Source organism: Streptomyces sp. BRA346 (genome assembly GCF_052851135.1).
This window is the reverse complement of sequence record NZ_JAIWIH010000066.1, coordinates 1-42,541: the sequence shown is the minus strand read 5'-3', so window position 1 is coordinate 42,541 and position 42,541 is coordinate 1. Positions and strand designations below refer to the sequence as shown.

Below are 42,541 nucleotides of genomic sequence, written 5' to 3'. Positions count from 1 at the left end.
CGACTACCAGCCGACCGGCCGCCCACCCGGCCCACAACGACGATGACCCCGAACCCAATCGTGGGTTCGGGGTCATTCCGATGTCCTGCGACATCACACCGTCGGGACGATAGGATTTGAACCTGCGACCCCTTGACCCCCAGTCGCGCGTCAATTCTCCTCTTTTGTTCCATTTTAAGACTCTCGCAGATCTGCCGCGTCGTCAAGCTCCGTACGACGCCGTACACGGAAGCGATCAAGTGGCACATGGAGCAGCTTCGACGCGGTGCATCGCGGCCCACCGAACAACGCAACTACCCAGGTTTCGAACTCATGAGACCGCTACCAGCCCCTCAGGAACACCCGGCACCTGACCAGGGCGGATGTAATATTCGGCACCCACAGTACGTACGGCACTCACCGCCCCACGCCGACGGATCGCGGGACCTGGCCGGGCTGCGGGTGGGCTGGGCGGGCGAGCCCGCGTTCGGCCCGGTGGACCGCGAGGTGACGGCCACCGTCTCGGCCGCCGCCGACGCGTTGCGAGAGCTGGGCTGCGTGGTCGAACCCGCCCCGCCGGCCGGGCTGGAGGCGGTCGACGCGACAACGTTGAGCGCGGTGCTGTACACCGCAGAGGTGGTGCCGTACTTCCGGCAGACGGTTGCCGGCCGCGAATCCGAGGTGCACCCCGTCATCCGGCGGACGCTCAGCGCACCGGAGGTGATGCCGGCCGACTATGTCGCCGCACAGCAGCAGGTCGACGCGCTCAGCTCCCTGTTCGCCGCGTACTTCGAGCGCTACGACGCGCTGCTGTGCCCGGTGTGCCCCATCCCCGCCCCACCGCATGCCCAGTCGACGTTCCGCGTCGGAGACGTGACCGTTCCGGCGCGCGGCATCATGCGTGCGACCGTTCCGTTCCATCTCACCGGCCTGCCGGCACTGTCGTTGCCGTTCGGGGCCACCACCGACGGTCTGCCGATAGGTGTCCAGCTCGTCTCGCGCTGGTATGACGAGTCAACCATCCTGCGCTTGGGCGCGACTTTGGAGACGGTCAGCCCTGTCCGTCACCGCCATCCTGACCTGGCCTGACACGGGGCGCATGGCACCGTCGGCCCCGACCCCGCGGCATCGGGCACCCCTTCACGGCCTGACCTGTGGGTGGGGGTATCGCACCCACCCACAGGTCTGTTGTCCCGACTAGCCTCTCCGGTGTGGAAAGCGAGAACAAGCTCGGTGACTATCTGCGTGCCCGGCGCGCGATGACCATGCCGCGGGATGTCGGGTTCCCCGACCACGGTTCCCGCCGAGTTCCTGGTTTGCGGCGGGACGAAGTGGCGCTGCTCGCGGGAGTGAGCACGGACTACTACATACGGCTTGAGCAGGGCCGCGAGCGGAACCCCTCTGAGCAGGTGCTCCAGGCGATCGCTCGGGCGCTGCGGCTCGATGACGCCGCGGCTGCTCATCTGTTCCGGCTCGGCCTGCCCGCCCTCGGACCATCTGTGTCGGCGACGCCGACCGTCGGCCCGGAGCTGCTGCGACTCATGAACGGCATGCACGACGTGCCTGCCTTCGTGGTCGGCTCGGCCCAGGACGTCCTCGCCGCCAACGCGATGGCGCGGGAGCTGTACCGCGGTTTTGCCCGGTACGACAACCTGCTCCGGATGATCTTCCTTGATCCCTTCGCCAGGGAGTTCTACCGCGACTGGGACAAGGCAGCGCATGTCGCCGTGAACAACCTGCGTGCGTCGTCATCGCAGTTCCCCGGCGACGAACGCATCGAAGGTGTCGTGGGCGAGCTGAGTGTGCACAGTCCCGCGTTCGCGAACGTGTGGGCCCGCTACGAGGTCCGCCCGCGCACGCACGAGGACAAGCACTTCAACCACCCGGAGGTGGGAGAACTGCGACTGCACTTCGAGGCACTCGCCGTCACCAGTGCCCCGGGGCAGCACCTGTCCGTCTACAGCGCCGAGCCCGGCAGCGCCGACAGCGATGGCCTGATCCTGCTCCGCCGGCTGGCTGAGCAGAGCACCGCTTTTACTGAACGCAGCACCATCGCAGAAGAAGGAAACACCCGGCCATGACCGAACCCATCGCCCACGCCGCCGGTACTTTCGAGATCGTCGGCAAGAAGGTCGCCCGTCTGGGCTTCGGAGCCATGCGGCTCACCGGACTCGGCATATGGGGTGAACCCGACGACCGCGAGGAGTGCATCCGTGTGGTCCGTCGCGCCGTCGACCTCGGCGTCCAGTTGATCGACACCGCGGACTCCTACGGGCCGTACGTCAGCGAGGAGATCATCCGGGAGGCCGTACACCCCTACCCGGACGGCGTTCTCATCGCGACCAAAGCCGGTCTCACCCGCAACGGACCCGATGTGATCAAGAGCGATCAGGGACTGGTGCGCCTGGGCCCCAAGGCATGGCCGCCGGTCGGGCGTCCGGAGTACCTGCGCCAGGAGGCCGAGATGAGCCTGCGGCGCCTCGGCCTGGACCACATCGACCTTTTTCAGCTCCACCGCGTCGACCCGAAGATTCCGCTGGAGGACCAGGTCGGCGAACTGAAGAGCCTCCAGGACGAAGGCAAGATCGCCGCGATCGGCCTGTCCCAGGTGACTGTCGACCAGATCGAGCAGGCACAGCGGATCGCCGACATAGCCACCGTCCAGAACCGCTACAACCTCACCGACCGCAGCTCCGCCGACGTCCTCGACCACTGCACCCGCCACGGCATCGGCTTCATCCCCTGGGCACCGGTGGGCGCCGGCGAACTCGCCCGGCCCGGCGGACAGGTCGACCGCATCGCCTCCACACACGGCGCCACCTCCTCCCAGGTCGCACTGGCCTGGCTGCTGGCCCGCTCCCAGGTCATGCTGCCCATTCCCGGCACGTCGAAGGTGGCCCACCTGGAGGACAACATCGCCGCGGCGAAGCTGCGCCTGAGCGACGAAGAGATCGACGAGCTCACCAACGCCGCATGAGAAAAGGACTCGATGACATACTGCTGCCATCTGACGAGGCAGGCCAAGGACGGCCAGTCGTCCTGCTGCACGCCCGGCCCACGGACCGCACCATGTGGAGGGCGCACCTGCCCTTGCTCGCCGAGGTCGGCGTCCGGGCCATCGCCCTGGACCTGCCCGGCCACGGTGAGGCCCTCGTGCACGACCAGCGCGAGGTGGCACCTTGGGAGGACGTCCTTGTCACGCTCGATCACCTCCGGGTCGACCGCTGTGTCCTGGCCGGGAACTCGCTCGGCGCGCTGGTGGCACTGCAAGCGGCCGTAACGGCACCCGACCGTATCGAGGGTCTGGCCCTGGTGGGGTACCGACCTCATGATCAAACACCGTCCACGCACCTGCGGACAGCCTGGGACAGGGAAAGAACAGCGCTGGACGCCGGCGACATCGATGCCGCTGTGAAGGCAGGGGTCGACGCCTGGACGGCGGCTGACGCATCTCCCGAAGTGCGGGCGCACGCGGCCCGCATGCTGCATGACCAGCTGCGATCGCAGCTCGCCCATGGCGAGCCGGCTCGGGCCGCGGACCCGCTGAGCACGGACCCGTTCGCGTTGCGCGCACTTTCCATCCCGGTCCTGGTGGGCGTCGGCGAGCACGACATGCCCGACTTCTTCCAAGGAGGCGAGGGTCTGGCGCGCGAGCTCGGCGCAGAGGACATGGTGGTCATCCCGGGGGCGGGACACCTCGCACCACTGGAACAGCCCGCGGCTTTCTGCGGACTGCTCCTGGACCACGTGCTGCCGCGAACAGCGTCCCAGGCCGGTTGACCACCCGCACTCACGGCCTCCGGCCCGAGGGGCCGACACGGGACGCCCTTCCTGAGCCCGAGGTTGCTGCCCCGCGTGCGGGCGGCGTCGACGAGACGCCGCCCGCAAGGGCCGCCACGACGGCACCGTCCCTGGGCGTCGGCGAGCGTGGACGGCCCCACGCTCTTGACCACCTCCCGAACGGTGGTGGGTCAGGATTCAGCGCAGTGATCGGCCAGCGCGCGTAGACCTGTGGCGAAGATGTCGTCCCGGAAGGATTTTGTCAGTGTGCCAGCATCGGAAGGTGCGCAGTCGAAGACCACCGACCAGCCGACGAATGCCTCGTCAGTCGCAGTGAGCGGCAGAACCTGCATGGTGGCGCGATAGAAACCCACGGGATATGGCGAGCTGACGATGTCGTAGGTGAGCGTCTTACGGTGATCATCGAGTGCCACGAGGGTCTCCACAACTGTTTCTCCGCCAGCCATCAGCAGGGTGCGGACAGTGCCGACGCGGTCAGGTGTGTCTCCGTCAAGCAGAGTGCTGCTCGCCACAGCGGGTTGCCACGTGGCCAGTCCTCCGAAGTCGCGGATGGTGTGCCACACGGTTGCGGCTTTGGCCGGGATGACGGCGCTGGCGAACGTTTCGGGCATCGGTGTTCTCCTCCATCGGGGCGGGGAGGGGCGGGTCGGTCATGTCGACGCGCTCCGGGAACGGTGGTGGCACCGGGGTGTGGGAGGCCACCGCTCGGCACGCAGTCGACGCTAGCGGCGCGGCCACGGCCGTGGGAGGGCGCGCCGCACCCACCCCGGGGAACGCTGCGGCCCCCGCGCGGCTGTCATGTAGCCAGCCGCGGGATCAGGGCTTGGGCGTTGCCACGGTTGATGGCAGCGTGCCGCGTGTCGTCCTCGAAGTCGAAGTCTCCCCTCCGAGTATGGCTGGCTCCCATCGTGCGGTCCGGACCCGCTTTGCTGATTCGAGGATCGCGGATGCGTTGGCACTGCCTCAGTGGCCTTGTCGGTCAGGGCGCGGAAGTAGTGGAGAACGTAGACCGGTTCGCGAAGGGCAGTCACGACCGCGATTGGGTCGGTCGGCCAACGGCCGGGATCCTGTTTTGCGACAGATTCTAGTGTTCGGGCGAGTTCTCGTGCTCCCATGAGTTTCTAGTCGCTTGCCGCGTCTGGGCGCCACCTTGCGACGAGCTCGGCCGCCTCGAGTACCGAGAGCGCGGCCAATTCCTCCTCGGTGTGGGCGGACTGGCCGGTGAGCGTTTGCGGGAGTTCCGATCTGCAGTCAAGGGCTTCCGGATCAGGTGCTCCATAACGGGCAGTGACCTGGGCAATGGCGTGCTGCCACTGTGTGAATACTGCGTCTGGCAGGACCAGGGACCAGCGCCATGCTCGTGCCCAGTCCTTCGGAGGAAACATTGCGGGATCCTGCGGTTCAGCGGAGGGCGTTTCCAACGCGTCGCCCCAGAATTTGAACGTCTCCGGCTCCGGGTCGCCGGAAAGGATCTTGTCCACCAAATCCCAGTCGTCCCCAGTCGCCCGTGAGGAGGCTAGGCGGCGAGTGATCTGGTTGATCATGTCTTGAGGAGGTATGTCGTCTGCCTCTGCCAAGATCCGGCAAGTGATGCGCTCGCCGATCTCTCCGGGCGTCTTGTTTGTCCAGGAGAGCAGCTCTGCGGTCGGTACACCGAGTTCGCGCGCACGCGACAGCATGCGAGCGAGATGGTGCATCATCCTGGCAATTTGCCGCCTCGACGGTCTGGGAGATACTCAACGCGGCCGGTATCGACCCCGCGCCACGTCGCTCAGGCCCTACTTGACGCGAGTTCCTGACCGCACAAGCCGAGGGCATCATCGCGGCAGACTTCTTCCACCTCGACACCGCACTCGGCAGGCGGTTGTACGCGCTGGTGTTCCCTGAGCACGACACCCGGCGGCTGCACATCACCGGCGTCACCGCCCGCCCGACACGGGACTGGGCGGTGCAGCAGGCACGGAACCTCACGTCCGACCTGGGCATACGCATCCAGTCCCTGCACTTCTTGTTACGCGACCGCGATGACAAGTACGGAGAAGCGTTCGACGCCGTCTTTGCAGCCGAGGAGATGGACATCCTCACAAGTGCGCCGCAGGCTCCCCGCATGAACGCACACTGCGAACGCGTCATAGGCAGCATCCGACGCGAAGCCCTCGACCACGTCCTCATCATGAACGACGCCCACGCCCGCCACGTCCTCGCGGCCTACGAACAGCACTACAACGAACACCGACCCCACCAGGCCCGCAACCAGCTACCACCCGACGCCCACGAACAACCCGCCGCGGCGCATAGCCTCAGCACCAGCGTAGTCCTACGCACCCGGATCCTCGGCGGCCTCATCAACGAATACAGACACGCGGCATGACATGCAGCGATGACTTTTCGAGCGGCACAGGCGCCGTCGAGGCATGGATCCGGCACCTCAGCGAGGGGCCGGGGCCACCGCGCCTTGTGCGCGCAGCACGGCGATGTCTTCCTCGGTGACGCCGAGTTCGGTGAGCAGCGCGTCGGTGTGCTGACCGAGTGCGGGGATCCCACCCATCGGTGGCTCGTAGCCGGCGATGACCGGAGGTGGAAGCAGAGCGGGTACCTGACCGTGAGGTGTGTCGATCCGGCGCCACCGGTCGCGGGCTATCAGATGCGGATGGGCTATGACCTCGCTCGGTGTGTTGAGCCGGGCATTCCCGATCCCTGCGGCATCTGCGTCGCTCTGCACCTGCGTCAGGTCATGGCGTGCGCACCAGTCAGCGATCTCCGCGTCCAGGAACTCACGGTGCTCGGCCCGGCCGGAGGTGGTATGAAAGCGTTCGTCGTCGGCCAGGTCGGGCCGGCCGAGAAGGTCACGCGCGAATCGCCGCCATTCGCGGTCGTTCGTCGTGCCCAGGACGACGGTCTGGCCGTCCGCCGTGCGGTAGGCGCCGTACGGCGCCACCGCGGGCGAGCCCATGCCGACCGGCTGCTGATCCACACCCGTGTGCAGCGTGTAGGTGAGCTGATACCCCATCAACTCCGTCATCGTGTCGAACAGGCTCACCGCGGCCGCGGCGGGGCCGCGACCATGGCCACGCTCCTTGCCGCAGAGCAGCGCCAGAACCGACAGCGCGGCATACAGGCCGGTGCACACGTCGGCCATCGGCGGACCGGGCTTGGCCGGCGCACCGGGAAAGCCCGTCATCGCGCATGCGCCCGACTCGGCCTGGGCCAGCAGATCGTAAGCACGCTTGTAGGACAGCGGGCCTCCCGGCCCGTAGCCGTCGATCTCCACGGCAATGAGTTCCGGGTGGCTGACGGCCAGGTCGGCGGGCGCGATACCGAGCCTCGCCGTGGCACCGGGTGCAAGATTGGAGACCATCACATCGGCGCGGTCGAGCAACCGGTGGAGTACCGCCATCCCGGCCGGATCCTTCAGGTTCAGCGTGATCGACTCCTTGCCCCGGTTGACCCATACGAAGTGCGCCGCCATGCCGCCCACCACGTCGTCGTAGTGCCGGGCGAAGTCACCGCCTTCCGGGTTCTCCACCTTGATCACCCGAGCCCCGAAGTCACCGAGGGTCCGGGTGCAGATGGGAGCCGCCACCGCCTGCTCCAGGGACACCACCGTGATGCCCGCCAGTGGGCCGGCCGGCTTGGCCGCGTCACGAGCGGTTCGTCTCGGGTCGGAGCGTTCCGCCCGCTCGGTGTCTGCCATCCGCTCGGTGTCTGCCACGTTCACCCGATCACCCTTCAGGGTCCGGGGAGGAAAGCCGGGCCTCGCCATAGGTTTCTCCTCGACCTTGTCGTACCTGCTGTGCCGGGCGCGTCGGTGCTGTGGCCCGCGCCGCCCGCCTCATGTCCGCTCCGTCGTGGTCGGTCCGGTGAACCGCGGAGCGCGTCCGGCCAAGCACGCGGCGCTGCCCTCGGCGAAGTCCGCACCGGCCAGCAGTTGCGGCTGTCCCCGTACCCCCTCGGCACGCCAGGATCCGCTTGGTTTCCGCGATGGAGGACGGAGCGCATTCCGGGTTCCTCGCGGCCGGTCAGGGCATTGTGGCGGGCTTCAGCACGCGTACCGGGCCCGTCGTCCTCCACGAGCACGGCCGCGCCTGGTGTCCGGTCTCGTGGCGGCCCCCTTTGCCGGCCCACGACCGCACGGCGATGGCCGTTCGCCTTCCCCGTACGGCCCGGTGGCCTCGCGCGCCTCGCTCATGGGGGCCGCCAGCGCCGCCCGTCACGCGTGCTCCCGCAGCAACTGCCTGCCTACGATGAGCTTCTGGATCTCGCTCGTCCCCTCGTAGATGCGGAACAGTCGCACGTCCCGGTAGAAGCGCTCGACGGGAACGTGGCGCATGTATCCCATGCCCCCGTGTATCTGGACGGCACGGTCGGCCACCCGGCCCACCATCTCGCTGCAGAACAGTTTCGTGGAGGACGGCGCCAGCCTGCGGTCCTCGCCCGAGTCGTACGCGCGGGCCGCCTCCAGCACCATGGCGCGGGCCGCGTACATCTCGGCGTGCGACTCGGCGAGCATGGCCTGGACGAGCTGGAACTCGCCGATGGGCCGTCCGCCCTGCCGGGTGACCGAGGCGTGCGCGACGCTTTCGTCCAGGATGCGCCCGGCCAGCCCCACACACATCGCCGCGACGCTCAAACGTCCCCTCGCCAGCGATCGCATGGCGGTGCGGAATCCCTCTTCCTCGCGTCCTCCGACGAGGGCACTCGTCGGAAGGCGTACGTCGTCGAAGAAGACCTCCGCGCTCAAGGCCCCCGACTGGCCCATCTTGTGGTCCCTCGGTCCCACGGTGACGCCGGGGCTGTCCGCGTCGACGGCGAAGACGGAGATTCCCTCGGCGCCCGTGCTCTGCGGCCCGGTGCGGGCGAACACCATGAAGACACCGGCGAGCGGGGCATTGGTGATGAACCGCTTGCTGCCGTTCAGGACATAGCCGCTTCCGTCGCGCACGGCACGTGTCCTGATACCACTGGGGTCCGAACCCGCCTCCGCCTCCGTGAGCGTGAACGCCGCGATCAACTCCCCGGCGGCCATCCGCGGCAGATAGCGCCGCTTCTGCTCCTCGGTACCGGAACTCGCCAGGAGCTGGCCGGCGACCCCGTTGTTGATGCTGAACATCGAGCGGAACGCGGGCGTGGTGTAGCCGATCTCCAGGGAGAGGCGTGCGTCCTCCGTCATGGAGAAGCCCAGCCCGCCGTACTCCTGGGGCAGCGCGTAGCCGAACAGGCCCATGGCCGCGGACTTCTCCCGGAGGTCGGCCGGGATCTCGTCCTTCCCCTCGATCTCATTCTCACGCGGGACGACCTTCTCGCGCACGAAGGCCCGCACAGCGGCCAGAACGGCGTCGAACTCGTCTGGTTCCATTGGCTTTCGCACTCCTCGGTTGTGGGCGCCTTGTCGAGCGGGCCCCAGGGCTCGGGCTGCTCCAGCGGCTCCGGCGGCTCCGGCGGCTCCGGCTCAGCGGGGAAGGAGTTCCAGGACGGTGGCGTTCGCCATGCCGCCGCCCTCGCACATCGACTGCAGGCCGTAGCGGACGCCGGCGGCTCGCATGTGGTGGAGCAGCGTCGTGGTCAGCCGGGCGCCGGAGGCTCCCAGGGGGTGGCCGAGCGCGATGGCGCCGCCGTCGGGATTGAGCCGCTCCGGATCGGCGCCGGTCTCGGCCAGCCAGGCGCAGGTCACGCTGGCGAACGCCTCGTTGATCTCGAAGGCTCCGATGTCCTCGATGCCCAGACCGGCGCGCTTCAGGACCTTCTCGGTGGCCGGGATGGGGCCGGTCAGCATCGTCACGGGGTCGACTCCGACGACGGCGAAGGAGTGGAAGCGGGCGATCGGACGCAGACCGAGTGCATGCGCCTTCTCGCCGCTCATGACCAGCAGCGCCGAGGCACCGTCCGATATCTGCGAGGAGTTGCCGGCCGTGACCACGCCGTCCTCGGTGAACGCGGGCTTCAGAGCCGCCATCGTGGCGGCCGTGCCGCCCCGCCGTACTCCCTCGTCCGTGTCGACGGTGCGTACGGAACCGTCCTCGTCCGTCACGTTCACCGGCACGATCTGGGACGTGAACCGCCCCTCGTCGATCGCGGCCGCCGCCTTGGCGTGGGACCGGAGGCTGTACGCGTCGAGCTGCTCCCGGCTCAGCCGCCAACGCCGCGCGATCTCCTCCGCGCCCAGCCCCTGGCTGAACCGTGAGACGCCGTACCGTGCCCGTACGGCCGGGCCGAAGGGTTCGCCGGGGCCCCGCTCGCGGCCGGAGCCCAGCGGAACGCGGCTCATCGACTCCACGCCGCCAGCCACCACAATGTCGTACTGGCCGCTCATCACTCCCGCGGCGGCGAACTGCGCCGCCTGCTGCGAGGATCCGCACTGCCGGTCGATGGTGACGCCCGGCACTTCCTCCGGCCATCCGGCGGCCAGGACGGCGAAGCGGCCGACGCAGCCGCCCTGCTCGCCGGTCTGTGAGACGCAGCCCCAGACCACGTCCTCGACCATCGCCGGGTCCAGGTCGTTGCGTGTCGCCAGGGCCCGCAGCACCACGGCGGACAGGTCCACCGGGTGCACATCGCTGAGCGAGCCGTTCCGCTTGCCCACGGGGGTACGGACGGCGTCCACGATCACCGCGTCACGCATGTCAGACCTGCCTTTCCGCCGTGTCCGGCGCGCCGGTTTCCTGTGTGCCCGAGAGGGGTTCGCCCGGGCCCCGCGTCGTCCGGGCCAAGCGGCGGAGCTCGGTTTTCAGCACCTTTCCGGCCGGGGACAGGGGAAGTTCGTCGACGAAACGGACCTCTCTGATCCGTTTGTACGGCGTCACGCGCTCCGCGACGTACTCCATCAGCTCCTCGGCCATCGCGCGCGGCTCAGCGGCGGGGACCACGAAGGCGACGGGGACCTCGCCGACGGCAGGCACCGCCCTCCCGACGACCGACGCCTGGAGCACTGCCGGGTGCCCGCCGAGGATGTCCTCCAGCTCACGTGGGTACACGTTGTAGCCCTTGTAGATGAGCATGTCCTTCGACCTGCCGGAGACGTACAGGAAGCCGTCCGCGTCGAGGTGGCCGGTGTCGCCGGTGCGCAACCAGCCGTCGACGAACTGCGCGGCGGTCTCGTCCGGGCGGCCGAGGTAGCCCGAGGCCACCTGAGGGCCCCGCACCCAGATCTCGCCGCGCTCGCCCCGCGGCACCTTCCGGCCGGGACGCAGCGGGTCCCGGATCTCCAACTGGGTGTCGAACAGGGGAACCCCCTGGCTGCCCGGCTTGCGCAGCCCGGCCTTCGCGATCGGGCCGCTGGACACGGTCGCTGTCGCCTCCGTCAGGCCGTACCCCTCGATGACGGCGGCGTTGGGGAAGGCCTCTGTCAGCTTCTCCAACGTGTTCGTGTCTATGGGGGCGCCGCCCGACACCACGGCCTTGACCGAGGTGAGGTCCCGCGTGCGGATTCCCGGTGTCGCCAGTAGGGCGTGCCAGAGCGCGGGGGCGCCCGGGATGTACGTGACCCGGTGCCTTTCCACCTGTTCCAGGTACGACTCCGCATCGAAGCGGCCGCTCAGGATGGTGGTGGCGCCGCACAGGAGGAAGAAGTTGAGGCTGATCAGGCCGAGAGCGTGGAACAAGGGCGAGATGCACAACGTGACGTAGCTTCCCGGTGCCAGGGCGTAGTCGTCGGGGGTCTCCAAGGGGTTCAGCACCACACCGCCTTCGCTGTCGAGCCCGGGGAGCGCGCCGGAGCGCCAGCAGGCGACCTGGATGGTGTTGGCGACGATGTTGCGGTGCAGTATGCGCACTCCCTTGGGGGCTCCGGTGGTTCCGCCGGTGTACCCGTACTGGGCGACGGAGTCGGTGGGGACCAGCACCTCTGGCGGATGGGTGCTCTGGCCTGCGACGAGGTCCTCCAGGGCGGTGCCCGCCTTCCCGAACAACTGTGCGCAGTCGTCCGGCCCGTCGGCCGGGGCCGATGCGCTGGGCGGCACGATGACGACAAGCCGGACCGGCAGCCCGCCGATCGCCTCGGCCAGCACCGGTGCCGGCTCCGGGTGAGTCACCACGGCCGCCGCGGAGCAGTCGGCGAGCTGGGCGCGCAGGGCCCTGGCCGGCTGGGCGGGGTTGGCCGGGCAAACTGTCGCGCCGGCGAGTGCGATGCCGTAGTAGGCGACGGCGAACCACAGGGTGTTCGGCAGGTGCAGGGCGACCACGTCACCCTGCCGTATGCCGCGCGCTCTGAGGCCGCCCGCGAACGCGGCAGCCTGTTCGTGCAGGCCGGTGAAGGTGAGAACCTGGTCGCCGTCGCGCACGGCTGCCCGGTCGCGGTAGCGGCGGGCCGAGCCGGCGAGCACCGCGCCGAGCGGGACATCGGGGTAGTCGAGGCGGCGAGGCAGTCCCGCGGGCCAGTAGTCGGTCATGTGTCACTCCCTTCACGCGCCGGCCTGCGCTCGGCCATGCAGGGCCGTTGCGCGGTGCACCGGCTCATCGCACGACCTCCGCGTCGAAAAGCTTCTTGATCTGCTCGGGGTTCCGGCCCGCCTCGGCGAGGACCTGCGCTGTGTGCTCGCCCGGAAGCGGGGCCGGCCGGGTGGGTCGGCGAGGGGCGGAGGAGCCGAACCGGGGGGCCGGGGCGGGCTGGAGGGCTCCCGCGCCGTCGGTGAGGAAGGTGCCGCGTGCGGCGTTGTGGGGGTGGCGCGGTGCCTCCAGTAGCGACAGCACGGGGGTGACGCACGCGTCGGCGTCGGCGAACATGGCGGCCCAGTCGTCGCGGGTCCGGGTGGCGAAGACTTCCGCCAGGCGCTGCCGCATGACCGGCCAGCGGGAACGGTCCCACTGGTGGGCGAAGTCGGCGTCCGCGACCAGGCCGAGCCGTTCCAGGAGGGTGGCGAAGAAGGGCGCCTCGATCGCGCCGACCGCGACGTACTCGCCGTCACGGCAGCGGTAGACGCCGTAGAACGGGGCTGTGCCGTCCAGGTAGTTGACGCCCCGGTCATCGGCCCACCGCCCCTGGTGCAGACGGCCGTAGATCATGGCCAGCAGCTGAGCCGACCCGTCCACCATGGCGGCGTCCACGACCTGGCCTTTCCCGGTGGCGCGTGCCTGCACGACCGCGCAGAGCACACCGAAGGCGAGCAGTGCGCCACCGCCGCCGAAGTCGCCGAGCAGGTTGAGCGGCAGGACCGGCGGCCCGTCGGCCGGTCCGATGGCTCCCAGGGCCCCCGACAGGGCGATGTAGTTGATGTCGTGCCCGGCCCGCGGCGCGAGCGGCCCGTCCTGTCCGAATCCCGTCATCCGTCCGTAGACCAGGCGCCGGTTGCGGTCCAGGCATGGGCCGGGGCCCACGCCGAGCCGTTCGGCCACCCCCGGCCGGAAGCCCTCCAGAAGGACATCGGCATCCGCCACCAGGTCGAGGACGGCGCCGACGCCTTCCGGGTGCTTGAGGTCGATGGCGGCCGAGCGCCGGCCCCGGTGCAGGACGGGATCGGGCCTGCCAGCCACGTCCGACGGGCGCTCGACACGGATCACGTCCGCACCGGCGTCGGCCAGGAGCATCGCACAGAACGGCCCCGGCCCGATGCCCCCCAGCTCGATGACCCGCAGCCCGGTGAGCGGCCCCGGGGCCGCACCGGGTACCGCGCCGTTCACGCGTTTCCGGTCTTGTTCTTCGTTCACCGGCCGTTCACCGGCCTCGCCAGACGGGAGCGCGCTTCTCGGTGAAGGCCGACGCGCCTTCCCGGGCGTCATCCGAGTTGAACACCAGCTCGGTGATCGGCTTCTGGCGGTCGAACAGTTCGTCGCGCGGCCAGCCGGGAGACTCCACGAGGACACGTTTCGTGACCCGTACGGCGAGCGGACCGTTGGCGACGATGGCGGAGGCCAGCAGCCTCGCCCCCTTCAGCGCGCCGCCGGGTGGAGTGAGCCGGTTGACCAGTCCGTAGTGGTAGGCCCGGTCCGCGGTGAGGACATCGCCGGTGAGAGCGAGTTCCATCGCGATCTGGTATGGGATACGGCCCGGCAGCCGCAGCAGCCCTCCGCCCACCGCCACCAGACCGCGTTTGACCTCGGGCAGCCCGAACTTGGCGTCCTCGGCGGCGACGACCAGATCACTGGCGAGTGCGATCTCGCATCCGCCCGCCACGGCGTAGCCCTCGACGGCGGCGATCAGCGGCTTGCGCGGCGGGGCCTCGGTGAGCCCGGCGAAACCGCGCCCCGGTATGTACGGGCGTTCGTCCCGCAGGAACGCCTTGAGGTCCATGCCCGCGCAGAAGGTGCCGCCCGCGCCGGTGATGATGCCGACCGTGAGGTCGTCACGCTCGTCCAACTCGTCCAGCGCGGATGCGATCGCCTCCGCGACGGCCCGGGTGACCGCGTTGCGGGATTCGGGTCGGTTGATGGTGATGACGGCGATGCCGTCGCCGTACTCGACCAGTACTTCGTCTGCCACGGCAGCTCCTTTACGGCTCGGTGGCCAAGCGGTGGTCGCGGTGGGGGAGTATCGGTTGAGCGCCGGCCTTCAGCGTGGGGCCAGGCGGATCGCGCCGTCGAGGCGGATGGTCTCGCCGTTGAGCATCGGGTTTTCGATGATGTGCAGGGCGAGTTGTGCGTACTCGTCCGCCGCGCCGAGGCGCGGCGGGTGGGGCACCGCGGCAGCGAGCGCGTCGAGCTTCTCCTTCGGCCTTCTGCCGAGCATCGGTGTGTCGAACAAGCCGGGCGCGATGGTGACGACCCGGATGCTCTTGCTCGCCAGATCTCGGGCCGCACACACGGTCAGGCCGGCCACTCCGGCTTTCGACGCCGCGTACGGGGCCTGTCCGATCTGTCCCTCGAATGCCGCGACCGACGCTGTCATGACAACCACGCCGCGGTCGCCGTCGAGGGGTTCGTTGCGGGCCATGCGGGCGGCGGCGAGCCGGAGCACGTTGAAGGTGCCGATCAGGTTGACGTCGACCACGGCGCGGAAATGGTCGAGATCACCAGCGGTGCCGTCCTTGTTGACCACGCGGAGCGGACCGCCGCGGCCCGCGCAGTGGACGACCGCGCGCAGCGCTCCTGTCCGCTCGGCGGTGTCGAGGACGGCGGTCATGTCCGCGGTGCTCGTCACGTCGGCGGGGACGAAGACGGCCTCGGGGCCGAGGTCGAGGACGGCGCGGTCGCCGTCCGAGGAGGGCAGGTCCGCGATGGTGACGTGGGCGCCGGCCTTGAGGAGCCGCCGTGCCGTCGCCAGGCCGAGCCCCGACGCGCCGCCGGTCACCACCGCGGATATTCCGCTGGTCTGCATGGACACTCCAGTCGGTCGAGCCGGTGTCGGATCTGCCGCCGCCGGTGCCGCTAAGGCTCGGCGACTGCCGTCGTGCGCCGGGCCACGGGCCCGGCCGTTGCGGTCGGGACCGCAGCCGATGGAGAGACGGTACTTGTCGAACGATCGTTAAGTTAGGCGCCGTCTCAGCCACTGTCAATGACCGCGACGAATAGTGCGGGCGCCCTAGCGGCCGGGCGCCTCGTCGTGCCCGACCATGGCGAACGCCAGCCGCACATACCGGTCGCACAGCTCCGTCGTCCCGAGGTCGCCGGACGGGTCGTACCACTGGGCGACGGCGTTGCACATCGCCATGATCGCCCGGCGGGCGTCGTCCGGGTGCGGGGTCCGGAAGACTCCGCCGGCCATGCCGTCGTCCATGACTTTCTGGAAGAGTCCCGATACGGCGTGCCGTCTTTCGATGATGGGGTTGCGGTACTCGGGCTCGAGATAACGGAGTTCCTGGAGGGTCAGCAGACTCTCGACCCGCCGCCGGACCCGGTAGTCGACCGTCACCCTGACCAGGGCGGCCAGCCGCGCGGCGGGGTCGTCACCGGCCTGGGCCAGTTCCTTCTCGCAGTGACGGAAGTAGTCGTCGAGCGAGTCCTCGATCAGGGCGTGGAAGAGTTCCGCCTTGCCGGAGTAGTAGTAATACAGGGCGGACAGACTCATGCCGGCCCGCTTGGCGATGTCACGGATGGAGGCGCCGAAGTAGCCGCGCTCCGCGAAGACGTCCCGTGCGGCGTCCATGATGGCCCCCCGGCCGTTTCCCCGGGGGCCGGAGGGATCTTTGTCCGCCGCCTTGCCGCTCTTGCCCGCCGCTTTGCCGCTCGTCGCATCCATGGCCCCAGCCTCCCAGAACGAACGACCGATCGACAAAGCCGCCCCCTGCCATGGGGGAGCCGAGGGCCGGCGGACCGCCACCGCCGGATCCGCCGGGCACAGTCCCCGGTGTCATGGGGCCGACGGAACCTTGTACTCCTTCGCCAGGTCCGATGCGAAGAAGTCACCGCGTGGTTCGACTCCGGCGAAGACACCCTTGTCCACACCCAGCACCTGGGTCTCGCGCGAACTGGGCTCAGCGGGATCGGAGAAGTCCTGAGGCGGGAGCAGGCCCGGTAGCGTGAAGTCGGTGACAGCGCCGCGGGCCTTGAGCACGCCCGGACGGGTGAGCTCCTCGCAGCTCTTGCCGAGTATCTCCGCGTACAGCTTGGTCATGGCATAGGCGTGGACGACTCCGCTGCTGGCCTCCGGTGCCTTACCGTACTGGCCCCTCCAGGCATCGGCCAGCTTGCGAGCGGCGGCGTTGTCCGCGCCGAGGGCGCCGAGCCCGGAGAGCCTGGTGTAGTGCTCGGTGAGCGCGGGCGCCGCAGACGTCCTGAGCAGGCTGGTGGCGAAGGTCGACACCCCGCCCATGATCGGCACCTCCATGCCGGCCGCCTGCGCCACTGCCGCCACCGAAGCCGCCTGCTTGGGCGTCGAGTCGACCACGATCGCCTTCACCTTCGCCGACTTGAGCGCGTTGACCTGGCTGGTGAGGTCGGTTGCGGTGGGTTCGATCTGCTGGCCGACGATCTTCAACCCCAGCTTCCCCGCAGCGAACTTGCTGCCCCGCAGGCTGTTCTCGCCGATTTCTCCCTGGAGGTAGATATGCCCGACGGAATCGCCGCTGCGCAGTTCGCCCTTCCTCACGAGCCAGTCCAGGCCGTTGATCGTCTGGATGTCGTACGTGGCGCCCAGGACGATCAGGTGCTCGTCCCCGAGCAGGGTCGACGCGAACGTGGTCAGGCCGGCGAGTTCGTCCTTCGCCTCGATCTTGTCCCGCAGCGCCGTGACGACCGGTGAGCCGAGGATGTTCAGATACCCGAGGACCTGCGGATCCATCTCGTCGTACGCGGCGACGGCCTTCTGCGGGTCGTAGCCGTGGTCGCGGGTGACCAGTGCCAGCTTCCGGTCGCAGACACCGCCTGCCGCGTTGATCTCCTTCACGGCGACGTTGCTCGCGTCGAGGATCGTCTTGCCGGTGCCCGCGAACGGGCCCGACAGATCCATCAGCACCCCGAGCTTGATGGTGGAATCGCTGACCCCGGGCGCGGCGGCGGTTCCGGCCGTTTCGGCCTTGGTGGAGCAGCCGGCAATCGCCAGCGTGAAGGCCAGGGCCGCGGCCGCCAGGCCGACTGTGCGCGATTTGTGCATCGGTGTGTCTCCTCGCTGAGAAGCGGATGAGGTGGTTGACAGCACACGTCCGGCAAGGTGGGGGGCGGGTCTGGAGTGTCTGAGGCGACGGACGGCTGGGGTGCGGGGGCTCAGGGAGCGGCGGCCGCGGCCGGGCGGCGGCTTCGTGGAGGTCGAACGGCGCCGCCCAACGCCGCCAGACCGCCCGGCTGGACGATCACGGCCACGATGACGACCGCGCCGTACACGAACTGTGCCGCTGTCGACGCGTCCAGTCCCCGCCCGCCGGCTCCGGTGACGAACGGCAGGGAATCCGCGTACCGGGAGAACAGCAGGGGCAGTGTCGTGACGAAGACCGCACCGGCGATCGCGCCACCCACGGATCCGAGGCCGCCCAGGATGACCATCACCAGATAGCTGACCGACAGGTGGAGGCTGAAGTAGTCGGGGACGGTGCGCTGGAAGGCCAGTGCCGTGAGCACACCGGCAGCGCCGGCATACATCGACGACAGTACGAAGACGGCCGCCTTGGCGCGTCGTATGTCGACGCCCATGGCGCTCGCGCCGATCTCGCTGTCTTTCATGAGCCTCAGCGCCCTGCCGGGCCGGCCGCGCAGGACGTTGCGGCCGAGCAGCGCCGCCCCGACGGTGACGACGAGGAACAGATACCACTGGCTCTCGGCGGCACCGAACGGAACGCCCAGGACGGTGACCTCCGCCTGGTCGGAGAAGGAGAACCCGCCGATCGACATCGGCACGACGGTCCGGCCCTCGAAGCCGCCGGTCACCGGCTTCATGTTCTGCAACAGATGGTGGCCGAGGAAGACCAGGCCCAGGGAGGCGATGCCCAGGTAGATGCCGCGCAGGCGGCTGGAGACCGGGCTGAACAGCAGGCCGCAGACGCCCGCCAGCAGGATGGCCAGGACCGCGGCGAGAAGCGGGGGGAGGCCGAGACCGGACACCCCGCCGCCGCTTTCTCCGGCCAGGAAGGCATAGCCGTATGCGCCGACAGCGACGAAGAAGGCATGTCCCAGGGACAATTGTCCCGCCGCGCCGAGCAGGATGGTGAGGCCGATCGCGCCGACCGCGGCCGCCATCGCGAACAGGCCCATGTTCAGCCAGAACGCGGAGACATACAGGGGCAGTGCGAGGAGGACCACCAGGGCGGCGGTCAGCACGCACAGGGCGGGCACACGCCCTGCCCTGGGGAGCCGGGACGTCTCAGGCACGGCTGACCTCCTTCGCGCCGAACAGGCCCGAGGGCCGCCACAGCAGAACGCAGATCATGATCACGTAGGCCACGACGTCCCCAAGCCCTCGCCCGAGGAAGGAGAGGGCGTCCTGGTACTCGGCGACGGTCACCTCGGCGATGCCGATGACCAGGCCGCCCACGATCGCCCCGCCGAGCGAGTCGAGGCCGCCGATGATCGCGGCGGGGAGCGCCTTGATGGCCGCGGTCCCGGTACTCACGGCCACGCCAGGGCTGGGGAACGACGCGAGACCGATGCCGGCCGCGACGGCAAGGACGCCGGCCGTCACCCAGGCACCTGCCGAGACCCGCTTGAGCCGGACACCGGCGAGCGCCGCACCCTCCCGGTCCTCGATCGAGGCGCGCATGGCCAGGCCCCAGCCGGTGTGCCGGAGAACCGCGGCGAGACCGGCGATCAGCAGCGGCACGGTGACGATCGTGATGATCACGGACAAGGGCAGGACCACTGAGCCGAAGTGGACCACGTGTCCGTCCCAGGGAGCGCCGAGTGGCAGCACGCTCTCCCCGATGCGCCAGCTCAGTTCCGCGGTGAGCACCACGTTGACCCCGATGGTGAGGATCGCCAGCGCATCATGCTTGCGGCCGTCGACCCGGGACAGCAGCAGTCGCTCCACCGCCAGCCCCAGCGTCCCGGCCGCGACCAGGCCGAGCGCCACGGCGGCCGCGAAGCCGATGTGCGGGCTGGTCTGCGCCACCACCCACACGCCGAAGAGCACAAACGAGGCGTGCGCGAAGTTCACCGTGCGGGTCGCCTTGAAGACGATGACGAAGCCCAGGGCGATCAGGGCGTACAACAACCCCAAAGACACACCGTTCAGCAGGATTTCGACTCCGCGGGTCATCACGACAACCTCTCCGCCACCTGGTCGTTTCCGGATTCCATGGGCGCTCCCAGATAGGCGCTGATCACGTCCGGATGCTGCCTTACGTGTGCCGGTGTGTCGTCCGTGACGACCTTGCCGAAGTCGAGGACGGTGATGCGGTCGGCGATCGACATGACCACTCCCATGTCGTGCTCGACGAACACCACGGTCAGACCGAGCGCGTCACGTGCCGCGGAGACCAGCCGGGCAAGTTCCGCGCTCTCCGCGGCGTTCATCCCGGCGACCGGTTCGTCGAGGATGAGCAACCGCGGCTCCAGGCACAGCGCCCGCGCGAACTCCAGGCGCTTGAGATCCCCGTAGGCGAGGCCCGCCGCCGGGCGGTCCAGAACACCGGACAAGCCGGCGAACTCCGCGATGTCGCGCACCCGCGCTTCGTGGACACGCTGTTCACCGCGGCCCAGCCCCAGTGCGGTCGCGGCGATGCCGGACCGGGTCAGCCGATGCCGTCCGACCATGAGGTTGTCGAGCGTGGACTCGACCGGTGACACGACGATGTTCTGGAAGGTTCGGGCGACTCCCCTCCGTGCCACCCGGTCCGGACGCAGGCCCGTCACCTCCTGACCGTCGACCATGATGCGGCCCGAGGCGACACGGTAGATCCCCGACAGGGCATTGAGCAGCGTTGTCTTCCCGGCACCATTGGGACCGATCACGGCGTGGATCGCTCCGGGCCGCACGGTGAATGACACGCCGTCAAGCGCGCGCAGGCCGCTGAACACCACGCTCACGTCCTCGACGCGCAGTTCCGGTGCCGTTTGCGTGTGAGTCGTCGTCATCCGGACCACCTGCTCAGCGTCGGCGTGTTTCCGGTTCCGGGCCCGGGCCGCGGTGCGGATCCGCCGGCGCCCTGGTCGGCGTGCGCGTCCGCGCCCAGGTAGAGGCGGCGCACGTCGTCGCTCTGTGCCAGTTCGTCCGTCGGTCCACTCAGCACGACCCGGCCGAGGTCGAGCACACAGGCCGAGTCGGCGACCGAAAGCGCCATCGCCGCGTTCTGCTCCACCAGCAGGACGGGGACCCCTTCCCGACGGAGCTCGCGGATGGTCTCGCCCACGAGATGCACCAGCCGCGGCGCGAGGCCGAGGGACGGCTCGTCGAGAAGCAGGAGTCTCGGTTGCGCCATCAACGCCCGGGCGATGGCGAGCATTTGCTGCTCGCCGCCGGACAGCGTCCCGCCACGGGCGCGTCGCCGCTCGGCGAGCAGCGGGAAGAGTTCGTACATCCGACGGCGTGTGCGCTCACGCACCGCCGACGACCGCACGGTGAGCGCACCGGCGTTCAGGTTTTCCTCCACCGTCAGACCGGCGAAGATGTGCCGTCCTTCCGGTACCTGTACGAGCCCGTGCGCCACGGCGCGGGCGGTGTCCGCACCGGTGATCCGCTCGCCACGGAACCGGACGGAGCCTTCGGTGACCCCGCCGCCGTACAGGCCGAGCGTGCCGGAGACGGCGCGCATGAGCGTCGTCTTGCCGGCGCCGTTGCTGCCGAGGAGCGCGACGACGCCGCTGCCGCCGACGTCCAGGGACACCCCCCGCAGAACGGGCGCGCGAGCGCCGTACCGGACGACGAGTCCATCGATTTCGAGCACGTCGGCCTCCCTTGCCGCCCTGAAGCGACGCCATGCGTCACTCATCGATCGTTCGTTAAGGCCAGCGCGAACGTAGTGTGAGCCACGTCACTCGGTCAAGGCCCCTGCACATGATCGCTTGAAGCGGCAGGAGGTCAAGAACTACGAGGTCGCCGGTTCCGCCTGGACAGGAAGGCCGGTACGGTGTTAAACGATCGTTCGATAAATCTCAGTCGGTCAGAAGACGAGGACCTTCGCATGCGTATCGGTATGACACTGGATTACAGCGGCGACTTCATCGAATCGGTCGGTGCCGTAAGGGATTTCGAGGCGGCAGGGGTCGAGATCGCCTTCCTGCCGGAGGCCTACTCGTTCGACGCCGTCAGCCGATTGGGCTACCTCGCGGCTCGTACCGAACGCCTGGAGCTCGCCTCCGGGATCCTCCCGGTCTTCACTCGTACGCCGTCGCTCCTGGCGATGACCGCCGCCAGTCTGGACGATCTCTCCGGCGGCCGGTTCACGCTGGGCCTCGGAGCGTCGGGACCGCAGGTGATCGAGGGCTTCCACGGGGTGCCGTACGACGCGCCACTCAGCCGCACCCGCGAGGTGGTGGAGATCTGCCGTCAGGTGTGGCGGGGCGAACCGGTAGTGCACCCGGGCCCGATGTACCCGCTTCCGCTTCCAGCCGAGCGGGGCACAGGGTTCGGCAAGCCCCTGAAACTCGTCAACAAGCCGGTCCGCTCCCGCATCCCCATCACCCTGGCGGCGATCGGACCGAAGAACGTCGAGCTGACGGCCGAACTCGCCGAGGGCTGGCTGCCCGTGTTCTTCCATCCCGGAAAGGCCGCCGAAGTGTGGGGAGCGGCACTGACCGCGGGGCTGGCCCGGCGCGATGCGGCCCTGGGCACGCTCGACATCACGGTGACGGCGCCTCTGGCCGTCGGCGACGACGTGGAACACCTGCTGGACCGTGCTCGGCCACGACTGGCCCTCTACATCGGGGGGATGGGCGCGCGGAACAAGAACTTCTACGCCCGGCTCGCCGGTCGGTATGGCTACGAACAGGAGGCGGCGCGCATCCAGGACCTGTACTTGTCAGGGAAGAAGCAGGAGGCCGAAGCCGCCGTTCCCGAGGAACTGTTGAGGGCCATATCCCTGGTGGGGACGAAGGAGCAGATCGCCGGACAGCTCGATGCCTTCGCTGCCGCCGGAGTGACGACCCTGTGCGTGAAGCCGCTGGCCGACACGCACAGGGAACGCCTCCACGCCGTCGAGCGACTGCGCGATATGCTGGGTTGACGTCACGCGCGCGGCACGATGCGGGCGGGGCGCCCTCAGCCGGGACGGTGCGCTTGCCGAGAATGTCATCCGCCCTGGTCGGAGGCCTGCACCGAACCTCACACTGGTCGGCCGCAGTCGCTCGAATCGACGCTCTCGCGCAGCCGGTGGTCCACACGTCATGATGATCGATCGTGCTGCTACGACTGATCTACCTCGCTATGCGTTCGCGGCGCTGCGTCTGCTACCGACGAGCGACCGGGATAAAGATGTAGAGATCCTGTCCCTGCGCCACCAGATCGCGGTCGCCACGACCGCCCGCCGTGATGACCAGCTCACCGGAGCAGGCCGGGCACGGCCAGGTGAGCGCCGCCCCGTGGTCGGCCATTTCGAGTGCGCTCGACGACGCGCTGCGCGGCGGCCGCGGCTATGCGGCATGGGCACAAGATGCTGATGGACGACCTGGGCACGCCAATGGTGCTGATGGACCAGCGCATTGGGCATACGGACAGCTTGGTGTCGGCGAACTGCTCGCACGTCACCACCGAAATACGAGTGAAGCTGTGCGACGACCGCACCAGGGCATCGCCGACGATCCCGACAAGCTAAGCCACCTCGACATACGACGCCACGACCGCCTTGGCGGCATCCTCCACGAATACAGACATGCCTCGTGACCTGCACGGATTAAGTATTCGGCAAGCACAACGTTAGCCCGCCTCGCCATACGTCGACGCGATCGCCTCGGGGGCATCCTCCACGAGTACCGGCATGCGGCGTGACCTGCACGGATGAGGTTTCCGGCAAGGGCAGGTGCGGGCGGCCCAGCTGGAGCCGACCGGTTCTGCGGCAGCGTATCCGGCGCCGAGTTCGCCGCCCTTGACCACGAGGGTGTCGCCGATGTTCACGGGACCGTAGGTGTCGCTGTTCCCTCCGGGGCCCGCCGCTGGAGCCCGGGCGGTGCGAGAGGGACGGGCGCCTGTAGCACGCCTGCGGATGCGGCCTGTGCGGCGGCGTTCACGACGTGTCGCCCTCGTTCGTCACCGCCTTGTCCAGGATCACCAGTTGGTCTCCCCTTCTGGCGATGAACGGCAGTTCCTCGTCCGGAAGGGCCGGGACGTCGCCGTCACCGGGGAACAGGTGGGCCACCACCCGCATGGCGTACTCCGACAACACCAGAGGTGTGCTGACACCGATGGTCAGGCCCAGCATCGTCTCGACCGCCGCGTCGCGGTCCCCCGCTCGGAGACTGGCCAGTCCCGCCTGCAGGGCCAGCAGCGGAGTGAACTCAGGAGCCAGGGTCCGGCCGGCCGACCAGGCGACCTCGGCGGCGGCGCACGCCTGTTCGTGCCGACCGCTACGGCTCAAGGCCTCCGCCAGGTTGGCGGTGATCACCATCCGGCCCACCTGGTCGGCGGGCCCACACCGGTCGAGCGCCTCTCCGAGCAGGTCCACGGCCTCGACCATGTCGTTCCGGGCCATCGCCTGCATCCAGCCGGTGGTGTCACCGAACTCGATGAGGTCGATCACGTTCCTTCCGTCGGGCCCGTCGGGCCGGCCACGGAGGTATCCGAGCCGGAAGGCGCGCCAGCTCGGGCGTGACAGGGACGGCAGCAAGGGCATCACGTCCGTGGCGCATTGGGCCGGTGTCGGCGGCTGGTCGAGATAGCGGGCGTCGTGCGCAAGGATGACGGCGCACCCCCGCTCGGGTGACCAGGCGAAGCTCTCCCAGCGCGCGTCGCCGTGCAGGGCACCGTTTCGGTGGCCGGTCGCGAGCAACTGAGCCACGCTGTAGGCGAGAACGCTCCGCCCGTCACCCCTGCGCAGGCGTTCCTCGATGTGCGCGGGCGATTCATCGTCGTCCCCCGGCGCCCACAGATGCACCCACTCCCGGAAGTCGGTGCGCACGGGCCGGGACCGCGACACGAGGCCGTCGGGCAGCGAGATGCCGTTGTCCGACAGCAGGTTGCGGAGGGTGGTCGCACCGGCGAGCAGGCACGGAAAAGCCTGGACGCCGAGGAGAAGTGGGAAATGCTCCCGCAGCTCGCCGGGCAGGGCGTCGAGGCCGGAGGTGACGCTCTCGTCGAAGACTTCGAGCGGCACCGCCGCACAGTCGCCGACGCGCTCCACCATGCCTTCGAGGTCGAAGAGCTCCAGGCGCTCCCGCGTACGCTTCCTCCGCAGAGGGGGGATTTCCGGTACGAGCACCACGCCACCGCTTCGGCAGATCCGCCGTACGGTGGCCAGCCAGCGCTCGTGATCGGTGTCGTCGACCACGGTGGCCGCGACCGTCGCGGATCCGAAGGTCACGTCGGTCGCGTGAGTGTCGGCGGCCGGGCCGTCGGCTCGCCGCGGGACGGAGAACCGCTCGCTCCCGGCATCGCTCGGACGGCCGGCCTCCGCGTTCTCCGGTATCTCCGCAGCCGCGTCCGGCGTCCCCGTCTCGGACGGCATGGGCATGCCCGTCATGGCGAACAACGCCCGGCCCAGCAGGAGTGACTGCTCCAAACGCGCCGGGTCGTCCGAGTCCTTGTTGACCTCTTCGAGCACGGCGGTGAAGACCTTGCGGGCTTCCGGATGGGCACGGTGCTCGGGCGTGAGGAGACCGAATGCGGTCAGGCACCCGCGGACCGCCTCGTCGAGGTCGGACCCGTCCGCCCGTACCCGGTACCGGACGAGCAGGGCGTTCGCCAGCAGCACAAGCGAGTTGAGTCGGCCGCGGTCCGCAGTCGTGTCGCGCACTGCTCCCTCATCACCCGGATCGACCTCGCTCTCGACCTCACGGGCAAGGTCGACGGCTTCGCGCAGAAAGCCCACGGCCTCGTCGAGGTCGCCTGTATCACCGGAGGACACGCCGGCGGCCGCGACGCCGAGCAGCAGAGCCTCGCCCAGCACGGACAGGCCGATCAGCCGGACGACGGGCGCTTGCCCGCGGGCGACCACGTCGCGAGCGCACCGAACGGCCTCCCGGCGATCCGCGCCGTCCCCGGACACTCGGAACCTGGACATGTACACGATGGCAGCGTGGGCCGAACACAGTGGACGGAATGGGTCGTCCTCCGCGAGGTGTCCGGCCAGGCGTCCCAGATCGGCGGCCGCCTTCGCCAGGCCCGCTAGATCACGCGAGAACAATTCCGTGCCGGAGATGCGCAGGATCAGCGGACCGTCCTCCGGACGCACGGAGTCCGTCTCCGGACGGATTTCCGCCGTGCGGGCGGCGAGTTCCGGGTCCACCAGACCCGGCGCGACCAAGTCCAGGGACATTCCCCAGATCCGTCCGAAGGACTCGAACGCCGTCAGCGATTCCCGCGCGCCCTGCTCCCCCGGCAGTTCCCTGCCCCGGCACCAGCGCAGCCAGGCGGCCGCGTGAATCGCCGCCGCGGCCTCCACCCAGTCTCGGCCCGCCGCGCCGGCGAGTTCACCGATTCTCAGGACCTCCTCGGCCGCCCGGTCGTGCAGGACAGGTTCCGGATCACGCAGTGCACGGTAGGCGCGCACGCGCCGGTCTGCCTCCGCGGTAAGGGCGGACAGCTCCTCGGTCCCCGGCTCGTCCGGCCGAGGATCCGAGGTGACGGGGTCCCGCTCGACGGGCCCTTTGTCACCGCCGGGAACGCGAAGGAGCCGTGGTGCCTCCGGGCGGTGAGGGCTCGACCGCGGGACCGGAACGGCCGGTGCCTCCTCGGGAAGCGCCGAAGGGGTCTTGTCGAGTTCGTTGCGGATGTCGGTCAGACGCTCGGCGAAATCCGGGTGCTCGGCCGACAGTCTCGTGAGATCACCGCGCACGGCGAGAAGTTGACTCCACATCACTGCCCGCCCCCGCTCGAGTTGTTCCACGGCGCGCGGGAGCCGGAGGGCGTCGACAGCGGCCGCGGCGCCGTCGCGCACCAGCCCCGGCCACTCGGTCAGCAGGCGTTCCCGCGATGTGCGTTCCAGCCCGTGCCACGCGAGCAGGGGGAGCAGTTCCACCACGTCGTAGTCGTCCACCGCCGCGCCCGGTCGCCCGCCGACTCGGACGGTGAGGTCACCGGCGGCCCGGGCGGCTTCCAGCCTGGCGTACACGTCGGCCGTCGCGCTGCGTGCCACCTTCCGCAGCAACGCGACCGCGGCGGAGGCGTCCGCGACGGAGGCGTTCACGGCGAGCCGGTCGATGAGGGCGTGAGCGACCGCCAGGGATTCGTGGGCACGGTCGGGCCGGCTGGAGACCGGCGCCTGCAGTGCGGCCCAGGCCGCGTCGACGGCCAGGTCGAGATCGCAGGGGCGGTCTTCCAAGCGGGATCTGGAGCGGAGCAGAATGCTCAGCTTGGTGAGCATGCCGGACCTCTCGGGATGGTCGGGGGCCGTGGTGTCCACCGCCGACCGGATGGTATCGATCGCCGCGGTGAGGTCCTCGGCGCGGTCGCCGCGGCGTGCCCGGAGGTACAGCGTCGAGGCGAGGTTGGACAGCGCTCCGGAGCGGTCGGGACTTCCGACCGGGCTGAGGCGAAGACACTCGGAGAGGGTCCGGTGGGCCCGCTCCACATCCTCGGGATCGTCCGTCACATCGAAGCGGGCCAGCAGCGCCACTCCAAGCGCGTTGAGGGTCGGCCGCCGCTCGATGTGCGTGTCCGGCAAGGTCTCGGCAGCCGTCTGCAGGACCTCGACCGCTTCATCGATGTCACGGACTTCCCGCACCCGCAGGAAGCGCCGGTACAGCGCGCTGCCCAGCTGACCGAGGCTGCGGCACCGGTCTCGGCTCGTCGGCGCCGCCACTTCGGCGGCTTGGCGCAGCAGCGCGATGCCGTCGTCGAGGTCCCGTGCCGAGGACTGGAGCACGGAGCGATCGAGGTGGGCGTTGCCCAGATTGGCCAGTGTGGTGGAGCGATCGGGGTGGTTCGCGTCCATGGACTCGACCGCGCCGCGGAGCAGTTCCATCGCCTCGTGGAGATCGTCTGGTGCTCCGACCCGTTCGTTGCGGGTCCGCAGGAGGACTCCGAGATTGCCCTGCACGGCGGGCCGCCCGCCATCGTCCGCGGCCAGACCGTCCAGCGCCTGGCGTCCCTGCAGGATGCCCCAGTCCAGGTCATCCGTGTTCCCGAGGTGCTCGAAGCGCCGCAGTAACCCGCTCGACAGCAACGAACGGGTCTTCGCCCGGTTCGGGCCGTCCGCCGACAGTTCGATGGCCTCCTCGAAGGCGCTGATGGCGTGCTGCAGGTCCTCGAGCCGACCGGTTCTGTCGTAACGGCACTGCAAGGTGATGCCGTGGTTCCTGAGGACCGTCGCCCGATGGCCCCGGGTCTCGGGACGAGCAGACGCGGTGACCGCTTCCCGCCCCACGTCGACGGCACGGTCCAGGTCCTCGGAGGACCCAACGAGGAGCGCGCGGTCCCGCAGGCCGACCGCGAGGTTCTGCAACAGGGCCGCCCGGTGGCGGTGATCGGGGCTGGCGAGGTCGACGGCGGCCTCGCAGAGTCGGATCGAGTCGTCGAGATCGGACCGGACACCCGTTTCCGCGTACAGCGTGGCCACGGCGTTCGCGCACCCGCTCAGGAAGCTCGGGCGGTCCCTTCCGTCGGAGAACGTCGGCTGCCTGTCCACCACACCGGGCGGGACCGGAAGCCCGAGTTCCGCCCGCGCGACCAGTACGCCCCAGAGGCCGGGGTCGGAACTGGTGATCAGGCTCGCGGCGACGAGAGGGCGCAACTGCTCCGGCACTCTCCCGGGTTCGACATCGTAGATCAGGGCGAACATGTTCCCGCTGACGACGAGGTCCTCGGCGTACTCCTCGGGACGGGCCGAATAGCGGCACCGGAAGAACTCGGCGAACACCGCTATGAACCGGGGCGGCGGATCCACGGGCCAGGTCTCCCGCACGATGTTCAGCAGTCGTTCGAACTCCTCCGGAGCCCGGTCGTCGAACACTCCGGCCGGGTCCGCGCCGTGAACCCAGCGGTCGACCCGTGCCTGCAGCGCCGACAGCAATACCTCGGCCTCATCGCTCATGCGTCCCCCGCACTCGAATCCGGCACGCGTGCGCCGAGCCCGTCCCCTGCGGCTCGCGGATCCGCAACGCGTACTGCCCCCGCCCCGGGCCGAAGAAGCTGATCGATTCGGGGCTTTCAGGACACAAGGTAGCGGAGCAGGCACCGGATTGCAGGCATCATCAGCCGAAGCGGGCCCCGCACCTCAACCGTGGCCCCGCGGCATGCCGCTCCGCCCGGCGCACCCGGGCCGGCGGTCGGGCCTGGCGGGGCCGAAACACGCTTACGCGCACGCCGCTTCACGGCGACGCCTCGGGCGTGCAGGAGTCGACGGCACGGATGCCGGTCGAACGGCTCAGGTCGAGCGTGACCTCGCCGCTGTCGGTCCTCAGGGTCAGCAGACCCGAGGCCATCCGGATCACCTCACCGCAGCGGGAGCCCGCGGGGGTGAGGATCTCCACGGAGGGCTCCTTCGCGGCGGGCCCGTACCAGGTCGTACCCACGGCCGCGACCAGCAGCGCGGTGCAGGAGAGCGCCAGCACGACGCCCCTGGACAAGGCGCTGGCGGCGCGCAGGGCCTCCGCATGGTCGGCTCCCAGCGCCGATCCGCCACCGTGAGCCCGGTACTCCTTGATCGCGGTCGCGGCCGGACGGCCGTGCGCGGCGCGCAGCAACAGCACGGCCGCCGTCGTGCCCGCCAGGAGGGCCGCCAGGAGCAGAAGGCCGACGACCGCGTCGTACGGTGAGGCCAACTGGCCGACGTCCGTGCGCCCCTTCAGCAGTCCGAAGCCGATCAGACCCGCCAGCAGGGTTCCGACGCCGTTCCGCCAGGCGAGCGCTGCCGCCCGCACGCGCGGCAAGGAGTCCTTGACCAGTTGATAGTCGTGCCGGGCGGACACCTGGTGGGCGCGGTCGGCCGCCGGGCCCGGGGTCACCCGGAGTGTCATGGCCGCTCCTCCCGCAGGATGACGTTCCAGTAGGCGCCGCAGCCGTCCTGGTCGTCCGGCCGCCCGGGGTGAGGTACGGAGCATGTGCAGATCATGGGCACCACGGGCTCCGCAGTCGCTGCCGGCGGCGCCGGATGGGGCCGCCGGCGCAGCCAGGAGCGGACGACACTGTCGATGTGGGGGAAGTCCATCGGATCGCCGCAGCGCGGGCACGGCCCCTTCAGGACCACCCCGCCCCGGGTGGGAATGGCCTGGAAGCAGGCCGCCTGTTCGGCGAACGACGGGTGGGTGATCTCCTCGTAGGGCTCCGGACCCACCCCGGTCTCGTGTGCGACCGGGGCCGTGCCGGGCCGCGATTCGGGCAGTGCAGGGGACATGTGGGGTTTCTCCCGTGTTCGGCAGGACGGCGATCCGTGTGTGCGGCGCTCTACGGCCCGATGTGGGTGAAGGGAGTCCAGAGTCTGGGCTGATCTGGCATTTCCCGTCGCAGGGCCCGCACGGCCCGGTGCAGCGCGGGTGCGGCGGCCTCGGGCCGCAGGTGTCCGTCGACGGTCATGTACCGGTACACCGCGTCGAAGACGCGTGCCGCTGTCCTGTCCTCCACGGACCACAGGGCCGCGACCACGTGCCGGTAGCCGGTGTAGTGCAGCGCGGACGCCAGTGTGATGGCTTCGTCCAGCAGGTTCACTCCACCGACGGCGGTCTTGCAGGCGGACAGGCCGGCGAACTCCCCTCGGAACTGTCGCGCCGCAAGGTCGGCGACGGTGAGCACCCCGTCGTGCAGCAGCAGGCCTCCGCGGGACGGTTCGGCGAGGTCCTGGTCGCCGTGGCAGCTGAAGTGCACCCAGCGGTGCCTCGCGAGTTCCGCCTCGACGGCTCCTCGGGTGGCTCCGGGCCCCTCCAGGAGCGTGTGGCGCCCGGCGGGGAAGAGCTCCGTGAGCGTGTCGCGTTCGGCTCCGGCGTTGCGCAACCGCGGCTGGCCCGGCACGTCGCCCACGGAGACGACGAGCATGCGTTCCTCCTCCGGCGCGCCCGCGTCGTCCGTACCGGCGTGACCGCCCGCGCCTCGTCCGGCGCGCGCCTCCGTGAGCACGCGCAGGGTGGGCGTGTACGAGGAGACGACGCGGTCGAGGACCGTACGGGGTTCCGTCTCGTCGAGGGCGGCGTCGTAGTACCCGGCCGTATGGAGGGGGAGCAGGGTGAGGGGCCCCGTGGGACACCACCACAGCCGGGGCCAGGGCCCACCGGCCGAGGCAGGCGCCCGGTGGAGACCCAGTTCGTCGAGAACCGGCGCGGCGACGCTGTCCCAGAGCCGGCGCTGGAGCGTTCCGAGCATCTCGTCCGTACGCTGCTCCGCCGTCATCAAGGCACCGGCGGCGCGCTGCTGGGCGCGGATCGCGGAGGGTCTGGGGTCGGCCCTCACCGTGTCGTGCGCCAACTGGTATTCGGACCTAGCCTGTTCGGCGGCGTGGAGGGTCTCCAGATAGGTGTTGGCCCACTCGGTCGCCCGGTCCAGCGTCAGATCGGGCAGCGCGCGGTTGCGCACGCCCTCCTCGGTCACGATCAACGCGTCACACCGCCATCGGCTCACGTTGACGACGACAACCGGGCCGCCGCTCGCGGCAGGCAACAGCGAGTCGAGGCGCGGCGACCGCAGGAAGTCCTCGAACCCCCCGAGTCCCCGTATCCGGTCGACCAGGTCATCCCACTCGCGGGCCAGAGCCATACGCCGGTCCACCGGCCCGTCCGGACTCGCCTCGATATCCGTCACACCGTCCCCTCCCCCGCTCCCGCGACTGCCCGGCACCGCCTGCGGCCCTCTCACCGCCGCCGACGGCCGGTTGGTGCCCGGCCGTCACCGGGCGGCCGCGCGCAGAGGCATGCTCCGCCGTGCCACGTCATGACTTTCCCACGATATTCCGTATGCACTCAGGTCATGTCATCACAAGAGACGCCCTGTACGGCCCCGTTCGGACAGACTGCGACGATGAGCGGCTTCGGCCACGTCGTTCACCCGGCGGCCTGAAGGGCGTCAATATTCCGATCAGGCTGCTGAGCTGGGCGTTTCCTGTGGATGGTGAGGCGGTCGGTGTGGCGTGCTGTGGTACTCGTTGAGCAGTCCGCCGAGTACTTTCTTACGCCTGACCGTTGCAGCGGGCAGGGGGATAATGTTCGGTCGTCGTCTGGAGCACGTAGGTCGAGGCTGCGGTGCGCTCGTCCGGTGTTGTAGCGCTCGGCGTACCTGGTCAGGACCGTGCGTAGGTGACGTTCGCCGGTGATGAGGAGGCGGTCGGTGTATTCTGCACGGGCTGTGCGTATCCATCGTTCCGCGAACGCGTTGGACCGTGGGCTTTGCGGCGGGGTCGGGATGACGGCTGTGCCGTTGCCGGCGAAGACGGCGTCGAATGCGGCGGTGAACTTGCTGTCCCGGTCCCGGATGAGGAACCGGAAGCACCCAGCCCTCTCCTCGAGGTCCATGAGCAGATTGCGGGCGAGTTGAGTGACCCATACGCCGGTCGAGTGGGCGGTGACGCCCAGGACATGGACGCGTCGGTTGGCAATCTCCATGACGAAGAAGACATAGAGACGCTTGAGGAAGACGGTCTCCACGTGCATGAAGTCACAGGCGAGCAGCGTGTGGTGTGCCGTTCGGAAACTCATCGCTGCTGCTCGGAGCGGGTCTGGCGTTCCATCACGGTCTGCTGGAACCCTGTCCGGGTGATCGTCCCTCTGGTGTACCAGGTGACTCGGAAGCTGCTCGCGTTCCCGGCGTTGCTGTTGCGTCGGGATGCGGCCAAGGATGCGGAACTGCTTGTGCTGCGACACGAGAACGCGGTGCTGCGCAGACAGCTCACGAGGCCTGTGCGGTACGAGCCGGCGGATCGGCTGTGGTTCGCGGCGCTGTCGTCGCTGATCCCCCGGTGCCGGTGGGCGAACGCGTTCCCGGTGACGCCCGCGACGCTGCTCGCATGGCACCGCAGGCTGATCGCTCGGAAGTGGGACTACAGCAGATGAACGCGCAATGCGAACGGGTCATCGGGACCCTGCGGCGCGAGGTCCTCGACCGCCTGCTCCTATGGAACGAAACCCATACCCGACAGATCCTCGACGCCTACGCCCAGCACTACAACCGTCATCGCCCACACCAGGCCCGGGCACAGTTCCCTCCCCTCGCCCACGAGCACCCGAAGCCCATGAGCGCTCCGACTACTCATCGGCTCCTGCACACCCGCATGCTCGGCAGCGTGATCAACGAGTACAGATACGCCGCCTGACCAGCAGCGACGAGTTTCCGAACGGCACACGTTGGTCGTGGCGAGGTGGGCCAGGCGCAGCAGCACGACAGATCATGATGCCGCCCCGGCCCTTTGCGGGTGAAGGCACTTGGGCGAATGTCGAGGAGAACCGAAGATCCGTGATCAGGCTCCCGACCTGCGTGGATGATTTATCGGCACCCGCAGGCCCAGTAACAGGAAGCAGCCCAGCAGGCGGCAGAAGATCAGATAGAGCAGTCGCAGACCCACAACCACTGATCATGCCCACCTGGGCGAGCGCAAAGCCCCAAGTCAACCACCGTACGGCAATAAAGACACCCTTCAGCCGCCCAGGCTGTCCGCCCCCGGGCCCCAGGCCGGATACGTCAACGACAAGAGCACCACACTCGAGCGACACGCAGGCAAGCAGTGCTCGTCGACCACCACGCCCAGCGCACACACAGCGGGGACATTATTCTCGCTCGCTTGGCACACTTTTTCTTCCGTCCAGGGCTCCGCAAACAGTCTCCCTACGGCGCTCCAGAGCCTGATACAGCGCTCACGCCCTGGGAGTGCCCTATCTGCCGGCAGACGCCAAGGGGCTTTGCCGCGCCTTGACTCAGACACTCCACGACGACCAGGACAGGGGCGCGCGACCTGCCTGCGAAAACCGGCCCCGGAGAAAGCACCGGCGGTCCCCGCTCCCCCTGTCGCATGGGGAGCACGGCGCCGTGCTCCCACCCCGAAAGAGGGCCGGGAACCGACAAGGGGTTCTTATGCCTCTCGATACAGAGAGCGTCCGGATCGATGGGATGACCTCAGGGGCCTACGGTTGACGACGGCACACAGGGGCTCGGTACGGCGCAGCAGATCTGCCGGATCAGGTGACGGACGAATCGGACACCGTTGACACGTCTGCGAGTTGGGAGCACGAGGGCTCCCAGAGGGCTCCCCATCGCTCCCAACCCAGACACGACAAAGGCCGCCTCCGCAACTCGCAGAAACGGCCTCCGACCTGCGAAAACGCTGGTCGGGACGACAGGATTTGAACCTGCGACCCCTTGACCCCCAGCCGCGCGACAACTCACCGCGACGAGCCGTATCACTCTGTAGCAGAAGACTCGGGGTCGTACGCCGCCGTACGGAGCAAGAGGACACCGCTCCCTGCGCCCCTCCCGAGCAGGCCCTCCTGCTGCCACACTCCTATATTCTGGCTCCTGTCGATTCCGGTCGCCCGAAAGCGCTAGGGAGGATGAGCCGTGAGGCCGGCCACCACCGAAAAGCTCCGCGCCAATGCCACGACCATTCGCCAGCTTGGACGTCGGCATGGCCTGCACTCCTTCGCCTTGAGCACCGAGCCCGGGGAACTTGTCGCCACCCTGGACGCCGACCGCTCCTACTTCGACATCACCAGCTTCGAATCAGACCTGTCCAGCATCCTCGGCGCCCTCGTGGAAGTCGTCCCACGCGGCCCCGGAGTGGAAGTCGAAGAAACCGAACCTCTGAACGACCTGCGCGGGGCGGCGTGACCAACACACGCACCGACCGTGAACGCCGGGAGTTGCTACGCCTGACCGACGCAATGGCAGCACTCGACCAAGCGCGCTCAATCCTCCGCAACGGAACACCCAAGCCAGGAAACGAGCGCCTCCTCGCCTTGGCCTACTGCATGCTCACCTTCGGCGAAATGCTCAAACAGGCATCTCACGGCACCGTGACACAGGCATACAGCGGCCCCATCGCACTGCGCGACAAACTCGCTCACGTACCACACCGCAAGCTCAACGCCGAAGTACTCGCCACCTCCGTCGAACGAGCCACGAGCGAGATCCTTCCCCTGATACAAGCCCGCATCCAGGACCTGACCAACACCACCTCCTGAGAACCGGTCCACGAGGCAAGGGCTTCTCGGCCGAGTGGGCAGGTGTCGCTGGGGCGGGGAATTTCCCGATCCCGGTCCCGGTCCCGGATCAGGAACCGGGACCGGTAGCCCGCGCCCTCAAGGTCCATGCCCTGTGGGTGCCGGAATCTGTGTCACCCTATGCGACCTGCGAGTATTCATGGATAAGGCCGCCAAGTCGGTCGCGTCGACGAATGCGAGTGTTGTCCCTGACGATGGGCGGCTCGGGGCTGGTGAGTTGGTCTGGTGGCCGTTGTCCGAGGAATCGGTGCGGCCGGTGTCTGTTGTAGTGCTTCGCGTACTCGCCGACGACGAGACGCAGGTGGCGTTCTCCGGTGATCAGGACGCGGTCGGTTGCCTCGCGTCGGCATGATCCGATCCAGCGTTCGGCGATGGCGTTCATCCGTGGTACAGCGGGCAGTGTGGGTATCACGCGTATGCCTTCCGCCTGGAAGGCGGCGTCGAAGCTGTCGGTGAAGTAGGCGCCGCGGTCCCGAATGAGGAAGCTGATCGACTCTGCACGGTCACCGAGGTCCATGAGGTAGTTCCGCGCTTGCTGGGTGATCCAGGGGCCGGTCGGGTGCCGGGTGACGCCGGCGATGTGCACGCGGCGGGTGCCGTGGTCGATGAAGAACAGCACGAACCAGCGCCGCAGGAAGACCGTGTCGATGTGGAAGAGTTCGGTGGCCACGATGGCGGAGGCCTGGGCTTTGAGGAAGGCGGGCCAGGACTGGTTGGTGCGCTGGGGTGCGGGGTCGATCCCGGCCTTCTGCAAGATCTCCCAGACGGTCGAGGCGCCGAGTTTCCGTCCCAGGCCGAGCAGTTCACCGTGGATCCGTCGATATCCCCACCCCGGGTTCTCCCGTGCGAGGCGCAGGACCAGCTGCCGCAGTGCTTCCGGCGTCGGTGGTCGGCCTGGACGGCGGTGTGGATAGGTCCACTTCCGGGCGACGAGGCGTGCATGCCAGCGCAGGACCGACCGTGGAGTGACCAGCAACGCCAGCCGTGCACGCTGGTGCTTGTTCACCATCCGGAGCAGCGCTGCCATGACAGCCCGATCGCTCCAGGAAAATTGAGGTCGTGGCTGGGTGCGTTGCGCGACAGTGAGCTGGTGCCGGAGCATCAAGATCTCGACGTCTTTCGCCGCACTTGACCGGGCCAGCAGCGCAAGCCAGCGGAAGAGCTGGCACGCGAGCTGATAGACCAGACGTATCGCCACGACCCAGCATGATGCCGCACAGCACTCGCTGGCTTCCTGTGCTCTGGCAGATCCGAACCCGCAGGTCACCTCGGGTGACACAGTTTCCGGCACCCACAGGCCTCGGCCTGGGATGCGAGGAACTCGCGCCATGTCGGCCCGGCGCGACGGGGAGCCGGGTCGACACCGGCTGCCGTCAAGATCTTCCATACCGTGGACGCGCCGATCCTGTGGCCCAGCCGGTCGAGCTCTCCCTGGATCCTGCGGCAGCCCCAGCGCGGATTCTCCCGTGCCAGCCGCAGCACCAACCCCTTCACGGCTTTCGCTGTCGCCGGCCGGCCCGGCTTGATGGGGCACTCACTGTAGTCCCACCTGCGTGCAACGAGACGCCGATGCCAGCCGACCAACGTCCCTGGTGCCACAGGGAACACCTGCGCCCAGCGGCGCCACGGTATCAGCGAGGACAATGCCGCGAACCACAACCGGTCCGCCCACTGATAGCGCACCGGACTCGCAAGTTGCCTGCGTAGCACCCCGTTCTCGTGCCGGAGCACGAGCAACTCAGCATCTCTGGCCATCCGCCGACGCAGCAGCACCGCTGGGACCGACAGAAGCTTCCGCGTGACCCGATAAACCAGTGAAACGATCACCTGGACAGGATCCCAACACGCCCCCTGATTCCGCCATACCGCCTACGACCTGCAGCGACGCATTTCTGAACGGCACACGCTCGCCTGGAGCATGCACGCCCGCCGCCACGCACGTGATTACGAACGGCTCGTCCAGCACTCCGAAACCCTCATCACCTGGGCCGCCATCACCCTCATGCCCCGTCGCCTCACCCGACGACGGAGCGTCCCTCAACGCCTTCCACAACCCCGTGTCCGCTCGCGCATTCAGCTTGACCTTGACTGCGTGCATACGACGAATCGTTCGACACCTATCGACGCCAGGTCGATAGTCTGGTGGCCAGCGTTCCGCCGTGGCTGGTATCGGGGCAATTCACCAGCACAGGGCAGGTCAAACTGCATTGCCCGCACCAACCTTCGGCTCCTCACCGTCGCCTGGCAGCACGACCTTCACGGAGTCGAGGCTGCGATCCTTCTCGCTGCTTATGAAGCCGCCACCGGCGACCCACGTCATCACCATCATGCTCCCCACCACGGCAATCTTCTGAGAGCGCGGCATGTCGCTACCCCAGAGATACGACAGATAGGCCAAGATCGGGAGCTGCAGTACTGAAAATTTCAACCAGGCACGATCCCAGCGAGGTTGTGGGGGGACGGCCCTTCCCGGAAGGGTCACCTCGACCCGCTGGAGCAGCGGAAGAATCTGGTTCTTCTTGGTCATGTGCCACCGCCCCACGCTGGTCAGGCGCGATTCCGCGGTGGGGTCGAAGGGCACGAACGTCGCCGTCCAGTCGTCGCCGAAGCGGATGACACCCCGGAGTGGCGGAGCCTGCCTTAGCTTCCTCGGGCGGTGCAGGCTAGGGCGGTCGGGGAGGGACGGCGGCGGTGGCAGCGTCTCTCCCCTGCAGCGCAGGTCCGCCGCACGCCGCGAAAAGTACTCGGCCGCCGCCTCGCGGAAGCGGTCGTAGGCGCCAGCCCCATCGGTGACGAGCAGTACGAGACGGGACGGAGGGAGGAGGCGCACAGCCTCGGAGTACTCCCAGAGGGTGCCCTTGGCGCGCGCCGGGTCGCCGACGATGCCGGCGGACAAGATCACCAGCCGAGCTCGCTGCATCGCGTCGCTGACCTCTGGCTTCCATGCGTCCCCGTCCTTCGGCAGATAAAAACGCCAGGCCCCCGGGCGTGGAAACTGTTCCTCAGGATGCCCGACCGCCACCACCTGGCCGAGGCGCTGAAACAGCCAGATGATCCGTTCCTCCCGCGTAAAGTCAGCCTCGCGGCCGTACCCGAAGTGCGAGGCCAGCGAGGTCAGCACGTTCCAGGCGCCAGCTCGATCGGTCTGGTACATCCTGTGATCGGTGTCGAAGGGGCGCAAATACAGGATGTACCGATGCTCGTCTAGCTCCTGCCGGCCACTCAGTGTGGGCAGCATCTGGGAGAGCCCTTCTTTCCGGGCAGTCCTGCGCGCGTTGACACCTACCACCAGCATGAAGACTAGGAACGCAACGAGCGCCCCATGAAGGGGGGCCACCTCTCCCCGATCGATACTTGTGGCAACCACCGTTACAACTAGTGTGATGCTCACCGTCTCTAAGAAACTCAGCCAGAAGCGCGGCATGCTTAGGCGCCAGTGGCGCCAGTTCAGTCGGTCGTCTGCCGGATTCTCGTCCCTGCCGTCTTTGTGCATCGTAGCCACGAGGGCCCTCCCGTCACGACTCTCAGACACTACCGCTGCCTGACGGTAGCGGTCAGCTGGCGGGAGGAGCTCCGCGGTCACGGATCTCCCGCCCGCCCTTCAGGGAACGGCCACAGAGACTCAGGACCGGCGGACCGCGCCCTCGGGCCACACTGTGCGGACGGGGACGCCGGCAGCGCGCGCCGCCTGGACCGAGTCCGCCGTGCCGCCACCGCGCCCGGAAGGCGGCGTGCCATCCCAGACCGCGATCAGAATGTCCGCCCGGCGGAGCAGTTCCGCGTTGGCGGCCTCGTACGCCCCCCGGCCCGCCTCCTCGAACGGAAGGGTGACCACCTCCGACGCCGCCGCGAGCAGGCTGTCGAAGACAGGCGCGTGATCGGACGTGACATGAGCCGAGCGGTAGTCCTGCGACGGCACCACAGCAACGAGCAGACCGCCCGCATCCCGGACAGCCTCCGCGAACAGAGAATCCGCGCCGGGCGCGAGGCACGATACCCCTACGAGGCCCTCCCCGGCGGTCTCCGTCGTGGCGAGCAGCTCGCGCAGCGCCGCACGGACGATCTCACAAGTCGACGGGGTGAGGTCCATGTGGCCGGTCACGGCAAGGGTCGGCATTGCGCGACGGTACCGCACGCGCTTTACCGAACGCGCCAGCGAGCGCCGGTCACAGGACCAGGGCGCAGAAGCCCAGGAGGTAGGAGAAGCAGAAAAGGACCGGCACCCACTGCTCGACATGCGTCAGAGGCAGGTATGTGCGCCAGTCTCGGCCCTGGCGGAGCGCGCCCCACTCAGCCCGGGAGTACGCGAACGCCGGCAGCCGCTCTTCCAGGGCACCGATCACCGCGTACTTGGCGGCGTTGAGCTGCCGGTACGAGCGCACCATCACGAACCAGGCAACGCACTGACCCAGCATGATCGCCAGGCCGGCCAGGAGTAACCAGGCCGATGCGCTGGCTAGTGCACGGCCCGAGACCGCCGCCACGACCGCCACCACCGCGCTGTTGAGCGACAGGAAGAAGGTGTTGGCGAGGTTGCGTCGGGCGCTGACCCGGTCGGCCATCTCGACGTACAGCTTGTACTGCTCAAGCACCGCCTGCCGGTACTGCTCGTTGTCCGCGGCGTAGCTCGAAGGGCCCAATTCGACGTTCCATAACGCGTCCCTGATGCCATCACTCATGTCGGCAGCATGGCGCACGGGCGCCACTCCAGGTGCGTCAACGAGCCATCGGCTGGGACGGGTCGAGGCGCCACGCGAGGCTGTCTACGAGGGAGCACAAGCCAGACTGCCGCTCCACGTGGTAACTCTCGGGTGTCGACGGTCATGGCTTTCCCCACCTCATGTGGGTTCGGCGTCAGGTAATTCCCCACCCTGGCGGTCACGTTTCCCCATGAGGACGACGGTCGCGCCGGGCGACGTGTCGGCTCCCGCTGTCATCCGCCTGCTGGCGGCTCAGCGGCAAGGCATGCCCATGAAAAGGGATTGCTCGCCCGATGAGGGTGTGCCGTCGTAGAGCGTCGTGTCCAGCCCGCAGAAGCTGAATCCCATACGCCGGTAGGCGTGGATCGCCGGGGCGTTGATGTTGGTGACTTCCAGCCAGATGTGCCCGGCACCGCGCTCACGGGCGAACTCGGCGGCGTGGCCCACCAAGGCACGGCCGACGCCCTGGCCTCGATGGGCTGGAGCGACTTCGATGTCCTCGATGGTCAGCCGCCGGTTCCACGGAGCGTAGGAGACGACGGCGAAGCCTGCCAGACAACCGTCAGCGCCGACGGCGACGAAGGTGCGGCTGTTCGGTCCTCCTGGGCCGCGGGGTCGTCGCCGTCGTCGGTGTCCTCCGCTGGGAAGACTTTGTGGATGGGCGGGTCCACCGGGATCTCCTGGAGGGCGAACCCGTCCTCGGTGACGGCCACGTGGAAGATAGTGCGGGTGGTGAAGGATCCGTCGAGTGCCTCGATAGCCTCGGTGTCCTCAGGCCGGGCAGTGCGGAACTCGTAGTCCATGTCGTCAACGGTCGTCATGGCATGAACCTACGATCAGTCTGACCGGCATGGATCGGGTTTCGGGGTGGCTTGGAAACCAGGCCGCCTGGGGCAGACCGCAGTGACCACCAAGCCCTGGATAAAACAATGCATCACGCCCTTATCGAAGATCAATTTTCCCTGTCTAGGGTGGTTTGAGCGCTACGCGGCCATCTATCACGAATCCTCCTTATTGGTCATGGGTAGCGCGGAGTCCGGGACCGAGGGACCTGGTCGTCGCGGAGCTGCCCATGTTCCTCGTCCCGTGGTTCGGAAGGCCGATGGGCAGCCCGGATGGCGAGGAGAACGTTCGTCGTGGTCGACATCACTGAGATCCACTGGTACGCAGGCCGCTCGAAGAGCGCGCTGGCCGCGTCGCTGGGGGTGGACCGCAAGACGGTCAGAAAGTACCTGGCCCCGGCGGAGGCGTCCGGGATCACCCCGGGCGGGCCGCCGATGAGCGAGGCCGACTGGTCGAAACTGGTCAAGGAGTGGTTCCCGGGACTGGCAGACAGACGGCTGCGGCAGGTGACCTGGCCGGAGATCGACAAGCACCGCGACTACATCAAGAACCTGCTGGGAACGGTGACCGTCTCGACGATCCACCAGCGACTGCGCGACGAGCACAAGCTCCAGGTGTCGATCTCCTCCTTCCGCCGCTGGGTGCACGCCACACTGCCGGACGAGGCGGCGAAATCACAGGTCACCGTCCTGCGGGACGAAGTCGAGCCCGGTTCGGAGGCCCAGATTGACTACGGCTTCCTCGGGCAGTGGATCAACCCACGCACGGGCCGACGGCACCGAGTCTGGGCGTTCGTGATGGTGCTGCCCTGCTCGCGGCACATGTTCGTGCGTCCGGTGCTGCACCTGGACCAACAGGCATGGACCGAGGCACACGTCGCGGCCTTCCGGTTCTTCGGCGGTGTCCCGCGCCGGCTCGTGCCGGACAACCTCAAAACCGGCGTCGACAAGCCCGACCTCTACGACCCGAAAATCAACAAGGCGTATGCCGAACTCGCCACCCATTACGGCGCGTTGGTCGACCCAGCCCGGGCATCGAAGCCGAAGGACAAGCCCAGAGTGGAGCGGCCCATGCCCTATGTCCGCGACTCGTTCTGGCGGGGACGGGAGTTCACCTCAATCGAGCACATGCAGGCCGAGGCCGTGACCTGGAGCCGGCAGGTCGCCGGACGTCGCCAGTGCCGGCCACTGGACGGCGCCGCCCCGCTTGCGGTGTTCGAGGCACTGGAAGCAGCCGAGCTGCTGCCGCTGCCACCCACCCCGTTCGTCCTGGCCCGCTGGTCGAGGGCGACCGTCGGCCCGGACATCCACATCAAGGTCGGCCGCACGCTCTACTCTGTGCCTTGGAAGCTGTGCGCCTGCCGAAAAACCCTGTGCCGTTCAGAAACGCGTCACTGCTGGTCATGCTGCGTACCCTGTACTCATTGATCAGCCCTACAACGAGCCCAGACCACCCCACCGCGCTCTCGCAAGGGCCGCACCACTCCGTCCACTACCCGATCCGATGAGACCCCGACCAGCTTGCCTATCTCGGCATCAGTCGATCATCTCGGCGCCTCCTGCACGAGTACCAGCATGCCGCGTGACCAGCATGGACGCAGTTCTTGGCACCTACAAGCATATGGGCACCGGCCAGCCGGTGATCAGCGTGGACACGAAGAAGAAGGAACTCGTCGGCGACTACAAGAACGCGGGCCACCAGTGGCGGCCGGCGAGTCGGCCTTGACCAAGACACACGACTTCCTGGACCGGCAGGGACCGGGCAAGGTCTTCGGGCCGGCGCTGGCGGTGATTCCCTATGGGTGGGAGGAGGAAGCGATCACCATCGCCAACAGCAGCAAGTACGGACTGGGGCGGAACGGTGTGGACGGCCGACCCCGATCGCGGTGAGGCGCTGGCCCGCAAGGTCAGTTCCGGCACCATAGAAGTCAACGCCTATGCCAACGGGCGCACCGCGCCGTTCGGCGGTGTCAAGAACAGCAGCAGAACGACAACACACCAATCTCCCGGCATGACCGGCTCCGTGGCCTCATCCACGAATACAGGCAGGTCGCATAGGGTGACACAGTTTCCGACACTCACACCCCCCGTCGGCTGTCTCGCCACAGCGCTCCAGAGCCGGATACGGCACTCGCGCCCTGGGAGTGACCTATCTGCCGGCGGACGCCAAGGGGCTTTGCCTCGCCTTGACGCAGGTCGCTCGCAACGACCAGGACGCCCGCGTGCGACCTGCCTGCGAAAACCGACTCAGCGACATCACCGACAGTCCCCCCCATCCCTGTCGCATGGGGAGCGCGACTCCGTGCTCCCACCCTGAAAGGAGGTCGAGAGCCGACAAGGGCCCTTATGCCTCTAGGTGCGAAGAGCATCCGAATCGACGGAGTGACCGCAGGGGCCTACGGTTGACGACGGCACACAGGGGCTCGGTACGGCGCCGCAGGTCTACCGGATCGGGTGACGGACGAATCGGACACCGTTGACACGTCCGCGAGTTGGGAGCACGAGGGCTCCCAGAGTGCTCCCCATCGCTCCCAGCCCAGGCACGACAAAGGCCGCCTCCGCTACCCGCGGAAACGGCCTCCGACCTGCGAAAACGCTGGTCGGGACGACAGTGTGCTCGCTCAGGACATCGGAATGGGGTGTCTCAAGACATCGGCATGACCTCGGGGGCAGGGTCTGGCGATGTCGAAGAGGCGTCTGGTGATC

General features: G+C 68.6%; 35 protein-coding genes and 8 pseudogenes. 16 read left to right on the top strand and 27 right to left on the bottom strand.

Going from position 1 to position 42,541, the window contains the following annotated elements; genetic code table 11:
* The first annotated feature begins 246 nt into the window (after positions 1–246).
* The 4 genes from LCH29_RS41725 to LCH29_RS41710 all read left to right on the top strand — a co-directional run bounded on the left by LCH29_RS41725 (position 247) and on the right by LCH29_RS41710 (position 3,759).
* Entirely contained in the window at positions 247–1,068 is an 822-nt protein-coding gene (locus LCH29_RS41725) for an amidase family protein (protein ID WP_446466896.1), read from the top strand.
* Positions 1,069–1,190: 122 nt separating this feature from the next.
* The gene (locus tag LCH29_RS41720; protein ID WP_446466894.1) at positions 1,191–2,060 is read left to right on the top strand and encodes a helix-turn-helix domain-containing protein; all 870 of its coding nucleotides are present in this window, start codon (positions 1,191–1,193) and stop codon (positions 2,058–2,060) included.
* A complete protein-coding gene (locus LCH29_RS41715; RefSeq protein WP_446466893.1) occupies positions 2,057–2,956 on the top strand; it encodes an aldo/keto reductase in 900 nt (299 codons plus the stop codon). The genes LCH29_RS41720 and LCH29_RS41715 overlap by 4 nt, the downstream gene beginning before the upstream one ends.
* Positions 2,953–3,759: an alpha/beta fold hydrolase gene (locus LCH29_RS41710; RefSeq protein WP_446466892.1), complete on the top strand. Its 807-nt coding sequence runs from the start codon at positions 2,953–2,955 to the stop codon at positions 3,757–3,759. Before LCH29_RS41715 ends, LCH29_RS41710 begins: the two co-directional genes overlap by 4 nt.
* A gap of 191 nt (positions 3,760–3,950) precedes the next feature.
* On the opposite strand, the gene LCH29_RS41705 is transcribed toward LCH29_RS41710, so the two are convergent.
* Entirely contained in the window at positions 3,951–4,391 is a 441-nt protein-coding gene (locus LCH29_RS41705) for an SRPBCC family protein (protein ID WP_446466891.1), read from the bottom strand.
* Between the two features lie 510 nt (positions 4,392–4,901).
* Positions 4,902–5,480 carry a hypothetical protein gene (locus LCH29_RS41700; protein ID WP_446466897.1) on the bottom strand — a complete coding sequence of 193 codons (579 nt, stop codon included), beginning with the start codon at positions 5,478–5,480 and terminating at the stop codon, positions 4,902–4,904.
* Between the two features lie 11 nt (positions 5,481–5,491).
* On the opposite strand from LCH29_RS41700, the pseudogene LCH29_RS41695 reads away from it, so the two are divergent.
* Positions 5,492–6,151, top strand: a pseudogene (locus LCH29_RS41695) (integrase core domain-containing protein); the annotation flags it as partial.
* 57 nt (positions 6,152–6,208) lie between these two features.
* Here the strand turns inward: LCH29_RS41695 and LCH29_RS41690 are convergent.
* From LCH29_RS41690 to LCH29_RS41630, 13 genes are all read right to left on the bottom strand, one after another.
* A complete protein-coding gene (locus tag LCH29_RS41690; protein WP_446466890.1) occupies positions 6,209–7,492 on the bottom strand; it encodes a CaiB/BaiF CoA transferase family protein in 1,284 nt (427 codons plus the stop codon).
* 498 nt (positions 7,493–7,990) lie between these two features.
* A complete protein-coding gene (locus LCH29_RS41685; protein WP_446466889.1) occupies positions 7,991–9,136 on the bottom strand; it encodes an acyl-CoA dehydrogenase family protein in 1,146 nt (381 codons plus the stop codon).
* A 93-nt stretch (positions 9,137–9,229) separates the two neighbouring features.
* Entirely contained in the window at positions 9,230–10,399 is a 1,170-nt protein-coding gene (locus LCH29_RS41680; protein WP_446466888.1) for a thiolase family protein, read from the bottom strand.
* A 1-nt stretch (position 10,400) separates the two neighbouring features.
* Positions 10,401–12,164 carry a class I adenylate-forming enzyme family protein gene (locus tag LCH29_RS41675; RefSeq protein WP_446466887.1) on the bottom strand — a complete coding sequence of 588 codons (1,764 nt, stop codon included), beginning with the start codon at positions 12,162–12,164 and terminating at the stop codon, positions 10,401–10,403.
* Positions 12,165–12,228: 64 nt separating this feature from the next.
* Positions 12,229–13,419 carry a CaiB/BaiF CoA transferase family protein gene (locus tag LCH29_RS41670; RefSeq protein ID WP_446466886.1) on the bottom strand — a complete coding sequence of 397 codons (1,191 nt, stop codon included), beginning with the start codon at positions 13,417–13,419 and terminating at the stop codon, positions 12,229–12,231.
* A 7-nt stretch (positions 13,420–13,426) separates the two neighbouring features.
* Positions 13,427–14,191, bottom strand: coding sequence for a crotonase/enoyl-CoA hydratase family protein (locus LCH29_RS41665; protein WP_446466885.1), 765 nt, complete (start codon positions 14,189–14,191; stop codon positions 13,427–13,429).
* Positions 14,192–14,260: 69 nt separating this feature from the next.
* A complete protein-coding gene (locus LCH29_RS41660) occupies positions 14,261–15,025 on the bottom strand; it encodes an SDR family NAD(P)-dependent oxidoreductase (RefSeq protein ID WP_446466884.1) in 765 nt (254 codons plus the stop codon).
* A 204-nt stretch (positions 15,026–15,229) separates the two neighbouring features.
* On the bottom strand, positions 15,230–15,886 hold the full coding sequence (locus tag LCH29_RS41655) for a TetR/AcrR family transcriptional regulator (protein ID WP_446466883.1): 657 nt from the start codon (positions 15,884–15,886) through the stop codon (positions 15,230–15,232).
* A 111-nt stretch (positions 15,887–15,997) separates the two neighbouring features.
* Positions 15,998–17,239 carry an ABC transporter substrate-binding protein gene (locus LCH29_RS41650; protein WP_446466882.1) on the bottom strand — a complete coding sequence of 414 codons (1,242 nt, stop codon included), beginning with the start codon at positions 17,237–17,239 and terminating at the stop codon, positions 15,998–16,000.
* Positions 17,240–17,349: 110 nt separating this feature from the next.
* The gene (locus tag LCH29_RS41645; RefSeq protein WP_446466881.1) at positions 17,350–18,447 is read right to left on the bottom strand and encodes a branched-chain amino acid ABC transporter permease; all 1,098 of its coding nucleotides are present in this window, start codon (positions 18,445–18,447) and stop codon (positions 17,350–17,352) included.
* Positions 18,440–19,330: a branched-chain amino acid ABC transporter permease gene (locus tag LCH29_RS41640; protein WP_446466880.1), complete on the bottom strand. Its 891-nt coding sequence runs from the start codon at positions 19,328–19,330 to the stop codon at positions 18,440–18,442. Before LCH29_RS41640 ends, LCH29_RS41645 begins: the two co-directional genes overlap by 8 nt.
* Positions 19,330–20,148 carry an ABC transporter ATP-binding protein gene (locus LCH29_RS41635; RefSeq protein WP_446466895.1) on the bottom strand — a complete coding sequence of 273 codons (819 nt, stop codon included), beginning with the start codon at positions 20,146–20,148 and terminating at the stop codon, positions 19,330–19,332. Before LCH29_RS41635 ends, LCH29_RS41640 begins: the two co-directional genes overlap by 1 nt.
* Positions 20,145–21,002 carry an ABC transporter ATP-binding protein gene (locus tag LCH29_RS41630; protein WP_446466879.1) on the bottom strand — a complete coding sequence of 286 codons (858 nt, stop codon included), beginning with the start codon at positions 21,000–21,002 and terminating at the stop codon, positions 20,145–20,147. Before LCH29_RS41630 ends, LCH29_RS41635 begins: the two co-directional genes overlap by 4 nt.
* Before the next feature lie 192 nt (positions 21,003–21,194).
* Here LCH29_RS41630 and LCH29_RS41625 point away from each other — a divergent pair, with 192 nt between their 5' ends.
* A complete protein-coding gene (locus LCH29_RS41625; RefSeq protein ID WP_446466878.1) occupies positions 21,195–22,235 on the top strand; it encodes an LLM class F420-dependent oxidoreductase in 1,041 nt (346 codons plus the stop codon).
* Positions 22,236–22,783: 548 nt separating this feature from the next.
* Positions 22,784–22,891, top strand: a pseudogene (locus LCH29_RS41620) (integrase core domain-containing protein); the annotation flags it as partial.
* Positions 22,892–23,023: 132 nt separating this feature from the next.
* Here LCH29_RS41620 and LCH29_RS41615 read toward each other — a convergent pair.
* The 6 genes and pseudogenes from LCH29_RS41615 to LCH29_RS41590 form a co-directional block, all read right to left on the bottom strand.
* Positions 23,024–23,143, bottom strand: a pseudogene (locus LCH29_RS41615) (bifunctional metallophosphatase/5'-nucleotidase); the annotation flags it as partial.
* A gap of 88 nt (positions 23,144–23,231) precedes the next feature.
* A complete protein-coding gene (locus tag LCH29_RS41610; RefSeq protein WP_446466877.1) occupies positions 23,232–28,193 on the bottom strand; it encodes a hypothetical protein in 4,962 nt (1,653 codons plus the stop codon).
* 277 nt (positions 28,194–28,470) lie between these two features.
* Positions 28,471–29,118, bottom strand: a complete 648-nt coding sequence (locus tag LCH29_RS41605; RefSeq protein ID WP_446466876.1) for a hypothetical protein — start codon at positions 29,116–29,118, stop codon at positions 28,471–28,473.
* Complete coding sequence (locus tag LCH29_RS41600) at positions 29,115–29,495, bottom strand: hypothetical protein (protein WP_446466875.1); 381 nt, start codon at positions 29,493–29,495, stop codon at positions 29,115–29,117. The genes LCH29_RS41605 and LCH29_RS41600 overlap by 4 nt, the downstream gene beginning before the upstream one ends.
* Before the next feature lie 50 nt (positions 29,496–29,545).
* Positions 29,546–30,889 carry a CHAT domain-containing protein gene (locus tag LCH29_RS41595; protein WP_446466874.1) on the bottom strand — a complete coding sequence of 448 codons (1,344 nt, stop codon included), beginning with the start codon at positions 30,887–30,889 and terminating at the stop codon, positions 29,546–29,548.
* 239 nt (positions 30,890–31,128) lie between these two features.
* Entirely contained in the window at positions 31,129–31,734 is a 606-nt protein-coding gene (locus tag LCH29_RS41590) for an integrase core domain-containing protein (RefSeq protein WP_446466873.1), read from the bottom strand.
* Between LCH29_RS41590 and LCH29_RS41585 the strand changes: the two genes are divergently transcribed.
* The 4 genes from LCH29_RS41585 to LCH29_RS41570 all read left to right on the top strand — a co-directional run bounded on the left by LCH29_RS41585 (position 31,729) and on the right by LCH29_RS41570 (position 34,254).
* Positions 31,729–32,133, top strand: coding sequence for an integrase (locus LCH29_RS41585; protein ID WP_446466872.1), 405 nt, complete (start codon positions 31,729–31,731; stop codon positions 32,131–32,133). The genes LCH29_RS41590 and LCH29_RS41585 overlap by 6 nt on opposite strands.
* Positions 32,130–32,393 carry an integrase core domain-containing protein gene (locus LCH29_RS41580; protein WP_446466871.1) on the top strand — a complete coding sequence of 88 codons (264 nt, stop codon included), beginning with the start codon at positions 32,130–32,132 and terminating at the stop codon, positions 32,391–32,393. Before LCH29_RS41585 ends, LCH29_RS41580 begins: the two co-directional genes overlap by 4 nt.
* A gap of 1,238 nt (positions 32,394–33,631) precedes the next feature.
* Positions 33,632–33,901 (top strand): hypothetical protein, encoded by a 270-nt coding sequence (locus LCH29_RS41575; protein ID WP_446466870.1) that lies wholly within the window; start codon positions 33,632–33,634, stop codon positions 33,899–33,901.
* Positions 33,898–34,254 carry a hypothetical protein gene (locus LCH29_RS41570; protein ID WP_446466869.1) on the top strand — a complete coding sequence of 119 codons (357 nt, stop codon included), beginning with the start codon at positions 33,898–33,900 and terminating at the stop codon, positions 34,252–34,254. Before LCH29_RS41575 ends, LCH29_RS41570 begins: the two co-directional genes overlap by 4 nt.
* Positions 34,255–34,411: 157 nt before the next feature.
* Here LCH29_RS41570 and LCH29_RS41565 read toward each other — a convergent pair whose 3' ends face one another.
* Together LCH29_RS41565 and LCH29_RS41560 are read right to left on the bottom strand one after the other, a co-directional pair.
* The gene (locus LCH29_RS41565) at positions 34,412–35,491 is read right to left on the bottom strand and encodes an integrase core domain-containing protein (RefSeq protein ID WP_446466868.1); all 1,080 of its coding nucleotides are present in this window, start codon (positions 35,489–35,491) and stop codon (positions 34,412–34,414) included.
* Between the two features lie 98 nt (positions 35,492–35,589).
* A pseudogene (locus tag LCH29_RS41560) lies at positions 35,590–36,120 on the bottom strand (integrase core domain-containing protein); the annotation flags it as partial.
* A gap of 76 nt (positions 36,121–36,196) precedes the next feature.
* Here LCH29_RS41560 and LCH29_RS41555 point away from each other — a divergent pair.
* A pseudogene (locus LCH29_RS41555) lies at positions 36,197–36,316 on the top strand (IS5-like element IS4811 family transposase); the annotation flags it as partial.
* Between the two features lie 174 nt (positions 36,317–36,490).
* Here LCH29_RS41555 and LCH29_RS41550 read toward each other — a convergent pair.
* From LCH29_RS41550 to LCH29_RS41535, 4 genes and pseudogenes are all read right to left on the bottom strand, one after another.
* Positions 36,491–37,795, bottom strand: a complete 1,305-nt coding sequence (locus LCH29_RS41550; protein WP_446466867.1) for a hypothetical protein — start codon at positions 37,793–37,795, stop codon at positions 36,491–36,493.
* 120 nt (positions 37,796–37,915) lie between these two features.
* Complete coding sequence (locus tag LCH29_RS41545) at positions 37,916–38,410, bottom strand: hypothetical protein (protein WP_446466866.1); 495 nt, start codon at positions 38,408–38,410, stop codon at positions 37,916–37,918.
* A gap of 49 nt (positions 38,411–38,459) precedes the next feature.
* Positions 38,460–38,972 (bottom strand): RipA family octameric membrane protein, encoded by a 513-nt coding sequence (locus tag LCH29_RS41540; RefSeq protein ID WP_446466865.1) that lies wholly within the window; start codon positions 38,970–38,972, stop codon positions 38,460–38,462.
* 273 nt (positions 38,973–39,245) lie between these two features.
* A pseudogene (locus LCH29_RS41535) lies at positions 39,246–39,814 on the bottom strand (GNAT family N-acetyltransferase).
* Positions 39,815–40,129: 315 nt separating this feature from the next.
* Here LCH29_RS41535 and istA point away from each other — a divergent pair.
* The 4 genes and pseudogenes from istA to LCH29_RS41515 form a co-directional block, all read left to right on the top strand.
* Positions 40,130–41,200: pseudogene (gene istA / locus LCH29_RS41530) on the top strand (IS21 family transposase); the annotation flags it as partial.
* A 256-nt stretch (positions 41,201–41,456) separates the two neighbouring features.
* Positions 41,457–41,558 (top strand): annotated as a pseudogene (locus tag LCH29_RS41525) (ISAzo13-like element transposase-related protein); the annotation flags it as partial.
* Positions 41,558–41,725: an aldehyde dehydrogenase family protein gene (locus LCH29_RS41520; protein ID WP_446466864.1), complete on the top strand. Its 168-nt coding sequence runs from the start codon at positions 41,558–41,560 to the stop codon at positions 41,723–41,725. The pseudogene LCH29_RS41525 and the gene LCH29_RS41520, both read left to right, overlap by 1 nt.
* Positions 41,697–42,152 carry a hypothetical protein gene (locus LCH29_RS41515; RefSeq protein WP_446466863.1) on the top strand — a complete coding sequence of 152 codons (456 nt, stop codon included), beginning with the start codon at positions 41,697–41,699 and terminating at the stop codon, positions 42,150–42,152. Before LCH29_RS41520 ends, LCH29_RS41515 begins: the two co-directional genes overlap by 29 nt.
* Positions 42,153–42,541 lie beyond the last annotated feature (389 nt).

Coding starts and splice junctions, on each gene's coding strand:
- LCH29_RS41725 (WP_446466896.1), top strand. CDS start 247: ATGGAGCAGCTTCGACGCGGTGCATCGCGGCCCACCGAACAACGCAAC.
- LCH29_RS41715 (WP_446466893.1), top strand. CDS start 2,057: ATGACCGAACCCATCGCCCACGCCGCCGGTACTTTCGAGATCGTCGGC.
- LCH29_RS41710 (WP_446466892.1), top strand. CDS start 2,953: ATGAGAAAAGGACTCGATGACATACTGCTGCCATCTGACGAGGCAGGC.
- LCH29_RS41705 (WP_446466891.1), bottom strand. CDS start 4,391: ATGCCCGAAACGTTCGCCAGCGCCGTCATCCCGGCCAAAGCCGCAACC.
- LCH29_RS41700 (WP_446466897.1), bottom strand. CDS start 5,480: ATGATGCACCATCTCGCTCGCATGCTGTCGCGTGCGCGCGAACTCGGT.
- LCH29_RS41685 (WP_446466889.1), bottom strand. CDS start 9,136: ATGGAACCAGACGAGTTCGACGCCGTTCTGGCCGCTGTGCGGGCCTTC.
- LCH29_RS41680 (WP_446466888.1), bottom strand. CDS start 10,399: ATGCGTGACGCGGTGATCGTGGACGCCGTCCGTACCCCCGTGGGCAAG.
- LCH29_RS41675 (WP_446466887.1), bottom strand. CDS start 12,164: ATGACCGACTACTGGCCCGCGGGACTGCCTCGCCGCCTCGACTACCCC.
- LCH29_RS41660 (WP_446466884.1), bottom strand. CDS start 15,025: ATGCAGACCAGCGGAATATCCGCGGTGGTGACCGGCGGCGCGTCGGGG.
- LCH29_RS41655 (WP_446466883.1), bottom strand. CDS start 15,886: ATGGATGCGACGAGCGGCAAAGCGGCGGGCAAGAGCGGCAAGGCGGCG.
- LCH29_RS41650 (WP_446466882.1), bottom strand. CDS start 17,239: ATGCACAAATCGCGCACAGTCGGCCTGGCGGCCGCGGCCCTGGCCTTC.
- LCH29_RS41640 (WP_446466880.1), bottom strand. CDS start 19,330: ATGACCCGCGGAGTCGAAATCCTGCTGAACGGTGTGTCTTTGGGGTTG.
- LCH29_RS41635 (WP_446466895.1), bottom strand. CDS start 20,148: ATGACGACGACTCACACGCAAACGGCACCGGAACTGCGCGTCGAGGAC.
- LCH29_RS41630 (WP_446466879.1), bottom strand. CDS start 21,002: ATGAGTGACGCATGGCGTCGCTTCAGGGCGGCAAGGGAGGCCGACGTG.
- LCH29_RS41625 (WP_446466878.1), top strand. CDS start 21,195: ATGCGTATCGGTATGACACTGGATTACAGCGGCGACTTCATCGAATCG.
- LCH29_RS41610 (WP_446466877.1), bottom strand. CDS start 28,193: ATGAGCGATGAGGCCGAGGTATTGCTGTCGGCGCTGCAGGCACGGGTC.
- LCH29_RS41605 (WP_446466876.1), bottom strand. CDS start 29,118: ATGACACTCCGGGTGACCCCGGGCCCGGCGGCCGACCGCGCCCACCAG.
- LCH29_RS41600 (WP_446466875.1), bottom strand. CDS start 29,495: ATGTCCCCTGCACTGCCCGAATCGCGGCCCGGCACGGCCCCGGTCGCA.
- LCH29_RS41590 (WP_446466873.1), bottom strand. CDS start 31,734: ATGCACGTGGAGACCGTCTTCCTCAAGCGTCTCTATGTCTTCTTCGTC.
- LCH29_RS41580 (WP_446466871.1), top strand. CDS start 32,130: ATGAACGCGCAATGCGAACGGGTCATCGGGACCCTGCGGCGCGAGGTC.
- LCH29_RS41545 (WP_446466866.1), bottom strand. CDS start 38,410: ATGCCGACCCTTGCCGTGACCGGCCACATGGACCTCACCCCGTCGACT.
- LCH29_RS41540 (WP_446466865.1), bottom strand. CDS start 38,972: ATGAGTGATGGCATCAGGGACGCGTTATGGAACGTCGAATTGGGCCCT.